The organism is Streptomyces sp. NPDC001401 (assembly GCF_042895385.1).
Lineage (GTDB): Bacteria > Actinomycetota > Actinomycetes > Streptomycetales > Streptomycetaceae > Streptomyces.
In genome coordinates, this window is the sequence record NZ_JBIAWI010000004.1 from 343,156 (window position 1) to 400,052 (window position 56,897).

General features: G+C 69.9%; 49 protein-coding genes (2 of these 49 only partly in view). 17 read left to right on the plus strand and 32 right to left on the minus strand.

Annotation, left to right across the window (positions count from 1 at the left end; genetic code table 11):
* The 10 genes from ACFY10_RS16875 to ACFY10_RS16920 all read right to left on the minus strand — a co-directional run.
* A protein-coding gene (locus tag ACFY10_RS16875; RefSeq protein WP_390665882.1) for a response regulator crosses the window boundary here: on the minus strand, positions 1–423 show its start. The gene continues 519 nt to the left of window position 1, outside the view; 423 of the gene's 942 nt are visible here — the first part of the coding sequence; it begins with the start codon at positions 421–423; the stop codon falls past the left edge of the window.
* Between the two features lie 79 nt (positions 424–502).
* The gene (locus ACFY10_RS16880; RefSeq protein ID WP_390665883.1) at positions 503–2,092 is read right to left on the minus strand and encodes a histidine kinase; all 1,590 of its coding nucleotides are present in this window, start codon (positions 2,090–2,092) and stop codon (positions 503–505) included.
* A 22-nt stretch (positions 2,093–2,114) separates the two neighbouring features.
* Entirely contained in the window at positions 2,115–3,002 is an 888-nt protein-coding gene (locus ACFY10_RS16885) for a DUF5936 domain-containing protein (protein WP_390665884.1), read from the minus strand.
* A 39-nt stretch (positions 3,003–3,041) separates the two neighbouring features.
* Positions 3,042–3,986 carry a type II secretion system F family protein gene (locus tag ACFY10_RS16890; RefSeq protein WP_390665885.1) on the minus strand — a complete coding sequence of 315 codons (945 nt, stop codon included), beginning with the start codon at positions 3,984–3,986 and terminating at the stop codon, positions 3,042–3,044.
* Positions 3,987–3,996: 10 nt separating this feature from the next.
* A complete protein-coding gene (locus ACFY10_RS16895) occupies positions 3,997–5,334 on the minus strand; it encodes a CpaF family protein (protein WP_390665886.1) in 1,338 nt (445 codons plus the stop codon).
* Between the two features lie 23 nt (positions 5,335–5,357).
* Complete coding sequence (locus tag ACFY10_RS16900) at positions 5,358–5,738, minus strand: TadE/TadG family type IV pilus assembly protein (protein ID WP_390665887.1); 381 nt, start codon at positions 5,736–5,738, stop codon at positions 5,358–5,360.
* 1 nt (position 5,739) lies between these two features.
* The gene (locus ACFY10_RS16905; RefSeq protein WP_390665888.1) at positions 5,740–6,135 is read right to left on the minus strand and encodes a TadE/TadG family type IV pilus assembly protein; all 396 of its coding nucleotides are present in this window, start codon (positions 6,133–6,135) and stop codon (positions 5,740–5,742) included.
* Between the two features lie 11 nt (positions 6,136–6,146).
* Positions 6,147–7,394 carry a CpaE family protein gene (locus ACFY10_RS16910; RefSeq protein ID WP_390665889.1) on the minus strand — a complete coding sequence of 416 codons (1,248 nt, stop codon included), beginning with the start codon at positions 7,392–7,394 and terminating at the stop codon, positions 6,147–6,149.
* 9 nt (positions 7,395–7,403) lie between these two features.
* Positions 7,404–8,111: a Flp pilus assembly protein CpaB gene (gene cpaB, locus ACFY10_RS16915; protein ID WP_390665890.1), complete on the minus strand. Its 708-nt coding sequence runs from the start codon at positions 8,109–8,111 to the stop codon at positions 7,404–7,406.
* A 93-nt stretch (positions 8,112–8,204) separates the two neighbouring features.
* Positions 8,205–9,026 carry a hypothetical protein gene (locus ACFY10_RS16920; RefSeq protein WP_390666180.1) on the minus strand — a complete coding sequence of 274 codons (822 nt, stop codon included), beginning with the start codon at positions 9,024–9,026 and terminating at the stop codon, positions 8,205–8,207.
* Positions 9,027–9,288: 262 nt separating this feature from the next.
* Between ACFY10_RS16920 and ACFY10_RS16925 the strand changes: the two genes are divergently transcribed.
* From ACFY10_RS16925 to ACFY10_RS16935, 3 genes are all read left to right on the plus strand, one after another.
* Positions 9,289–11,001 carry a chitinase gene (locus ACFY10_RS16925; RefSeq protein WP_390665891.1) on the plus strand — a complete coding sequence of 571 codons (1,713 nt, stop codon included), beginning with the start codon at positions 9,289–9,291 and terminating at the stop codon, positions 10,999–11,001.
* A gap of 107 nt (positions 11,002–11,108) precedes the next feature.
* Positions 11,109–11,624: a SigE family RNA polymerase sigma factor gene (locus tag ACFY10_RS16930; RefSeq protein WP_390665892.1), complete on the plus strand. Its 516-nt coding sequence runs from the start codon at positions 11,109–11,111 to the stop codon at positions 11,622–11,624.
* Between the two features lie 59 nt (positions 11,625–11,683).
* The gene (locus ACFY10_RS16935) at positions 11,684–12,925 is read left to right on the plus strand and encodes a hypothetical protein (RefSeq protein WP_390665893.1); all 1,242 of its coding nucleotides are present in this window, start codon (positions 11,684–11,686) and stop codon (positions 12,923–12,925) included.
* 9 nt (positions 12,926–12,934) lie between these two features.
* Here the strand turns inward: ACFY10_RS16935 and ACFY10_RS16940 are convergent, their stop codons facing one another.
* The 4 genes from ACFY10_RS16940 to ACFY10_RS16955 all read right to left on the minus strand — a co-directional run bounded on the left by ACFY10_RS16940 (position 12,935) and on the right by ACFY10_RS16955 (position 18,272).
* On the minus strand, positions 12,935–14,257 hold the full coding sequence (locus ACFY10_RS16940) for an Nramp family divalent metal transporter (RefSeq protein WP_390665894.1): 1,323 nt from the start codon (positions 14,255–14,257) through the stop codon (positions 12,935–12,937).
* Positions 14,258–14,317: 60 nt separating this feature from the next.
* The gene (locus ACFY10_RS16945; protein WP_390665895.1) at positions 14,318–14,716 is read right to left on the minus strand and encodes an ATP-binding protein; all 399 of its coding nucleotides are present in this window, start codon (positions 14,714–14,716) and stop codon (positions 14,318–14,320) included.
* Positions 14,717–14,877: 161 nt separating this feature from the next.
* A complete protein-coding gene (locus ACFY10_RS16950; protein WP_390665896.1) occupies positions 14,878–15,783 on the minus strand; it encodes an anti-sigma factor RsbA family regulatory protein in 906 nt (301 codons plus the stop codon).
* 143 nt (positions 15,784–15,926) lie between these two features.
* The gene (locus ACFY10_RS16955) at positions 15,927–18,272 is read right to left on the minus strand and encodes an ATP-binding protein (protein WP_390665897.1); all 2,346 of its coding nucleotides are present in this window, start codon (positions 18,270–18,272) and stop codon (positions 15,927–15,929) included.
* 242 nt (positions 18,273–18,514) lie between these two features.
* Here ACFY10_RS16955 and ACFY10_RS16960 point away from each other — a divergent pair, with 242 nt between their 5' ends.
* A complete protein-coding gene (locus tag ACFY10_RS16960; RefSeq protein WP_390665898.1) occupies positions 18,515–19,858 on the plus strand; it encodes a M14 family metallopeptidase in 1,344 nt (447 codons plus the stop codon).
* Here ACFY10_RS16960 and ACFY10_RS16965 read toward each other — a convergent pair.
* The 5 genes from ACFY10_RS16965 to ACFY10_RS16985 all read right to left on the minus strand — a co-directional run bounded on the left by ACFY10_RS16965 (position 19,855) and on the right by ACFY10_RS16985 (position 24,486).
* Entirely contained in the window at positions 19,855–20,442 is a 588-nt protein-coding gene (locus tag ACFY10_RS16965; protein WP_390665899.1) for a hypothetical protein, read from the minus strand. The genes ACFY10_RS16960 and ACFY10_RS16965 overlap by 4 nt on opposite strands.
* 64 nt (positions 20,443–20,506) lie before the next feature.
* Complete coding sequence (locus ACFY10_RS16970; protein ID WP_390665900.1) at positions 20,507–21,988, minus strand: GntP family permease; 1,482 nt, start codon at positions 21,986–21,988, stop codon at positions 20,507–20,509.
* Between the two features lie 107 nt (positions 21,989–22,095).
* Positions 22,096–22,506: a RidA family protein gene (locus ACFY10_RS16975; RefSeq protein WP_390665901.1), complete on the minus strand. Its 411-nt coding sequence runs from the start codon at positions 22,504–22,506 to the stop codon at positions 22,096–22,098.
* Positions 22,507–22,516: 10 nt separating this feature from the next.
* Positions 22,517–23,278, minus strand: coding sequence for an IclR family transcriptional regulator (locus ACFY10_RS16980; RefSeq protein WP_390665902.1), 762 nt, complete (start codon positions 23,276–23,278; stop codon positions 22,517–22,519).
* Entirely contained in the window at positions 23,275–24,486 is a 1,212-nt protein-coding gene (locus tag ACFY10_RS16985; RefSeq protein ID WP_390665903.1) for a sugar kinase, read from the minus strand. The genes ACFY10_RS16980 and ACFY10_RS16985 overlap by 4 nt, the downstream gene beginning before the upstream one ends.
* Positions 24,487–24,623: 137 nt before the next feature.
* Here ACFY10_RS16985 and ACFY10_RS16990 point away from each other — a divergent pair, with 137 nt between their 5' ends.
* Complete coding sequence (locus ACFY10_RS16990) at positions 24,624–25,889, plus strand: amino acid deaminase (RefSeq protein ID WP_390665904.1); 1,266 nt, start codon at positions 24,624–24,626, stop codon at positions 25,887–25,889.
* Between the two features lie 20 nt (positions 25,890–25,909).
* Positions 25,910–27,520: an amidohydrolase family protein gene (locus ACFY10_RS16995; RefSeq protein ID WP_390665905.1), complete on the plus strand. Its 1,611-nt coding sequence runs from the start codon at positions 25,910–25,912 to the stop codon at positions 27,518–27,520.
* 101 nt (positions 27,521–27,621) lie between these two features.
* Here the strand turns inward: ACFY10_RS16995 and ACFY10_RS17000 are convergent, their stop codons facing one another.
* Entirely contained in the window at positions 27,622–28,491 is an 870-nt protein-coding gene (locus ACFY10_RS17000) for a serine protease (RefSeq protein WP_390665906.1), read from the minus strand.
* Between the two features lie 224 nt (positions 28,492–28,715).
* On the minus strand, positions 28,716–29,459 hold the full coding sequence (locus tag ACFY10_RS17005) for a hypothetical protein (RefSeq protein ID WP_390665907.1): 744 nt from the start codon (positions 29,457–29,459) through the stop codon (positions 28,716–28,718).
* A 126-nt stretch (positions 29,460–29,585) separates the two neighbouring features.
* On the opposite strand from ACFY10_RS17005, the gene ACFY10_RS17010 reads away from it, so the two are divergent.
* Together ACFY10_RS17010 and ACFY10_RS17015 are read left to right on the plus strand one after the other, a co-directional pair.
* Positions 29,586–30,797 (plus strand): pyridoxal phosphate-dependent aminotransferase, encoded by a 1,212-nt coding sequence (locus ACFY10_RS17010; RefSeq protein WP_390665908.1) that lies wholly within the window; start codon positions 29,586–29,588, stop codon positions 30,795–30,797.
* Positions 30,798–30,844: 47 nt separating this feature from the next.
* The gene (locus tag ACFY10_RS17015; RefSeq protein ID WP_390665909.1) at positions 30,845–31,261 is read left to right on the plus strand and encodes a hypothetical protein; all 417 of its coding nucleotides are present in this window, start codon (positions 30,845–30,847) and stop codon (positions 31,259–31,261) included.
* Positions 31,262–31,722: 461 nt separating this feature from the next.
* Here the strand turns inward: ACFY10_RS17015 and ACFY10_RS17020 are convergent, their stop codons facing one another.
* On the minus strand, positions 31,723–33,546 hold the full coding sequence (locus ACFY10_RS17020) for a phosphoenolpyruvate carboxykinase (GTP) (protein ID WP_390665910.1): 1,824 nt from the start codon (positions 33,544–33,546) through the stop codon (positions 31,723–31,725).
* A 342-nt stretch (positions 33,547–33,888) separates the two neighbouring features.
* Here ACFY10_RS17020 and ACFY10_RS17025 point away from each other — a divergent pair, with 342 nt between their 5' ends.
* The 4 genes from ACFY10_RS17025 to ACFY10_RS17040 all read left to right on the plus strand — a co-directional run bounded on the left by ACFY10_RS17025 (position 33,889) and on the right by ACFY10_RS17040 (position 37,714).
* The gene (locus ACFY10_RS17025) at positions 33,889–34,635 is read left to right on the plus strand and encodes a hemolysin III family protein (RefSeq protein WP_390665911.1); all 747 of its coding nucleotides are present in this window, start codon (positions 33,889–33,891) and stop codon (positions 34,633–34,635) included.
* Positions 34,636–34,748: 113 nt separating this feature from the next.
* On the plus strand, positions 34,749–36,317 hold the full coding sequence (locus ACFY10_RS17030; protein ID WP_390665912.1) for a DHA2 family efflux MFS transporter permease subunit: 1,569 nt from the start codon (positions 34,749–34,751) through the stop codon (positions 36,315–36,317).
* Entirely contained in the window at positions 36,314–36,955 is a 642-nt protein-coding gene (locus tag ACFY10_RS17035; protein ID WP_390665913.1) for a TetR/AcrR family transcriptional regulator, read from the plus strand. The genes ACFY10_RS17030 and ACFY10_RS17035 overlap by 4 nt, the downstream gene beginning before the upstream one ends.
* A gap of 33 nt (positions 36,956–36,988) precedes the next feature.
* On the plus strand, positions 36,989–37,714 hold the full coding sequence (locus tag ACFY10_RS17040; protein ID WP_390665914.1) for a Mut7-C RNAse domain-containing protein: 726 nt from the start codon (positions 36,989–36,991) through the stop codon (positions 37,712–37,714).
* 12 nt (positions 37,715–37,726) lie between these two features.
* Here ACFY10_RS17040 and ACFY10_RS17045 read toward each other — a convergent pair whose 3' ends face one another.
* The 5 genes from ACFY10_RS17045 to ACFY10_RS17065 all read right to left on the minus strand — a co-directional run bounded on the left by ACFY10_RS17045 (position 37,727) and on the right by ACFY10_RS17065 (position 46,481).
* Positions 37,727–40,147 carry a galactose oxidase-like domain-containing protein gene (locus ACFY10_RS17045; RefSeq protein ID WP_390665915.1) on the minus strand — a complete coding sequence of 807 codons (2,421 nt, stop codon included), beginning with the start codon at positions 40,145–40,147 and terminating at the stop codon, positions 37,727–37,729.
* Positions 40,144–41,337, minus strand: a complete 1,194-nt coding sequence (locus tag ACFY10_RS17050; protein ID WP_390665916.1) for a glycosyltransferase — start codon at positions 41,335–41,337, stop codon at positions 40,144–40,146. Before ACFY10_RS17050 ends, ACFY10_RS17045 begins: the two co-directional genes overlap by 4 nt.
* The gene (locus ACFY10_RS17055) at positions 41,334–42,992 is read right to left on the minus strand and encodes an ArnT family glycosyltransferase (RefSeq protein WP_390665917.1); all 1,659 of its coding nucleotides are present in this window, start codon (positions 42,990–42,992) and stop codon (positions 41,334–41,336) included. Before ACFY10_RS17055 ends, ACFY10_RS17050 begins: the two co-directional genes overlap by 4 nt.
* A complete protein-coding gene (locus ACFY10_RS17060) occupies positions 42,989–44,257 on the minus strand; it encodes a glycosyltransferase (RefSeq protein ID WP_390665918.1) in 1,269 nt (422 codons plus the stop codon). The genes ACFY10_RS17055 and ACFY10_RS17060 overlap by 4 nt, the downstream gene beginning before the upstream one ends.
* 190 nt (positions 44,258–44,447) lie before the next feature.
* A complete protein-coding gene (locus ACFY10_RS17065; protein WP_390665919.1) occupies positions 44,448–46,481 on the minus strand; it encodes a thioredoxin domain-containing protein in 2,034 nt (677 codons plus the stop codon).
* A gap of 207 nt (positions 46,482–46,688) precedes the next feature.
* Here ACFY10_RS17065 and ACFY10_RS17070 point away from each other — a divergent pair, with 207 nt between their 5' ends.
* Positions 46,689–49,889 carry a tetratricopeptide repeat protein gene (locus tag ACFY10_RS17070; RefSeq protein WP_390665920.1) on the plus strand — a complete coding sequence of 1,067 codons (3,201 nt, stop codon included), beginning with the start codon at positions 46,689–46,691 and terminating at the stop codon, positions 49,887–49,889.
* 25 nt (positions 49,890–49,914) lie between these two features.
* Here the strand turns inward: ACFY10_RS17070 and ACFY10_RS17075 are convergent, their stop codons facing one another.
* Together ACFY10_RS17075 and mca are read right to left on the minus strand one after the other, a co-directional pair.
* On the minus strand, positions 49,915–50,163 hold the full coding sequence (locus ACFY10_RS17075; protein WP_390665921.1) for a hypothetical protein: 249 nt from the start codon (positions 50,161–50,163) through the stop codon (positions 49,915–49,917).
* A complete protein-coding gene (gene mca, locus ACFY10_RS17080; protein ID WP_390665922.1) occupies positions 50,156–51,037 on the minus strand; it encodes a mycothiol conjugate amidase Mca in 882 nt (293 codons plus the stop codon). The genes ACFY10_RS17075 and mca overlap by 8 nt, the downstream gene beginning before the upstream one ends.
* A gap of 113 nt (positions 51,038–51,150) precedes the next feature.
* Here mca and ACFY10_RS17085 point away from each other — a divergent pair, with 113 nt between their 5' ends.
* Positions 51,151–51,549 (plus strand): DUF4307 domain-containing protein, encoded by a 399-nt coding sequence (locus ACFY10_RS17085; protein ID WP_390665923.1) that lies wholly within the window; start codon positions 51,151–51,153, stop codon positions 51,547–51,549.
* 208 nt (positions 51,550–51,757) lie between these two features.
* The gene (greA, locus tag ACFY10_RS17090) at positions 51,758–52,258 is read left to right on the plus strand and encodes a transcription elongation factor GreA (protein ID WP_390665924.1); all 501 of its coding nucleotides are present in this window, start codon (positions 51,758–51,760) and stop codon (positions 52,256–52,258) included.
* Between the two features lie 58 nt (positions 52,259–52,316).
* On the opposite strand, the gene ACFY10_RS17095 is transcribed toward greA, so the two are convergent.
* The 3 genes from ACFY10_RS17095 to ilvA all read right to left on the minus strand — a co-directional run bounded on the left by ACFY10_RS17095 (position 52,317) and on the right by ilvA (position 55,591).
* Complete coding sequence (locus ACFY10_RS17095) at positions 52,317–53,162, minus strand: ABC transporter permease (RefSeq protein WP_390665925.1); 846 nt, start codon at positions 53,160–53,162, stop codon at positions 52,317–52,319.
* Positions 53,159–54,169 carry an ATP-binding cassette domain-containing protein gene (locus tag ACFY10_RS17100; RefSeq protein ID WP_390665926.1) on the minus strand — a complete coding sequence of 337 codons (1,011 nt, stop codon included), beginning with the start codon at positions 54,167–54,169 and terminating at the stop codon, positions 53,159–53,161. Before ACFY10_RS17100 ends, ACFY10_RS17095 begins: the two co-directional genes overlap by 4 nt.
* A gap of 192 nt (positions 54,170–54,361) precedes the next feature.
* Entirely contained in the window at positions 54,362–55,591 is a 1,230-nt protein-coding gene (gene ilvA, locus ACFY10_RS17105) for a threonine ammonia-lyase (protein WP_390665927.1), read from the minus strand.
* Between the two features lie 165 nt (positions 55,592–55,756).
* On the opposite strand from ilvA, the gene ACFY10_RS17110 reads away from it, so the two are divergent.
* Together ACFY10_RS17110 and ACFY10_RS17115 are read left to right on the plus strand one after the other, a co-directional pair.
* Positions 55,757–56,263 (plus strand): MarR family winged helix-turn-helix transcriptional regulator, encoded by a 507-nt coding sequence (locus ACFY10_RS17110; protein ID WP_390666181.1) that lies wholly within the window; start codon positions 55,757–55,759, stop codon positions 56,261–56,263.
* Positions 56,264–56,435: 172 nt separating this feature from the next.
* Positions 56,436–56,897, plus strand: partial view of a sigma factor-like helix-turn-helix DNA-binding protein gene (locus ACFY10_RS17115; RefSeq protein WP_390665928.1) — the 5' portion only. It continues 42 nt past the right edge of the window; only the first 462 of its 504 coding nucleotides appear in the window; it begins with the start codon at positions 56,436–56,438; its stop codon lies off the right edge, out of view.

Consider the following 56,897-nt stretch of genomic DNA (forward strand, 5'->3'; position numbering starts at 1 on the left):
CCATACGGCCGCGACCAGTTGGTCCGCCGTGAACTCACCGTGGACCAGGTAGCCGCCGGCGCCTCGGCGCAGCGCCTCCTGGACGATCTCCGACTCCCTGCTGTACGTGAGCATCACCACGGGGGCGATCTGCACCAGGTAGGGGAGCGCCGAGATGCCGTCGACGCCTGGCATGCGGACGTCCAGGAGGATGACGTCGGGGTGGTGTTGGAGGGCCGCCTCGTAGGCCTGGCGGCCGTCTGCCGCTTCCGCCACCACTGTGATGTCGCCGCGGCCGGAGAGGAGTGCCGTCAGGCCCGCGCGGACGACCGGGTTGTCGTCCGCCACCACGATCTTGAGCGGCTCGGGTGCCGGGAGTGCCTCGAACGGGTGGTGGGGCGGCGGCTGTTGGGGGCCGGGGTGGGGAGTCGTGTGGTCCGGCATCTCGCGGCCTCCTCTCTTGTCGTGGGGGACGTGTGCGGCGGCGTACTGGTGCGGTCGAGGGCGAGGGCGAGGGCGATGTCTACGTCGTCAGGGCCGCCAGCGGGAGTTCCAGGCAGACCTCCGTGCCCCTGGGGTGGGCGCCGCGGCCGATGCGGATGCGGGCGCCCACCGACGCGGCCCGCTCCACCATTCCGACCAGGCCGAAGTGGCCTGACCGGCGGAGTTGTTCGAGGGTGGTGCCGGAAGGCAGGCCGCGGCCGTCGTCGTAGACGCTGATGCGGAGGAGGTCGCCGTGGACGCCTGCGTGTACGTCCACACGGGTCGGGGCCGCGTGACGGTGGGCGTTCTCCATCGCCTCCGAGGCGATGGTGAGGAGCTGGCGGGCGACGGCGGGCGGGACGGGCGGGACGGTGTCGTCGCCGGTGGAGCGGTAGGCGGCCGGGACGCCCGTGCGGGTGCTGAAGTCCCTTGTGCGGGCGGCCAGTTCGACCAGTACGTCGGTGGCGTGGTCCGGGTCGGATTCGCGGCGCAGGTCGGCCAGGAGCTCGCGGGACTCGGCGGCTGCCCGGCGGGCCGAGCGGGCGACCAGTTCGGCCTGTTGTCTGACCAGCTTCGCGTCCGTGTCGGGTGCGCCCGCGGAGCCTGCCAGGCCGTCTGCGGCCAGCGCCACTCCGTGGAGGGTCTTGGCCACGGAGTCGTGCATCTCCCTTGCCAGGCGGGCCCGTTCCGCACTCACCGCCTCCGTCACCGCCAGGCGGGCCTGCACCGCGGTCAGGGCCTGCGTTGCGGCGCCGAAGCGGAACATGAGGTTGCGCAGGGCCGAGCCGACCGCCCCCGCGATCACGCAGAGGCCGGGGAGGAGCAGGGTCTCCGCGGGGCCGGCGCCGTGCAGGTCCCTCGCCGCGTGGACGAAGAAGAGGATCAGGGCCTGGAGGGACGCGAAGACCGCGGCGCCCCGCCAGCCGTAGACGATGCCGGCCAGCAGCGGGGTGCAGACGCCGACGTAGGCGAGGGTGCTGTCCGGGCCCGCGGAGATGAGGAGCAGGGAGCCGAAGAGGGTGTCCACCGCCAGGAGGGTGGGGTGGCGCAGGAGGAGGGGGCCGAAGCGCTCCCAGTCCCTGAAGAGGACGTAGGAGCCCATGAAGGTGATGACGACCGCTGCGCCTACGAGTCGGGTGGCCACGCCCGGAGCGGCGTTGAGGAGGGCTGCGGGGGCCGCCAGGGCGATCATGGCCAGGCGGAAGCCGAAGACCTGGCGGCACATGGCCTGGAGGGCGTTGATCTGGATGGGGATGGTGGGGGTGGTGGGGGTGGTGGGGGTGGTGGGGGTGGCTTCGCCGGGTGCGGGTGCGACTGCCGGTGCGGGTGTGTGGGTGGACACCCGGCCTTCGGCCGGGTGCGGGTTCCCACCGGCACCACCCGTACTACTTTCGTTGTCGGGTGGTGCGAGTGGCCCCTGTGGGGGTTGACCGCCATCGGCGACTGCCGGTCCACGGGGCTGCGGCTGTGGGGGCACCGCCGGCAGCGGCGCGTACGCCGGCTCCCACCCCGGTGGCAGCGCCGGTGGAGTCGTGATCTCCGGGAGCTTCGGGCGTCGCCGAAGCAGCCGCGTGCGTTCCTCGCGTCCCTCGCGTCCCTCGCGTCCCTCGCGTCCCTCTGTCGTCGCCATGGCCTTCGTCCGTCCCCCGTCCCTACTTGCCCGTGAGCGAGCCGAAGTCGGTGCCGGAGCCGAGGATCAGGCCGGCGCCGAGGAGGAGCATGGTGGCCGGGACCATGAAGGTGGTGATCATCATGGTGGCCTTGGGGACCGCGCGGGCAGCCTTGCGGCGGGCGTTCTGTGCGTCCGTGCGGCGCATGTCCTTCGCCAAGGACACGAGCGTGTCGACGATCGGTGCGCCCAGTTCCTCGCCCTGCTGCAGCGCCGTCACGAACATCGCGACCTGTTCGGAGTCGTTCCTCCTGCGCAGCTCCGCGAAGGCCTGCCTGCGGCTCATGCCGAGGTCCATCTGGCGCAGAGTGATGCGGAGTTCGTCCGCCCAGGGGCCCTCGTACTTCGAGGCCACTCGGTCCAGCGCCTGGCGGAAGCCGAGGCCCGCGCTCACCACGACCGCGAGCACGTCGAGGAAGTCCGGCAGCGTGCGCTCGATGACGTCCTTGCGGATGCGGATGGCCGACCAGATGCCGACCTCGGTCCAGAACGCGCCGAAGGCGAGCAGGAGCACGGCGATGAAGAACTGGCCCCTCAGCAGGAACACCAGGAAGCCGACGCCGCCCAGGAAGCCGTAGACCGCACGCCGGGCCGCATAGCGGTCGATGGTCAGACCGCCCGGGTTGCCCGCGAGGTCGATCTTTCGGCGGTACTTGGCGACCAGCTTCGGGCCCATCAGGCGCAGGACTGCGGGTGCGTACCGCATGCCGAGGCGGTCGATGAGCGAGTCGACGGCCCCGGTGCGGGTCGAGCCCACCTCCAGGGCGAGCACCAGGTCGCCGGGCAGCTTGGCGTCCGCGCGGTACATGCGGATGCCGGCGAAGATGCCCCAGACGCTGAGGCCCATCACCAGTGCCAGCAGAACTCCCATGGTCATCCTCCCTCCAGGTTTTCGGGCTTCTCGGACGCCTCAGACGTCGATACGGGACAGACGGCGGATGAGGACGAAGCCGACCGCGTAGAGCGAGAAGGCGATGATCACCGCGGCCTGGCCGAGCGAGGAGCCCGTCATACGGTCCAGGGCGCCGTGCTTGACGCCGTTCATGAGGAACAGGGAGCCCACGCCGAGCACGGGGACGGCGTACGACGTCATGTTGACCTGGGAGAGCTGGGTGCGGACCTCGCGCCGCGTCTCCTTGCGTTCCTCGAGCGTGTCCGTGAGGTTGCGCAGGGCGGTGACCACCTGGCCTCCCGCCCGGTTCGACAGCACCAGCGTCGTCACGAGTACGACCAGCTCGCGCGACGGCAGCCGGTCGGCCAGCTCGCCCAGCGCGTCGTCCATGGACGCACCGAGCGCCAACTGGTTGGCGACCTTGGCGAGTTCCTCCCCCGCCGGCGCCTCCAGCTCCTCGGCCGCCATTCCGATCGCGGTACGCAGCGCCAGCCCGGCCTGGGTGGCGTTGGCCATGATCCGTGCCAGCTCCGGCAGTTGGTTGATGAACTTCTCGATCCGCTTCTGCCGCTGCCAGTTCAGGAACTGCACTGCCACCCAGATGCCCAGCAGCCCGGCCAGCGGTCCGAAGAAGGGCGCCAGGGACGCCTGGCCGACCAGCCACAGGCCCGCCACCGTCGCGAGCATGTAGACGAAGAACTCGCCCGGCGTGATGTCCAGGCCCGTTGCCGCAAGCCGCAGTTCCAGCTTCTTGCCGAGTTTCGTACGGCGCAGACGGCGGTCCAGGTTGCGGAAGCGCCGTCGGCGGCCGCCCACCGATATCTGGCCGGTGGCCGTGAGGCGGTCGACGAGTGCCTGGCGCTGGGCCTTGCCCGTGGCGTAGGCGTGCAGGCCCATGACTGCCAGGACGCAGGTCAGGAGGGTGATGCCGGTGGTGAGCGTGACTAGGGTTTGCAGATCCATCGGGCGGTTCCTACCTGGCTTCTCGGGTGGCGAGCTGGTCTGCGGACTGGGCGACGCCGAACGCCTGGGGGACGGGCTGGCTCGCCATGTAGAGGCGGTCCGCGGTACGGCGTGGGACCGGGAAGTATTCGAAGGCGCCGTAGATACGGCCGTCGGCGGCCATCGGCCGGGCGTTGAAGCGGGCCACCGTCGCCAGGCGGTACGGCTCGCTGCCGTGGCTGTCCAGGATCGCGATCTCGGTGATACGGCGGATGCCGTCGGCGAAGCGGGTGAGCTGGATGATCACGTCGATGGCGCTGTTGATCTGGTCGTGCAGCGCCTCGAAGGGGACTTCCACCTCGGACATGGACGCCAGGGTCTTCAGCCGCATCAGCGCGTCCTCCGCGCTGTTCGCGTGGACGGTGGCGAGGGAGCCGTCGTGGCCCGTCGACATCGCCTGGAGCATGTCGAGCGACTCGCCGCCTCGGACCTCACCGACGACGATGCGGTCGGGGCGCATACGCAGGGAGTTGCGGACCAGGTCGCGGATGGTGACCTGGCCCTTGCCCTCGACGTTCGGGGGGCGGGACTCCAGCCGGATCACATGCCCCTGCTGCAGCTGGAGTTCCGCCGAGTCCTCGATGGTGATGATGCGCTCGCTCTCGGGGATCAGGCCCGACAGCGCGTTCAGCAGCGTCGTCTTGCCCGTGCCCGTCGCGCCCGACACGATCACGTTGGACTTCGCCAGCACCAACCCCGCCAGCAGGTACAGGATGGGCTCGTCCAGCGAGCCGAAGCCGATCATCTCCTGGAGCGTGAAGGAGCGCGGGAAGCGGCGGATGGTGAGGGTGGCGCCCGTGAGGGACAGAGGCGGGATGATCACGTTCACGCGCTCGCCGGACGGGAGGCGCGCGTCGACCATCGGATTCGACTCGTCCACCCTGCGGTTCACCGTCGAGACGATGCGCTCGATCGTCTGCATCAGCTGGTCGTGGGAGGGGAAGCGGAGGGGCAACTGCTCCACCCTGCCGGCTCGTTCGACGAAGATCGCGTCCGGGCCGTTCACCATGATCTCGGTGATCGACGCGTCTTCGAGGAGCGGCTCGAGGATGCCGAGGCCCAGGGCCTCGTCCACCACCCGGCGGATCAGCTGCGAGCGCTCGACGGTCGACAGCACCGGGCCCTCGCGGCTGATGATGTGCCCGAGCACCCGCTCCAGGCGGGCGCGGCGCTCGGCCGCGGCCAGCGCGCTCATCTCCGCGAGGTCGATCTCCTCGAGCAGCTTCGCACGATAGGAGGCGACCAGGTGGCCGTCCTCGCCCCGGTGGCCGTTCTCCTCGGGGGAGTTGATGCGTGCGCGCAGGCTCATCGTCGGTGCTCCTTGTTCCTGCGTCAGCCAGTGGTCGTGGTCGAGTCGAGTGGCATGGTCGCGGTCTTCTGTGCGGGGTCGAAGTCCCAGCCGGGGACGATCGACGGGATCTGGACCGTCGCGGTGACGGTGACCGTGTCGCCGCCCGGCGCGGCGGTGCAGGCGACCGACAGCCCGTCGCTGATCGCGTTCGCGCAGCCCTGCTGGGCGGTCCCCGGCTCCAGCGAGGCCGCACGCGCCCCGGCCCGGGCCGCCGTACCCGCCTGCTGTGCGGCGTAGGCGATCAGCCCCAGCTGCACGACCGCCATGCCGACGATGATCAGGACGGGCAGGAACCCCAGGTATTCGATGGCGACTTGGCCCTGGTCACGGCGTTTGCGTCGATACGGCAGTCGATACGACATCTCAGTGCGTCGCCTCCTCGACCGCGCCGGCGTGACCCCTCACCTTGAACGGGAAGCTGAACGTGCCCGGGAACAGAATGGGTACGTCGAGCGAGACGTCGGCGGTGACATAGCCGCCCCCGGTGTTGCACTGCACATCGGCGCCGCCCTTCCATGCGTCCGACAGGTCCTTGCGTCCCGCCTGGTCGCACTTGGCCTGGCGATCGCCCGCGGCCGCCGTCCCCGCCCGCACCGCCTCGTCCGCAGCATTCCCCGCAAGCGTGTACGTGTACCCCACCAGCACGAGCTGCCACAGCACCACCAGCGTGATGATGATCGTCGGCATCATGCCCAGGAACTCGATGGTGACCTGGCCCCGGTCACGCTCCCCCGACGACAACGACGGCAACGCCCGCATCCCCATCCGCCTCAGTCCCTACGCCGCCGGAAACTCACCGACCCGCGATCCCCCCGAAACCGCCCGCCACCCCGCTGCGCCCCCTCGACGGCCTTCACCAGCCCCAGCTCCCCCGCCAGCCCCCAGAGCGCCTGCTTCACCACGCTCCTGCTGTCCAGCTCATGGATCCGCCCCGCATCCACGGCGCCCTGCAGTTCCTTGAAGTTCGCCGGAATCACCGTCCCCGCGACCGCCGTACCCGTGATCTTCTGGATCAGCGGCGGCTGGATCTCGGTCCCTCGCGAATACCGGTTGACGACCACCGTCGTCTCCTCGGCCTTGCGGATCTGCAGCCGGTCCCACATCCGTACCGTCCGCTTGGCGCCGCGCACCGCGACCACGTCCGGTGTCGTGATCAGCAGCGCCGTGTCGGCCATCTCCACGGCGGCCGCGCCCGCCCCGCCCAGCTGGGCGCCGCAGTCGATGACGACGACCTCGTAGCGGGAGCGCAGGGCGCTGACGATCTGCCGGGCGGCCCGGTCCGTCACCTCCTCGCCGCGTTCGCCCTCCCCCGGGGCGAGCAGCAGCGCGAGACCCGTGTCGTGCCGGAAGACGGCGTCGGCCAGCACCCTCGGCGAGATGTCCGTGATCGCCGCCAGGTCCACCACCGACCGGCGGAACTGGACGTCCAGATACGACGCCACGTCCCCCGCCTGGAGGTCCATGTCCAAGAGTGCCGTGCTGCGCCCCGACGCCTGTGCCGCCAGCGCCAGTTGGATGGCGGTGAGGGTCGACCCGACACCGCCCTTCGACCCGCTCACCGTGACGACGGTCCCCCCGACGCCGGTGAACACATCGCCGCCGGAGCCCAGATGGCGCCGTACCCCCACCGACCACTGCGCCACCGCCTGCACGCGGCTGGCCAGCTCCTCGTAGCTCAGCGGGAGCGCCACCAGGCCCCGCGCGCCGTAGTCCATCGCGGCCTGGAAGAGGCCGGGGCTCGCGTCCGAGGTGACGAGGATGACCCCCACCGCGGGGAAGCGCAGCGCGACCTCGCGAATGAGCTCCAACGCCGGGACCGGGCCGATGCGTTCGTGCACCACCACGACCTCGGGCAGTTCGTCGACGGACTCGGCGGCGAGCCGCGCGAGGGTGTCGACGAGCTGGGTCGAGTCGACGACCGGGGCCACCGGCTCTGCGTCCGGGAGCTGGCTGAGCAGTGTCGTGATGGACCGGACCGCGTCCACGTCGCCGACTGCCGGGAGGATCCTCGTGGGCATGGGGGCCTCTCACTTGTCCTTGGCGAGTTGGTACGTGCGGTCCTGCTCGGGGATGGTCCCGGTCTCGCCCGGCGCGACCAGCGCGAGCCGGACCCGCTTGGCGAAGGACTCGGCGTAGGTCAGACGCTGGGCGTCGAGCGCGGAGAGCGCGAAGGTGATGGGGACGGCCTTGGTGGCCTGACCGGTGCGGTCGGTGGCGTCGGGCTGGAGCGAGGTGAGGTCGCCCACGTCGAGGACCCTGGCATTCGTCACGATGATCTTGGACAGGTCGGGATCGCCCTGCTTCTGACCCTCGAAGGTGGCGTAGACGTTGACCTTGGAATCCGGCGTTATCTTGCCGGCGACTCCGGTCGCCGCATCGATCATGATGGCGACCTCCTGCTGCCCGGGCTGCAGGGCCGGCTGATCGGCGATCATGTCGCTCTGCAGCAGGGAGCCCTTCCTGAGGGTCGTCATGGCGACCTTCCCGCGGATGCCGGCGAGATCGGTGACCGCGTTCGCCGACAGCCACCGCTTGGGCATCTCGGTCTTCTCGAACTGGGCCGCGCTGAGGCTGGTGTACGGCTCGATGTCGCTCTTGACCTCGTACGCCGTGACCTTGGGCCCGACCTCGGACTTCACGTCGCTGATGACGGACAGGACGCCGACGAACGCGCCGAGGGCGCAGACGACCGACAGGAGCAGGAGTAGCACGCCACGGCGCTGACGGGAGTTCATGAACCGTACAACCTCATTGGGGGATATCGGTCGAGCGGATGGGATCGTGCGAGCGGTACGTCTGCGGCGGGGACGACCGCCGGTCATGCCGGTTCAGGAGCCTCTCCCCGCGGGGAGCTGGTTCTCCAGGATGGGCGGTGGGCCGGCGGAGCAGAAGACACAACGGTCACCGATGACGTCGATGCCGCACCAGTGGCAGGAGCCCTGCCGTACCGACGTGACCAGCTGATACAGCACGGACAGTTCGGGCAGGAAGGCGGCGAACTCGATCAGCTTGCCCGTCCCCCACCAGGCCGCGGACTCGGCCGGCAGCACCGCTTCCCTGAGCCCCTGGGCGTTCCACTGCGGGACGAGGCTCGCGGTGACCCAGTCCGACTGCAGCTGTCCCTTCGCGACCAGCATCGAGGTGCCGAACTCCGGCCCCGCGAGGGCGGCCCCGGGGGCGATCTTCACCAACTGCGGCTCGGGATGGGCGAGGACGGCGAAGTGATGGCCCGGCACCCAGGACTTGGCGTGCTGCTTGAGACCGACGTGGACGCGGTCGAGGCGGGCGACCGAGCCGAGCAGTGCTCCGGCGTGGATGTAGTGGGTCAGCAGGCGGCCGGCGGAGGCGAGGACGCCGGGGCTGAGGTCGCAGGAGGCCAGCTGCCTCAACTGGCGGGCCAGGACGGCCAGTCCGAGCGGGGGCAGATCGGGCCGGAACAGGGCGATACGGTCGGTTTCCAGCAGGGAGCGGATCGTGTGCAGCCGCCGCCCGGTCTCCGGAGAGACAGCCTGCGAGCAGACGACGATCAGATGCCCGTACTGGTCGATCAGACTCTGCACGCCCGCCAGCGCCTGCTCCAGCGGCTGCTTGTCCAGGTCCTGCAGGACGATGGCGGGCAAGGTCCGCTCGTCCTGCGGTGGCAGCGCCATGTCGGCACTGGTCACGGCGATGGCAGTTGGCACGCGCAGCTCCCCGGTGACTTCACTCCGTGACTACCTCAGCACTGTATCCACGCCCCTGTGACCGGAGAACAGCGTTTGTGCAGCTGATGGACAACTGACGTTTCACAAGTTGCGTCAAACCGGGGCAGGTTCGAGCATCTCGACACTCCCGAACGCTCCCGAACCGAGCACACGGAGCACTTGGCCTAGACCTCTTGACAGAGCAATTGGTCTGGACCAACTTATTGTCATGTCCCCACAGAGACGATCGACACCACAGCGACGATCGACAGCACGGCTCTGGTCAGGAGCCGTCATCGCCGCCCTCGCCCTCTCCTTCGCGGGCACGGGCCAGGCGTCCGCAGCGGACGTCAACAACGCCAAGAACGCCGGCTTTGAATCCGGCCTGAGCAACTGGACCTGTTCCGCGAGCAGCGGTACGACGGTCTCCTCCCCCGTGCACACCGGCGCCGCCGCGCTCAAGGCCACCCCGGCCGGGCAGGACGACGCCCAGTGCAGCGAGACGGTGGCGGTCCGACCGAACTCGACGTACTCGCTGAGCGCCTGGGTGCAGGGCGGCTACGCCTTCCTCGGCGTGACCGGCACGGGCACCACGGACGTGTCGACCTGGACCCCGGACTCGTCCTCGTGGAAGCAGCTGACGACGAGCTTCACGACGGGTTCGTCCACGACCTCGGTGACGGTCTACACACACGGCTGGTACGGCCAGGCGGCGTACTACGCCGACGACGTCTCGGTCTACGGCCCCGACGGCGGCGGAGGCGGCGACCCCGCACCGACGGTCCCGTCCGCACCGAGCGGCCTGTCGGTGTCCGGTACGACAGCCTCCTCAGTGTCCCTGTCCTGGAACGCGGTCTCGGGCGCGACCGGCTACAACGTCTACCGGGACGGTACGAAGGTGACGGCGGTGACGGGGGCGTCGGCGACGGTGACGGGCCTCGCTGCCTCCACCTCGTACTCCTTCCAGGTCACGGCGACGAACTCGGCGGGCGAGTCGGCGAAGTCGGCGTCGGTGACGGGGACGACGACCTCTGGCGGCAGCAACGGAGGGACCGCGCTTCCCAAGCACGCGGTCACCGGCTACTGGCAGAACTTCAACAACGGCGCCACGGTCCAGAAGATCTCCGACGTCTCGTCCCAGTACGACATCATCGCCGTGGCCTTCGCGGACGCCACGACGACGCCGGGTGCCGTCACCTTCAACCTGGACTCGGCGGGCCTCGGCGGCTACACGGTCGACCAGTTCAAGGCGGACATCAAGGCGAAGCAGGCGGCGGGCAAGAAGGTCATCGTGTCCATCGGCGGCCAGAACGGCACGGTGTCGGTGAGCGACTCGACGTCGGCAACGAACTTCGCGAACTCGGTGTATTCGCTCATGCAGACGTACGGCTTCGACGGCGTCGACATCGACCTGGAGAACGGCCTCAACGCGACGTACATGTCCCAGGCCCTGCGGTCGCTGTCGTCGAAGGCGGGCTCGTCACTCGTCATCACCATGGCGCCCCAGACGATCGACATGCAGTCGACGTCGAACGCCTACTTCCAGACCGCACTGAACGTGAAGGACATCCTGACGGTCGTCAACATGCAGTACTACAACAGCGGTTCGATGCTGGGCTGCGACGGCAAGGTGTACTCACAGGGCTCGGTGGACTTCCTGACGGCGCTGGCCTGCATCCAGCTGGAGGGCGGACTGTCCCCGTCCCAGGTGGGCCTGGGGCTGCCGGCCTCGACGAGCGCCGCGGGCAGCGGCTACGTCTCCCCGACGGTGGTGAACAACGCCCTCGACTGCCTGACGGCCGGCACGAACTGCGGCTCCTTCAAGCCGTCGAAGACGTATCCCGATCTGCGGGGTGCGATGACGTGGTCGACCAACTGGGATGCGGCCGCGGGGAGTTCGTGGTCGAGCTCGGTGGGGGCGCATGTGCATGCACTCCCGTGAGCGCACGGCTTCCCGATGAGCACTTGCTTCGCGTGAAACATTTCCCCACCCCCACCGCATCAATGAAGTGAGACCGTGTGGACGGTGGGGTGGGCAGGGGGACGTGGATGAGACAGGGGCGGGCCGACGAGTATGCGGAGTTCGCTGCGGTGCGTGCCGGGCATCTGTATCGGTCCGCCTGTCTGCTGACCGCCGGAGACACGCATCTTGCCGAGGATCTGGTGCAGGAGACTCTCGGGCGGTTGTACGTGAGCTGGCGGCGCGTGTCCCGTGTGGAGAATCCCGCGGGATACGCGCAGACCGTTCTCCTGCGTACGTTCCTCGCGCATCAGCGCAGACGCAGCAGCACCGAGCGCGCCACCGATGCGCTGCCCGATCTGCCGGACGACGGTCCGGACGGCCGTGACATGCCGTTGCGGCTGACCTTGCTGGAGGCCCTGGCCCGGCTTCCCGCCAAGGACCGGGCCGTGGTCGTCCTGCGGTACTGGGAGGACCGCTCCGTCGAGGAGACCGCCCAGGCCATGAACGCCAGTTCGGCGGCCGTGCGCACGCGGTGCGTCCGTGCCCTCGGGCGGCTGCGGGAGCTGCTCGGTGAGGATCTCGGCGAGTACGCGCGTCCCTGAACGCCCGGCCGAGCGCCCGTCCCCGTCTTCTTCATTCCCTCGCGAAACGGTGGTCCGTCATGCCTTTGGAACAGCACAGCGATCCCTTCGAGGAACGGCTCTCCGCCGGTCTGCGGCACACCGGCGGCGGGTTCGAGACCGACCGGGCCGCGCTCGTCACCGCCGGTGCGGTGCGCGGGCGGCGACGGCTGCTGCTGCGGCGGCGGGCCGCCGTCGTGGGCGGGACCGCGAGCCTCGCGCTCGTTGGTGTGGGCGGGGCGCTGCTGCTGCCCGGTCACGGGTCCTCCGGGCAGGAACGGTCCTCCGTGGCCGCCTCCGCCTCGACGCCTGCCGCCCCCGGTCCCGTATCCGGCGACACCCTCATCCGTACGCTCGAAAAGCTGCTCCCCGACGGCAAGTTCAGCAAGGCCGAGGCGCGGGGCACGGACGAGGAGCCGGGGCCGTACGTGCATCTCGTCTTCGACGACGGCAAGGGCGCGGCGGCCGTGGGTGTCGGTCTCGGGCGGGTGGAGCCGGGGACCGACGAGGCCCGGCAGGTCACCAAGTGCCCCGGGAAGGCGTTCGCCCACTACGACGCCTGCAACACCAGCCGGCTGTCGGACGGTTCGGTGGTCATGGTGCTCCAGGGGTACGAATACCCGGACCGCCGCGCGGACACCAAGTGGTGGAGCGCCGAACTCGTCACGCCGGAGGGGCACCACGTCAGCGTCAGCGAGTGGAACGCCGCTGCCCAGAAGGGCGCGCCCGTCAGCCGGGATCAACCGCCGCTGTCACCCGCGCAGTTGAAGCATGTCGCCGCCGCGGCCGCCTGGCGGGACGCCATCGACGCCGTGCCCGAGGATCCGGACAAGCCGACCGCGCAGCCGAGCACGACCGGGACGGCCGCCGATGTGCCGGTCGCGCCGACGCTCAAGTCCCTGCTGCCGAAGGGCCTGACGGTGTCCGAGGACAGCGGCGACGACCCCGGGTTCGGCTACGTCGTCGCCGACGACGGCAAGGGCAGGAGCCTGGTGCAGATCAACGTCCAGAGCGACATGTCGGACGTCGAGGGCGAACTCTTCGGCTCCGGCGCCGAGACCCTGCCCGACGGGACCAAGGTCGCCACCCGTCAGGGGCCCGGCGAGAAGGGCGGTGCGGGTGTTGTGATGTGGACCGTCGACACCCTCACGACCGATGGGCGGCGCGTGGTGATCAGCGCCTTCAACTCCGGTGCCCAGGACACCGCCGCGACCCGCAAAGCCCCCGTACTGACCATGAAGCAGCTCCGCGCGATCGCGCTCAGCCCCAAGTGGTGGCAGTAGAAGCGGGGTTCAGAAGAACTCCGCCCACGGCTGGTCCCAGATCTGTTTCGCGCACAGGATCAGGAACAGCAGCCCCGCGAGTGCGAGCATCGCGTTGCTCAGCAGGCCGTTGCGCCATTCGCGGGGCGTGCGGGAGGAGTTGAGGAGCCAGATCAGGGTCAGGGCGAGGAAGGGGAGGAACGCCGCGCCGAGGACGCCGTAGAGGATGATCAGGCGGAAGGGCTGGCCCTGGAAGAGCAGGACGATCGGCGGGAAGGTCAGCCACAGCAGGTACGCGCGGAAGGGCCACGAGCGTTCCCGCTCGCCCGAGGCGACCTCCTCGCCCCTCGCCTCCCCGCGGCCCCGGTACCGCGCCACGAAGTCCGCGAACATCAGGCTCACCCCGTGCCACACGCCGATCAGCGAGGTGAAGGACGTCGCGAAGAAGCCGATCAGGAAGAACTTGGCCGTAGCCGAGCCGTACTCCTGCTCCAGGATGTCGCTGAGCTGGATCAGGCCCTTGTCTCCGCTCGCGATGGCCACGTTCGCGGAGTGGAGCAGTTCCGCGCCGACGAAGAGCATGGCGACGACGAAGATGCCCGTCGTGGCGTAGGCGACGCGGTTGTCCAGCCGCATCACCTTCATCCAGCCGGTGTTCGTCCAGCCCTTGGCGTTGACCCAGTAGCCGTACGCGGCAAGGGTGATGGTGCCGCCGACGCCGCCGATCAGGCCCAGGGTGTTGAGGATGGAGTCCTTCTCGTCCGGGAGGACGGGGAGCAGGCCCGCCAGCGCGTCCGGCAGGTTCGGCGTGACCCTGATCGCCAGGTACACCGTCACCACGAACATGACGCCCACGAGGACCGTCATGACCTTCTCGAAGACCTCGTACTTGTTGAACCAGACGAAGACCAGGCCGACCAGCCCGCAGGCGATGCCCCAGCCCTTCAGGTCCATCACGTCCGGGAACAGTGCCTGGAGCGGGAGCGCGCTCGACGACATCGCCGCCGCTCCGTAGACGAAGCCCCAGATCACCGCGTAGACGACGAAGAAGCAGGTCGTCCAGCGGCCCAGGCTCGCCCAGCCGTCGAACAACGTACGCCCCGTCGACAGGTGCCAGCGGCCGGCCGCCTCTGCAAGGGAGATCTTCACCAGGCAGCCGGCGATCGCCGCCCACAGGAGGGTGTAGCCGAAGTTGCTGCCCGCGATGAGCGTGGCAACGAGGTCACCGGCGCCGACCCCGGTCGCGGCTACGACGATTCCGGGGCCGATGTGACGCCAACTCGATGTGCGGGGGGTGTGGTTCGGGTCGGATGGGGCCTCGGTGTCAGTGGGGTTTCCCGTGGTGTCCGCCATGAGGGTCAAGAAACCGCAAAGAGACGGTAAGGGCAAGAGGGCCGAGCGCGCCGGCCGGCGCTACGGCTCCCCTCTGCCGCAGCCGTCCGCCCCGCACGTACCCAGCTCGAACCACACCGTCTTGCCCTGCCCGTCCTGGTGGCAGCCCCAGCGCCTGGCAAGCGCGTTCACCAGGAACATCCCGCGGCCGCTCTCCGAGGCGCCCGCCTCGAGCACCTGCGGAGTACGGCGGCCGCCGTCCCGCACCTCGCAGCGCAGGACGCCGTGTGCGGCGGACAGGGTGAGCCGGAAGCGGCTCGCGGAGTGCAGCAGGGCGTTGGTGGCCAGTTCGCTGACGAGGAGTTCGGCGACGTCCACCAGGTCGTCCCGGTCCGTCAGCCCCCATATCTCCAGCTGTCTGCGGACCTCCGCACGGGCCTCACGGACGGCGGTCGGGCGGGGGTCGTACTCGACGCTCAAGTGGCCTGCCCGCAAGGGTGGTTGAGGGTACGGAGCGAATTGAGGGTCGGAGTCCGGGTGGGGGGTCCCGGAGAGATCCAGCATGATTTGAGAGTGTCCTCCCCGGCGCCGCGGCAAACGGGGAGGACTACCTGTCTCCATACCTGCGTACGGGCAAGCGGTTACCCGTACTGCAGCCGTACGGTCGTCCCCGCCCCGTCGTCGCGGACGTCGACGTAGGCGCACACCTGGCGGGTGAACCACAGCCCCTGGTCGGGGGCCAGTTCAGGGGTGGAGGGCGGCACGAAGCCCGCGAGCGGGTCGTCGACCCGGCGTGACGTGCGCAGTTCGCAGACGCAGGCGGGTGCCTCGCCCCACAGCAGGGCGCCGGTGACCGGGCCGAGGGCCGCGACCGCCGCGGTCACCGCCTCGGTGAACAACTCCGCGTCCGCGGGCCCGAGTCCACGGGCAACCGCTCCCCTGCGTACGGCATCCGCCGACAGGTGCGTGTGGGGTTCCGCGTCGGCCGGGGGCAGCGGCAGTGGTGCGGAGTCCAGTTCGGCCGTGAGGCGGACCGGGTCCTCGTACGCGGGGGTGTCGGGGTGGGCGCGGCGGGCCGCCTCGATGATGGCCGTGCCGGCGGTGCGGGTGTCGTAGGCGCACAGGGCCGTCGTCGCCAGCGGTGCGAAGAGGAGGTTGGCGAGCGCCTCGTAGCGGATCCACTCGGTGGTCTCGCGTGCGGAGCGTCCTGCGCGGCCGTTCCAGACGGGTTCCATGAGGAGGTGGATACGGCCGCCGGGGCCGGCGTGCGCACCGAGGTAACCGGCGCCCTGGGCGACGGCGTTGGCGGCCGAGCCCGTGTACCAGTCGGTGTGCGGGATGAGGACGATGTCCCTCGCGTCGCCGCCGAGGGCGTCGCGCAGCAGGTCCAGCTTGTCGGGGGCGGCGATGGCCACGGGCGGGGGTTCGCCCGGGGCGCCGAGGCCTTCGGCGAGAAACGGCAGCGCGGCGGCCACGAACTCGTCGTCCGCGCCGTACACGGCCATGCGGTGGTCGAACGGGGTGGGGGCGGGTCGTGTGCTGGTCATGGTTCTCCTCTCTGTGGGTGTGTGGGTCCGGGGGGCCGCCTGGGCGGGGTCAGCGCCCTGAAGGGGCGCGAGGAACTGCGCGACCAGCCACGACGGTGCAGCAGACGATCGACGGCACATCGCGGTCCCACCCAGCGGAGCGCTCAGCGCTGGGCGGTCACCCAGGCGGCGATCTGGCTGCGGTTGCTGAAGCCGAGTTTGCTGAGGATGCGTTCCACATGGCCTTCGGCGGTACGGCGGGCGATGACGAGCCGGTCGGCGATCTGCTGGTTGGCGAGGCCCTGGGCGACGAGTTCGGCGACCTCGTTCTCGCGACGGGTGAGGGATGTGTCCTGCGAGGTGGGGGAGCTGCGGCGGCCGTTGGTCTTCCGTGCGGTGGCGGGCTGTTCGTGCTGCTCGTCCTGTGTCGCGTACGCGACGATCTCGGCGAGTCCGAGGGCGCTTCCTTTCTCGTACGACCGCCCGAAGGTGGCCTGTCCCAGGGCGTCCAGCGCCCGCTCGCCGCTGCCGCGGCGGATGGAGCCGAGGTCTGTCGAGCCCCAGCGGTCCCGGTCGATGTCGGCCCAGGTGCGGTCGGCGCCGCCGAGCAGGGCGGCCGCGTGTTCGTGGGCGCCCGCCCGGGTCGCGATGTGGGCCAGCAGGTCGAGGGTGAGGGCGATGCCGGTGACGTCGTGGACGGCGAGTTTGAGACGCAGGGCCTCGCGGGCCTGCCGTCCGGCCTCCTGCCAGTCCTCCTTCACGGTGTGGGCGAGGGCCAGCATCCGCAGCACGTACGAGCGCACCCATTCCTCGCCGTGCTCCTCGCAGAGCCGGCGGGCGCGCCGGCAGACCTCGACGGCGCGGTCCGCCTGGCCCAGAAAGCCCAGGGCGCAGGCGAGTTCGACCTGGTCGAGGCCGTGCAGGCTGAGGTGCTGACCGGGGACGCGGCCACGGGCGACGGTGGCTTCGAAGTGCTCCAGGGCGGCGGGCAGTTCGTTGCTGAACAGGCGGATGACGCCGATGACGTATTCGGCGTGGGCGGCCTCGGCCTTGTCGCCGAGGTGCTCGGCCAGCGCATGGGCGTCCCGTGCGCGGCGCAGGCCTCCGGTCATGTCCTGGGTGGCGCCCGCGAGGAGGCCGGCCACCCACAGTCCGCGGGCCCGCTCGCCGGTCGGTTCGGGGTTGGCGTCGAGGGCCCGCTCCAGCCAGTAGCGGCCCTCGCGGGGTGCTCCGCAGGCGTGCCAGTAGAACCACAGGGTGCCTGCGAGACGCAGGGCGGCGAGGCGTTCGCCGGGGGCGGTGAGGCTGAAGTCGAGGGCGGCGCGCAGGCTGTCCTGGTCGGCCCGCATCCGGGCGACGATCTCCCGCTGCCCGGGCCCGAACCAGGCGCGTTCGCAGTCGGCGGCCCGGTGCTGCATCCAGTCGCGCTGGCGCCGCCGGGCCGCGTCCTCCTCGCCGGCCGACTGCCGCAGCCGGTCGAGGCCGTAGTGCCGCAGAGTGTCGAGCAGCCGGTAGCGCACCCCGTCCGGCCCCGTCTCCCTGCCCAGCACCGACTTGTCGACGAGCCCCGCGACCGCCTCCAGCACCTCGTACGGCCGCACCCGCTCGCCGTCCGCGCACACCGCCTCCGCCGTCTCCAGGTCGAAGCCGCCGGCCAGGACCGAGGCCCTCGCCCACACCAACTGCTCGTGTTCCGTGCAGAGTTCATGACTCCAGTCGACGGCGGCGCGCAGCGTCTGGTGGCGGGGCAGGGCCGCGCTGCTGCCGGCCGTGAGGAGGCGGTAGCGGTCGTCGAGGCGCTCCAGGAGCTGTTCCACGCCGAGGACGCGCATCCGTACGGCGGCCAGCTCGATGGCGAGCGGAAGGCCGTCCAGGCGGCGGCACAGGCGGGCCACGGCGGCACGGTTGTCGGCGGTGAGCCGGAAGCCGGGGACGACGGCGGCGGCCCGGTCGGCGAAGAGCGCGAGAGCCGGGTAGCCGTCGGCCGCGCTGAGATCACCGTCCGGGTCGGGGACGGGCAACGGCCGTACCTCCATGAGGTGTTCCTCGGTGAGGCCGAGGCGGTGCCGGCTGGTGGCGAGGACCCGGACGCCGGTGGTGCCGCGCAGCAGGGCGGCGGCGAGGTCGGCGCAGGCCTGCAGCAGGTGTTCGCAGTTGTCCAGGACGAGGAGGAGGCGCCGGTCGCGTACCTGCTCGACCAGGGCGTCCAGCGGCGGCTGCGCGGAGTGGTCGTGCAGGCCGAGCGCGTCGGCGGCGGCGAGGGGGACGAGCGCCGGGTCGTGCAGGCCGGCCAGGTGCACGAAGCGCACACCGTCCGGGAAGGCCCGTTCGACGCGGGCCGCGACCCGGGCGGCGAGACGGGTCTTGCCGACGCCGCCCGGTCCGGTCAGCGTGACCAGGCGCGCCTTGGCGAGCAGTTCGCGGCCCTCGGTCTGTTCGCCGCGCCGGTCGACGAAGCTGGTGGTCTCGACCGGCAGGTGACGGTCCCGTCGCGGCGCTGATCCGCCCATGATCAGCCTCCCTTGAAACGGAACATCACTCTTCTCCGCAATCGGCATATATGCACGTTCCGCTCACACCCGCGAGTGCACTTCGCCGGAGGACGTGTCCGCGATCGGCGCTACGCGTACACTCCGCGGCCGGTTTTCGCTCTCTTGACCTGTCCATGCCATTCCCTGACGATGGGCGGCACCCGCACAGGTACGTCACAGGCACGTCGCACTGAACCACCCCCACCTCCCTAGGAGACTTCATGCGACTTCGGATACGAGGCTCGGGCGCCCGGAGCGGCAGACGCACCGCCGCGTTCGCCGCGCTCGTCGCCCTCGCCCTCGCGGCGCCCGTCTCGGCGACCGCCAACAGCGCACGGCCGACGGCACCTTCCACCGACGACATCCGCCAGTACGAAATCCACGTCGACCACAACACCCCGGTCACCCGCACCGCCATCGCGGCGGCCGGCGTGACCGTGGACGAGGCCGACGAGGAGACGGTGGTCGTCTCCGGACGGGCGGCACAGATCAGCAGGCTCCGCCAACAGGGCTACGACGTCTCGCTGCTGGGCTCGGCACCGGACCGCTCCTCGGGCTCGGGCGACGTACGGCTCTACGACTTCCCCTCGGCCGACTCGAAGTACCACAACTACGCCGAGATGAACACGGAGATCGACCAGCGGCTGGCGGCCTACCCGAACATCATGAGCAAGCGGGTGATCGGCAAGTCGTACCAGGGCCGGGACATCGTCGCCATCAAGGTCAGCGACAACGTGGCGACGGACGAGAACGAGCCGGAGGTTCTCTTCACCTTCCACCAGCACGCGCGCGAGCACCTGACCGTGGAGATGGCGCTGTACCTGCTGCGGGAGCTGGGGGCCGGGTACGGCAGCGACTCCCGCATCACCAACCTGGTGAACAACCGCGAGATCTGGATCGTGCCCGATCTGAACCCGGACGGCGGCGAGTACGACATCGCCACCGGCTCGTACCGGTCGTGGCGGAAGAACCGGCAGCCGAATTCCGGGTCTTCGTACGTCGGCACGGACCTGAACCGGAACTGGAACTACAAGTGGGGCTGCTGCGGCGGCTCTTCGGGGTCCACGTCGTCCGAGACGTACCGGGGCGCTTCGGCCGAATCCGCGCCCGAGGTGAAGGTGGTCGCCGACTTCGTCCGCAGCCGCGTCGTCGGCGGCAAGCAGCAGATCACCGCCGGGATCGACTTCCACACGTACAGCGAGCTGGTGCTGTGGCCGTTCGGGTACACGTACTCAGACACCGCGACCGGGATGACGGCGGACGACGCCGCCGCCTTCAAGGCCGTGGGCCAGAAGATGGCGGCGAGCAACGGCTACACCGCCGAGCAGTCCAGTGACCTGTACATCACGGACGGGTCGATCGACGACTATCTCTGGGGCAGTCAGAAGATCTTCGACTACACCTTCGAGATGTATCCGACGTCCAGTTCCGGGGGTGGGTTCTACCCGCCCGACGAGGTGATCGAGCGGGAGACGTCCCGGAACCGGGATGCGGTTCTGCAGCTGCTGGAGAACGCGGACTGTATGTACCGGTCCATCGGCAAAGAGGCCCAGTACTGCAGCTAGTCGGCGTCCTTGTCCTCGGCGGCTTCTTCGCCGTCCTCGAAGTAGGCGTCGAGGACGGCGTCCAGCTGCTCGTCCCACTCCGTGAACCGGCTCCTGGCCGTCGCCTCGATCTCGATCGGGTACCAGCGGCGGTCAGGGGTGTGGACGGTGATGGTGAACCGCTTCCCGAAGCGCGGCGATTCGGTCTCGACGGCACCGATCTCGTCCCAGCGGAACTCGCACTCCTGGTCGTCCAGGGTGAGCCGGACGCCCTTGTGGTCGGCGACGATCTTCGCGCGACGGTCGGAGGCCTCGAAGACGGGGCCTTCGGGGGCCTCGTCGTCCTCAGAGGCCTCGTCGTCGTCCGCAGAAGTCTCGTCCTCCGCGGCCGGCTCCTGCTCCTCGGCCCCGGTCTCCGACTCCTCTGACTCGACGTCCTCGTCCACGAGCCCGGGCTCGGCGGACTCGGCGTCTTCCGCCTCGACCTCCTCCGGCTCCTCGGAGACGGGTGAGGTGAGCCCGGGAATGAATGCCGGGTCGAACCCGGCACCGGTCACGGGCTCGCCCTTCAGGGGCTGGCTGCTCGATCCTATGCGCTGCTCCACAGCGGGCAGTATGGTCGAAGATCCTGTGGCGGACACAGCCAGCCCCAACTTCGTTATCAGACGCCTACACGAACACGCTCAGCACCGCCGCCACCACGAACCCCACCACCGACAGAACCGTCTCCAACACGGTCCATGTCCTGAGGGTGTCCCGCTCGCTGATGCCGAAGTACTTCGCCACCATCCAGAAGCCGCCGTCGTTCACGTGTGACGCGAAGATCGAGCCCGCCGAGATGGCCATGATGACCAGGGCTACGAAGGCCTGGGAGTGGTGGCCCTCGGAGAGCAGGGGCGCGACGATGCCCGCCGTCGTGACGATCGCGACCGTCGCCGAGCCCTGGGCGACCCGCAGTACCACCGAGATCAGGTACGACAGCACGAGCACCGGCAGGCCCACGTCGTTGAAGGTGTCCGAGAGGGCCTGTGCGACGCCGCTCGCCTTCAGGATCGCGCCGAAGACACCGCCCGCGCCGACGACCAGGAGGATGTTGCCGACCGGCTTCAGCGAGGCCGTGGACACCGTCTCCAGGGACTTGCGGGACCAGCCCCGGCGGATGCCCAGCAGGTAGTACGCCAGGAGCAGGGCGATCGTCAGGGCCACGAACGGGTGGCCGAAGAACTCGATCACCGAGCGGCCCGTGGAGGGGTCGAGGGCGATGGAGGAGAAGGTCGCCGCCAGGATCAGGATCAGCGGGGTGCCGATGATGCCCAGCACCATGCCGAGCGGGACCGGGTGCTCGCGCGGCTCGACGCCTTGCTCCCGCTGCTCGTTGACAACCGCCAGCTTGGCCTCCGCGGCTGCCTCCACCATGTCCTGCGGTACGGCGACGAAGATGCGGCGGCCGATCCACGCGGAGTACGCCCAGGCCGCCAGCACCGCCGGGATGCCACAGATGACGCCCATGAGAATGACCCGGCCGAGGTCCACGTGGAGCAGGCCGGCCGCGGCCACCGGGCCCGGGTGCGGGGGCAGGAAGGCGTGGGTCATCGACAGGCCTGCGAGGAGGGGCAGGCAGTACAGCAGGATCGACTTGCCCGAGCGCTTCGCGGCGGCGTAGACGATGGGCGCGAGCACGAAGATGCCCACGTCGAAGAAGACCGGGATACCGAAGATCAGGCCCGTGAGGCCCATGGCGAGCGGCGCTCGCTTCTCGCCGAACAGATTCAGCAGACGCGAGGCCAACACCTCGGCGCCGCCGCTCACTTCGAGGATCGCGCCGAGCATCGTGCCCAGGCCGATGATGATCGCGACGTGGCCGAGGATGCCGCCCATGCCGGTCTCGATGGTGGACACGGCGTCCGAACGCTGGACCGTGCCGAAGAGTTCGGTGACCGAGAGGCCGGCGAGCAGACCGACGGCTATGGAGACGGCCAGCAACGCCACGAAGGGCTGGAGTCTGACCTTGATGATCAGGAAGAGGAGCAGGGCGATGCCGATGGCGGCCACGGTCAGCAGGCCCGCGGTGCCGTCGATCAGGAGGAGCAGGCCTCCGGTGTGGGGTGGGGTCTCGGTGGCGGGGGCGGTTGCAGCGAGCGGATAGGACATTTGGGGGTCCTCTACGTAAATGCATCGTGCTTTCGGGCAGGGGGGATCGCGGCACGGCACCCCGTGAGGTGCCATGCCGTGCAGGACGTGCGGGAGTTGAGGGGGCGTCAGCCGAGTACGGCCAGTGCGTCGATCTCGATGAGGAGGCCCGCGGGGAGACCGACGTAGACCGTGGTGCGTGCGGCAGGCGGCTGGGTGAGGCCCTGCTCCTCGAAGTAGGTGTTGTAGATGCCGTTCATCTCGGCGAAGTGGTCGACGTCGGTGAGGTAGACGCGGATCATCATCACGTCGTCCCAGCTCGCGCCGCCCTCCTCCAGGATCGCCTTGACGTTGGCGAGCGTCTGGAGGGTCTGTTCGCGCAGAGTCGGGCCGGCGGGCGTGGGGGGCCTGCCCTCCTCGGCGGGCAGGAAGCCGACCTGGCCGGCCACCTGAAGGATGTTGCCCTTCTTGACGCCGTGGGAGAACTTCGCGGGCGGGGTGGTGTGGGTCTTGGGGGTGAGTGCGATCTTCTCGGTCACAGGCCGTCCTTCACAGGCTGTCCTTCACTGGCGTTCTTCCGGAGTACTCCCCGCTGATCGCGTCGGCCGTGCGGCGCACCAGTGGGAGCAGGGTGAGGAGTTCCTCGGCGGTGACGACGACGTTCGGCGCGGAGACCGACATCGCGGCGACGACGCGGCCGTCGGCACCGCGGATCGGCGCGGCGACGCAGTTGATGGACTCCTCGTGGCCGCCGAGGTCGGTGGCCCAGCCCTGTTCGCGCACCTTGTCCAACTCCCGCAGGAAAGCAGGGGCGTTGGGGGTGGAACGGGATGTGTACATGGGGTAGTCGAGCTTGTCGGCGAGCGCCCGGCGCTCTACTTCGGGCAGGTCGGCGAGGAGCAGCTTCGCCACCGCGGCGACGGTGATCGCGACCGGTTTGCCGATCCGTGAGTACATACGGACCGGGTACCGGCTCTCCACCTTGTCGATGTAGAGGACCTCGGACTCCTCGTACACGGCGAGGTGGACGGTGTGCCCGCACTGCTCGTTGAGGCGTACGAGGTGGGGGTGGGCGATCTCGCGGATGTCGAGGTTTTCCATGGCCTCCTGGGCGAGGGCGATGAGGCGGGCGCCGAGGCGGTAGCGCTGGTCGGACTGGCGGTAGACGAGGCCGTGCTCGTGCAGCGTCCGCAGCAGGCGCAGGGCCGTGGACTTGTGCACGTCCAGGCGGTCGGCGACCTGGCCGAGGTCGGCGGGGCCCTCGGCGAGCAGCGGCAGGATGCTGAGCGCGCGGTCGACGGTCTGGCTCATGGCGTACGTACCTCCTCCTCGGCCCGATCGACGGCTCGCTCCACGGCGTGATCATCGGCTTGCGTCCAGCCGGGGCCGAGTCGAAGTCTCCCCCACGCGTCGTCGTCGAGGGCGGCGAGGCGGTCGGCGTGGTCGCGGGCGGGGGGTGCGGCGAGGTCGCCGGGGGCGGTGAGGGCGGCTGCCGCCGTGAGGTGGCCGTGGCGCAGGCGGTCGCGGACGGGCAGTGCCCGCAGGGTGGCGGAGAGGAACCCGGCGGCGAAGGCGTCTCCGGCGCCGATCGCTGATACGACGTCCACGGTCAGGGCGGGAACGAATGTGCTCTGCGTGGGGGCTGGGCGGGGGTGGGACGCGCGACCCGGCGCTGGCGGGGTGCCGCCTCTCTTTGGGTCGGGAGCCGCCCCAGCGGCACGACTGCCCGCAGGCTGCGCGGGGTGACTGCCCGCAGCGTCGTGCTCGAACACGGTCGCTCCCCGTGCCCCCTGCTTCACCACCAACACTGCCGGCTCGGGCAGCGCGGCCCGGACGGCGGCCGGTCCCCCCGCGATCCCCCAAGCCTCCTGCGCCTCGTCCTCTCCGACGAAAACGACGTCGGCCCGGCTTGCCAGGCCCAGCAGCACAGCCGCTCCGTCGGTATCTGGCCACAGCCCGGCCCTGTAGTTGACGTCGAAGGAGACCAGCGGACGCCCGGCGCGCGGTGCGGTCAGTTCGCGCATCAGGCCCAGGCACTCCTCCGACAGCGCCGCCGTGATCCCCGACAGATGCAGCACCCGACCCGCACGTACCGCGTCCAGATCGGTGTTCCCCACGGCCATCGCGGAAGCCGCGGACCCGGCCCGGTAGTACGCCACCTCGTGGGCGTCGGTCGCCCGGTCCCCCGCTGTGCGGAAGTAGATGCCGGTCTGGCGCGCCGGGTCGCGTCGTACGGCGGTGACGTCGACGCCGTACGCCCCGACCGCCTCGACCAGGTGGTCACCGAAGCCGTCGGCGCCGACCCTGCTCACCCAGCGCACGGAGTGCCCGGCGGCCGCCAGCGTGCACGCCACGTTGGACTCCGCGCCGCCGATGGCGCGGTCGAAGGAGGGGACGTCGGCGAGGCGGCCGGAAGTGGAGGGCAGGAACGTGACCATGGACTCGCCGAGCGTGACGACGTCGACGACATCGGGGCCGCCGAAGCCGTCGAGGGCATTGCAAGGTCCGGTCGCGGTCACGATCGTCGTAACTCCTCGGTGTGGCGGCGGGTGGGCTGCTGTCGTTGACCCTGCGTTGGCCGAGATGTTAGACAGCGGTGAGCGATATACGCAACGAGTGTTGCAAGTACTGCAACACACCTGATCAGGGAGGCCTCATGGTCACGGAAGCCCTCGCCCGACTCGCCGAGGAACGCGTCGACCACCGCTTCAAGGGCCTCCCGCCGGACGCCGACGGCCTGACCGTCGGCGAACTGGCCGCCCAGCGCCGCAATCTCTTCACCGGCGGCTTCGCGACCCCCGTCCTCGCCCTGTCGGCCGAACGCCTGGAGCACAACCTCGCGCTCATGGAGACGTATGCGACCCGGCACGGACTCGCCTTCGCCCCGCACGGCAAGACCACCATGGCCCCCCAGCTGTTCCGGCAGCAGATCGAGCGCGGCGCCTGGGGCATCACCCTCGCGGTGCCCCACCAGGTGCGCGTGGCACGGGCGTTCGGGACCCGGCGGGTCTTCCTCGCCAACGAGCTGGTCGACCCGGCGGCGCTGAAATGGATTTCCGCCGAGCTCGACGCCGACCCCGGCTTCCGTCTCATCTGCTACGTCGACTCCGTGCGCGGGGTGGAGCTGATGGACGCGGCTCTGCAGGGGGCCTCGCGGCCGCTGGACGTCGTCGTCGAGCTCGCCGCCGGTGAGGGCGCACGCACGGGGGTCCGTACGGAGGCGGAGTGCGCGGCGGTGGCGGACGCGGTGGCGGCGACGTCCACCCTGCGGCTCGTCGGCGTCGCGGGCTACGAGGGCGAGGTCCCGCAGGCCGACCCGGAGCGGGTGCACGCCTGGCTGCGCCGGCTGGTCGCGCTGGCCGTGGACTTCGACAAGGCGGGGCGGTTCGCGGGGCTGGACGAGATCGTCGTGAGCGCGGGCGGCAGCGCCTGGTTCGACGCGGTGGCCGACGTGTTCGCCGAGATCCCCGGACTCTCCGCCCCCGTACTGAAGTTGCTGCGCTCCGGCGCCTACGTCTCGCACGACGACGGCCACTACCGCAAGCTCACCCCCTTCAACCGCGTTCCGGAGGAGGGCGCCCTGGAGCCCGCCTTCCGCCTCTGGACGCAGGTCGTCTCCCGCCCCTCCGCCGAGCAGGCCTTCGTCAACGCGGGCAAGCGGGACGCGGCGTACGACCTCGACCTCCCCTTCGCCCAGGTCGTCCGCCGGGACGGCGCCGAGCGCCCGGCCACCGGTATCTCGGTGACCGCGCTGTCGGACCAGCACGCCTGGCTGCGGACGACCGCCGAGGCGGACCTGGAGGTCGGGGACTGGCTGGGCATGGGCCTGTCCCACCCGTGCACGTCCTTCGACAAGTGGCAGCTGATCCCGCTGGTCGAGGCGGACGGCACGGTCGTCGACTACATCCGTACGTTCTTCTAGAAGCGACAGGAGGTACGGCCGTGGAGGAGCTCGTCATCCGGGACGCGGACGTCGTGGACGGCAGCGGTGAGCCGTCGTACCGCGCGGACGTGGTGATCGACGGCGGCAGGATCGTCTCGATCGTCAAGGAGGCGGCCGCCGCGGGCTGCCAACGCCCCAAGGCCCGCCGGGAGTTGGACGCGGAGGGGCTGGTCCTCTCCCCCGGCTTCATCGACATGCACGCCCACAGCGATCTGGCTGTGCTCCGCGACCCGGACCACAGCGCCAAGGCCGCGCAGGGGGTCACCCTCGAGGTCCTGGGCCAGGACGGACTGTCGTACGCCCCCGTCGACGACCGCACACTCGCCGAGGTGCGCCGCGCCATCACCGGCTGGAACGGCCACGGCGACGACATCGACTTCGACTGGCGTTCGGTGGGCGAGTACCTGGACCGGCTGGATCGGGGGATCGCGGTGAACGCCGCCTATCTGATCCCGCAGGGGACGGTCCGTATGCTCGTCGTCGGCTGGGAGGACCGCGAGGCGACCCCGCAGGAGCTCGACCGGATGCGGCAGCTGGTCGCGGAGGGCATGGAGCAGGGCGCGGTCGGCATGTCGTCCGGGCTGACCTACACGCCGGGCATGTACGCCAAGGACGCGGAGCTGACCGAGCTGTGCCGGGTGGTGGCGCGGTACGGCGGCTACTACTGCCCGCACCACCGTTCGTACGGCGCCGGGGCCCTTCAGGCGTACGAGGAGATGGTGGCCCTGACCCGGGAGGCGGGCTGCTCCCTGCACCTGGCGCACGCCACCATGAACTTCGGCGTGAACAAGGGCCGCGGGCCCGAGCTGCTGCGGTTGCTGGACGAGGCCCTCGCCTCCGGGGCCGACATCAGCCTGGACACGTACCCCTACACCCCCGGCAGCACAACTCTCGCGGCCATGCTGCCCAGTTGGGCGAGCGAGGGCGGGCCCGAGGCGATCCTGAAGCGGCTCGCGGACGAGGACACCGCCGAACGCATCCGCCACCACATGGAGGTCGTGGGCGCGGACGGCTGCCACGGCGTGCCCATCGAATGGGACACGATCGAGATCTCGGGTGTCGCGGACCCGGGACTGGCGGACTTCGTCGGCCGTACGGTCCAGGAGTCGGCGAAGCTGCGCGGCGAGGCCCCGTGGGCCACCGCCCGCCACCTGCTCCTCGCCGACAGCCTGGGCTCGACGATCCTGCAGCACGTCGGCCACGAGGAGAACGTACGGACGATCATGCGCCACCCGGTCCACACCGGCGGCTCGGACGGCATCCTCCAGGGGACCAAGCCCCACCCGCGCGCCTACGGCACCTTCCCGCAGTATCTCGGGCGGTACGTACGGGAGTTGGGCGTGCTGTCACTGGAGGAATGCGTCGCGCATCTCACGTCAAGGCCTGCCGCCCGCCTGCGCCTGCCGGACCGGGGGCTGGTCCGCGAGGGGTACCGGGCGGATCTGGTCCTGTTCGATCCGGCAACGGTGGCGGCAGGGGCGACGTACGAAAACCCGCGCACGCTCCCGACGGGCATCCCACACGTCTTGATCGACGGCCGTTTCGTGATCGAGGAAGGCCATCGCACGACCGTACTGGCGGGCAGAGCGATCCGTCACAGTCCCATGTGACGGAACGCCCACACCACCCTCCCTAGGGGCGCGGGGAACTGCGCGACCAGCCACAACGGCGCCGCAGACGCCAAACGACCGATCGCACCCCAACAGAGGCGCTACGGCTTCGGCAGAGTGCAGCCGCTCGCGCTCAGGTTGAGCTTGTTGCCGGCTCCGAAGCACGCCGGGATCTGGTACGTCTCCTCGGCGTAGTTGATGCCCTGCCGGACGGTCACGTTGCCGCTCTCGTCGACCTCACAGGGGTTGTTCTCGGTGCAGCGCTCGCCGTCCTCGTTGCCGGTGTTGTTGACGGCGACGACCTTTCCGGTGGCGTTGTCCACGACGGGCGAGCCCGAGGTGCCGCCGATCGTCTGGCAGGCGGAGGTGTACCGGAGCGAGTCCTTCCAGGTCCAGTCGCCCTCCTTGAGGCGGTAGACGAAGCCGTCGACGTTGCAGGCGTACGTCTTCTTCCAGTAGCCGGAGACGACCGTGATCGCGGTACCGGCGGTGGGGTGCGTGTCCTGAAGCGTCAGCGGGCTGATGCCGTACGAGCTCTTGATCTTCGCGTAGGTGGTGGTGAGCTGGTAGATCGTGACGTCCGTGTCCGTCATCGTCGAGTACGCGACCTTGCTCGCGCGCAGCGTCCCGACCTTGGTGGCGGAGGAGTTGAGCAGGCTGAACGTACGGCTGGAGGCCTGGTCGACGATGACCTCGCCCGGCTCCGGGAACCCGGTCTCCAGGCAGTGGCCGTTGGTCATGACGAGCGCCGGGTCGGTGTCCGCGGAGTTCGGGAAGCGGATGACGGAGCCGGAGCAGTTGCTGAGGGCTACGGTGCCGGCGAAGTTGACGGCCTTGACCGAGGGCTTGGCCGTCTTCGTCACCGTCTTCGTGGCCGCGCCGTCCGCGAGCACGGGCGACGCGACCGCGGGTGCCATGCCCGCCCCGGATATCACCAGGGCTGAGAGCACGGCGAGGAGAGGCTTCTTCATGTGGGGGTCCCCTCTTGCGACTTGGGCGACCGGAGATTTTCCGGCCGCCCATAGATTTGACATGTGCATTGTGGTGGGAGAGGGGTGGTTGGGCAAGGAGTTGTTTCAGGACCGCAGTTGGCGCCGCGCGGCGGAGCCGGCTGTATCGACATGCGGCTCCGCCGCCGGGCGGCACAGCGTGTACACACCCCTGCTCGGCGGGACCAACTTATCCAGCCCTACGGCTACTTGGGACCCTTCGTACCGCCCTGGCCGTGTCCGGGATTGTTGCCGGAGTTGCCCGGCCCCGAGACGCTCCTGCTCGGAGCGGGTGCGGAGGTCGCCGTGGCGCCGGAGGTCCCGGTCGAGGGCTCCCGGGTCGCATCCCCAGACGGGGTGCCGCTCGTGGACGCGCTCGGACTCGGGGAAGCCGTCCCGGACGAGTCCGCCCCGCCTCCGGACGACCGGCCGGTGGCCGCCCCGCCGGACTCCGGAGCCGTCGGCCCGGCGGAGTCGCCGGCCGCCGGGGTCGTGCTCTCCTCCTTGCCCTGCGCACCGCCCGCGGGCCCGGAGGAAGACCCGGCGAAGGAGAACCCGGCGATCAGGGCCGCCGACACCGCCCCCACCGCACCGGCGGCGACCGCGGTGCGCCGAGAGCGCCAGGGGCTGGGCTTGCGCCGGGCACGCCTGCCCGCGCCGGCGCGACGGACCTCGCGCGGCTCGTCCGCCACCGGCTGCAGCTCGTGCGTGTCCCCCACCACCCGGGGCATCTCACTCGTCTCGTCGTACGCGTTCAGCCAGCCGTGCGCGACGGCCGGATCGGCGTACTCCTCGTACGAGGGGGCCGACTCCGGCTGCGGGTGGTACACGTTCGGCGGGTCTTGAGGACCGCCGTCCGGGTGCGCACCGTGGGCTCCGTACGAGCCGGTCGCACCATGCGCGCCATTCACGCCGTTCGCCCCGTTTTCGTACTCAGGTGGCTTGGACATGACCGCGCATTGTAGAGACGGACGGGACCCCTGGGACAGCTACCGGCGATAACAGCCCAAACCCACCCGTCTCACGTGGTGGAAAACACGGCCCGCGGGGCGTTACCGGGCCGTAAGCTCCCAGACATGCAGGTGATCCAGTCGACCAAGCTCGCCAACGTCTGTTACGAGATCCGGGGCCCGGTGCTCGAGGAGGCGATGCGGCTCGAGGCGGCCGGGCACCGCATTCTCAAGCTGAACACCGGGAACCCGGCGGCGTTCGGCTTCGAGTGCCCGCCCGAGATCCTGGAGGACATCCTCCGCAACGTGTCGTCGGCCCACGGCTACGGCGACGCGAAGGGCCTGCTGGCCGCGCGCCGGGCGGTCGTCATGCACAACCAGACCCTCGGCATCGAGACGGACGTAGAGCACGTCTTCGTGGGCAACGGCGTCTCCGAGCTGATCGTGATGGCCATGCAGGGCCTGCTCGACGACGGCGACGAGGTCCTCGTACCGTCGCCCGACTATCCCCTGTGGACCGCCGCCGTCTCACTCTCCGGCGGCACGGCCGTGCACTACCGCTGCGACGAGCAGTCCGACTGGATGCCCGACCTCGCGGACGTCGAGCGCAAGGTCACCGACCGCACCAAGGCCATCGTCATCATCAACCCCAACAATCCGACGGGGGCCGTGTACGACGAGGCGATGATCAAGGGCTTGACGGACATCGCCCGCCGCCACAATCTGCTCGTCTGCTCCGACGAGATCTACGACAAGATCCTCTACGACGGCGCCACGCACATCCCGACCGCCGCCGTGGCCCCGGATCTGCTGACCCTCACCTTCAACGGCATGTCGAAGGCGTACCGGGTGGCGGGCTACCGGGTCGGCTGGATGGCCATCTCCGGGCCGCGCGCGCACGCGGACTCGTACATCGAGGGTCTGACGATCCTGGCCAACATGCGCCTGTGCGCGAACATGCCCGGGCAGCATGGAGTGGTTGCCGCGCTCAGCGGCCGGCAGACCATCAACGATCTGGTGCTGCCGGGCGGGCGGCTGAAGGAGCAGCGGGACGTCGCGTACGAGCTGCTCACCCAGATCCCGGGCGTGACCTGCGTGAAGCCGAAGGGCGCGCTGTATCTCTTCCCGCGCCTCGACCCCAAGGTGTTCAAGATCAAGGACGACCGGCGGATGGTCCTGGACCTGCTGCGCCGCGAGAAGATCATGGTCGTGCAGGGGACCGGGTTCAACTGGTCCGAGCCCGATCACTTCCGCGTGGTGACCCTGCCGTCGGTAGGAGATCTGCGGGACGCGGTCACCCGAATCGGGAACTTCCTCGACGGCTACAGCCAACTTTAGACGAAATCTAAGCTAGGATGGTTTCCTGACAGCACAGGAGGCCATCCATGTACGAACCGATCCGCACCAAGTCGGTCCACAGCACGATGGCCGGCACCACCTCCGACTTCCCCCACCGGTCCCGTGAGGAGGAGCTGGACATCCAGCTCGCAGGGCATCTCGGGGCGCTTCTCGCCGTCACGGACGAGCTGCGGGGCGCTGCCGCTTCCGAGGACCTGGACGCCGCGGCCGAGCGGCTTGCCGCGCAGGTGGCCCGGTTGCGGGGCGGTGTTGCGCCGGTCCGTATGTCCGCGGCACCGTCCGGCGACGACCCCATGGCCCTGCACCAGCGGGCCCACGCCCTTGCGGGGCGCGCGCTGGTCGTGGCGGCTTCGCGGGCGGACACGGCGGCTGCGATTCTTGCCGCCGAGCAGATGGACGTGCATGCGGCGGCGCTGGAGCCGCGCGAGCTCGCGTCCCGCTGAGCCTCCGGGCTCCCTTGACGGCCCCGGTCCGCGTGCTACCCGCAGCGTCGCGCGGACCGGGTGCCATGGCACTGCGTTGGCTTGGGCGGCGGTGCCTAATCGCCAGGGGGGTTCGTGTCGTATTGCGGCTGCGGGTCCATCGTGGCCGGTCGCGCAGTTCCCCGCGCCCCTTGGGGGGTGCAGTGCACGATCGCTCACAACAGCGCCCTTCAGGGGCGCGGGGAACTACGCGACAAGCCACAACGAACCCGCACCCGGCACACCGCACAAATCCGCAACGGCGGACCCCCGAAACAGGCGAGGGCCTGTTGTTGGCGTTCCGTCGGGGCGGACGGAACGCGAACAACAGGCCCACAGCCACGTACGCCGTTGTACGCGGCCTCGCCGACCGGCACCGCGGCCGGCCGTGACGATCACTGGTCAGGGCATCCGTGCCGGCCGCGGAGTCTTGGTGACGGGACTCAGCCCAGGCGCTGCACCAGCGCGCGGTACTCGTCCCAGAGTTCCTTCGGAGTGTGGTCGCCGAAGGTGTTGAGGTGGTCGGGGACCAGGGCGGCCTCCTCGCGCCAGACCTCCTTGTCGACCGTGAGCAGGAAGTCCAGGTCGGAGTCGGAGAGTTCGAGGCCGTTGGTGTCGAGAGCCTCCTTCGTCGGCAGGATGCCGATCGGGGTCTCGACGCCCTCCGCCTTGCCGTCGAGGCGGTCGACGATCCACTTCAGGACGCGGCTGTTCTCGCCGAAGCCGGGCCAGACGAACTTGCCCTGGTCGTTCTTGCGGAACCAGTTGACGTAGTAGATCTTCGGGAGCTTCGACTGGTCCTTGTCCTTGGCGACGTCGACCCAGTGGCCCATGTAGTCGCCCATGTTGTAGCCGCAGAAGGGGAGCATCGCGAAGGGGTCGCGGCGCAGCTCGCCGACCTTGCCCTCCGCGGCGGCGGTCTTCTCCGACGCGACGTTGGCGCCGAGGAAGACGCCGTGGTTCCAGTCGAAGGACTCCGTCACCAGCGGGACCGCGGTGGCGCGGCGGCCGCCGAAGAGGATCGCCGAGATCGGCACGCCCCTCGGGTCCTCCCACTCGGGCGCGATGATCGGGCACTGGGAGGCGGGGGTGGTGAAGCGGGCGTTGGGGTGGGCGGCCGGGGTCTCGGACGCCGGCGTCCAGTCGTTGCCCTTCCAGTCCGTCAGGTGGGCCGGAGTCTCCTCCGTCATGCCCTCCCACCAGATGTCGTTGTCGTCGGTGAGCGCCACGTTGGTGAAGACCGAGTTGCCCCACAGCGTCTTCATCGCGTTGGCGTTGGTGTGCTCACCGGTGCCGGGCGCGACGCCGAAGAAGCCGGCCTCGGGGTTGATCGCGTACAGGCGGCCGTCCTCGCCGAAGCGCATCCAGGCGATGTCGTCGCCGATCGTCTCGACCGTCCAGCCGGAGACCGTGGGCTCCAGCATGGCGAGGTTGGTCTTGCCGCAGGCCGAAGGGAAGGCCGCGGCCACGTACTTGGACTCGCCGGTCGGCGGGGTGAGCTTCAGGATCAGCATGTGCTCCGCGAGCCAGCCCTCGTCGCGTGCCATCACCGACGCGATGCGCAGGGCGTAGCACTTCTTGCCGAGCAGGGCGTTGCCGCCGTAGCCGGAGCCGTAGGACCAGATCTCGCGCGACTCGGGGAAGTGCGAGATGTACTTGGTGGAGTTGCAGGGCCAGGGGACGTCGGCCTCGCCCTCCGCCAGCGGGGCGCCGAGGGTATGGACGGCCTTGACGAAGAAGCCGTCGGAGCCGAGCTCGTCGAGGACCGGCTGCCCCATGCGGGTCATCGTGCGCATGGAGACCGCGACGTAGGCGGAGTCGGTGATCTCGACGCCGATCGCGGAGAGGTCCGAGCCGAGGGGGCCCATGCAGAACGGGACGACGTACATCGTCCGGCCCTTCATGGAGCCGCGGAAGACGCCCTTCTCGCCGGAGAAGATCTCCCGCATCTCCGCGGGGGCCTTCCAGTGGTTGGTCGGGCCCGCGTCCTCCTCCTTCTCGGAGCAGATGAACGTCCGGTCCTCGACCCGCGCGACATCGGTCGGGTCGGAAGCGGCGTAGTAGGAGTTGGGGCGCTTGATCGGGTCGAGTTTCCTGAAGGTGCCCTTCGAGACGAGCTCCTCGCACAGGCGCTCGTACTCGGCCTCGGATCCGTCACACCAGACCACGCTGTCCGGCTGGGTCAGTGCTGCGATCTCGTTCACCCACGAGACCAGTTCCTGATGGTTGGTGGGGATGACGGGGGGAGCCGCGATGTCGCGCGCCACGATTGCTCCTAAATGAGGGATTTTTGTTTTGGAGGCCCCGTGGGGGCTGCGACCCGGATGCTTCCGTGGCTGGATCTTCAGCGCTCATCCGGTGCCGACCGCACTCATTTGATCATCCGACGGGCGCGCCCATATGTCCAGAGGGCCTCACAGGTGAGCGGAGTGGGGATCGTCACGCGACAGAGTGTTTCCAAGCGTGTTTTTGCGTGCACGTTGAGTTCATCTGAAGGTTCTTTTGCCTGACGGCCAGGGCGTCAACTCCCGTGAGATGATGGCCACTCTTCGCCGTTTCTCGGCCCGTGCTAATCCGCAACTTACGGTTCCGTAGGTACGATGCCGGGCATGACTGCGCCCGTCCCCGACGCGCCAACGGACACGCCGGCCGCCGGCCGCGGTTCCGATGCGCCCTCCCTGCCGCACCAGATCAAGCAGCACGCCCAGCAGCTCGCCGAGCCGATAAAGCCGAAGCTGCGTGGCTGGCTGCACCTCGGCATGTTCCCGGCCGCGCTGGTCTCGGGCCTGGTGCTCACCGCCCTCGCGGACTCGACCAGAGGGCGCATCGCCTGCGGGATCTTCGCCCTGACGGCCTGCCTGCTGTTCGGCGTGAGCGCGCTGTACCACCGGGGCAACTGGAGCCCGCGCATGGACGGCGTCCTGCGCAGGCTCGATCACGCCAACATCTTCCTGATCATCGCGGGTACGTACACGCCGCTGACGATGCTGTTGCTGCCCGGCGCGAAGGGGCAGTGGCTGCTGTGGGGCATCTGGGGTGCCGCGGCGGCGGGCATCGTCTTCCGCGTCTTCTGGGTCGGCGCCCCGCGCTGGCTCTACACCCCCTGCTACATCGCGATGGGCTGGGCGGCCGTCTTCTTCCTGCCGGACTTCATGCGCGCGGGCGGCATCGCCGTGCTGGTCCTGGTGATCGTGGGCGGCCTTCTCTACAGCGCGGGCGGCGTGATCTACGGCATCAAGCGACCGAACCCGTCACCCCGCTGGTTCGGCTTCCATGAGGTCTTCCACTCCTTCACGCTCGCGGCGTTCGTCGTCCACTACGTGGGGATCTCGCTGGTCGCGTACCAGCACGCGTAGCACCACCGACTGCTGAAGGGCCACGGCTTCCGTGGCCCTTTTTGCATGCCCGAAACCTTCCGAGAGTCGATACCTATTGACATCAACTAGATTTTGAGAGCTACTCTCATTTCATGGACACTTCCACTTCAAGTGCTGTCACTCCAGACCCCCGCCGCTGGTGGGCCCTCGGCGCCCTCGTCGCGAGCATGCTGACCCTCGGCTTCGACACGACGATCCTCAACGTGGCGCTGCCGACCATGGCCGGCGACCTCGGCGCCACCACCGGCCAGCAGCAGTGGATGGCGGACGCCTACGTCGTCGTCTTCGCGGCGCTGATGCTCCCCGCCGGTCTGCTCGGCGACCGCTTCGGACGGCGGCTGATGCTGATCGTGGGGCTCGCGGTCTTCCTCGCCGGTTCGCTCGCGGGCGCCCTGGCCGGGGACGTGAACTGGGTCATCGCCGCCCGCGCCCTGATGGGCGTCGGCGCCGCGCTGGTCACCCCGCTCGCGCTCTCCGTCGTGCCCACGCTGTTCGACCGCGACGAGCAGCCCAAGGCCACCGCCATCGTCTCCGCCGCCTCCGCGCTCGGCCTGCCGCTCGGCCCGATCATCGGCGGCTGGCTGCTGAACCACTTCTGGTGGGGCTCGGTCTTCCTCGTCAACGTCCCGATGGCCGCGATCGGCATCGCCGCCTGCGTCTTCCTGCTCCCCGAGACCCGCGACCCCGCCTCCCCCAAGGTGGACACCGTCTCCACCGCGCTCACCGCGACCGGCCTCGGCGCCCTGGTCTACGCGATCATCGAGGCGCCCACCCGCGGTTGGGGCGACCCGCTGGTCCTGGCCATGTTCACGGCGGCCGTCGTCCTCATCACCGCCCTGGTCCTGCGCGAACGCCGGGTCGAGCGCCCCATGCTCGACATGACCCTCCTCGCCCACCGCGGCTTCCTCTTCAACACGATCGCCGCGACCCTGGTGATGTTCGTCCTGTCCGGCCTGCTGTTCGTGCTGCCGCCCTACCTCCAGGCCGTCCTCGGCAACGACGCCTTCGGCACCGGCGTACGACTGCTGCCGATGATGGGCGGAATCCTGGTCGCCTCCCGGACGGCCCCGCAGGCCGCCACCCGCTTCGGCGCCCGCGCCACGGTGAGCGCGGGCCTGGTGGTGCTGGCCTTCGCCGCGTTCCTCGGCAGCCGTACGACGACCGACTCCGGGTACGGCTTCACCGCGCTGTGGCTCTCCATCACCGGCCTCGGCTTCGGTTTCTCGCTCATGCCGGCCATGGCCGGCGCCCTCGGCGCCCTGCCCCGCGACCGCGCCGGCAGCGGCTCCGGACTGCTGATGACGCTGCGCCAGGTCGGCGGCGCGATCGGCATCGCCCTGCTCGGCAGCCTGCTCGCGGGCACCTTCCGCGACCGGCTCGACGTCACCGGGCTGCCCGCCAGGGCGGCCGACACCGCCGGGGACTCCGTGGTCGCGGCGCACATCGTCGCCGAGAAGGCCCACTCCACCGATCTCGTCGCGTCCGCGAACAGCGCCTACGTCCACGGCATGGGCCTGGTGCTGCTGGTGTGCGGGATCGCGGCGCTCGTGTCGGCGCTGCTGGCGGCGGCGTTCCTGCCGAACACCCGGGCCGACCGTGCCGCCGTACCGGCCGAGGGCACCCCAGACGTGGTCGCCCCGACCGCGGATGCCCGACAATGAGCCGTATGACGGCCGCACGTTCCCCCCTCTCCCCCGCCGACCGCCCTCAGCTCGGCCTCCGCGAGCGCAAGAAGATCAAGACCCGGGAGGCGATCCGCGCGGCGACGTACGCACTGATCAAGGAGCAGGGCTACGACGCCACCACGATCGAGCAGATCGCCGACCGGGCCGAGGTCTCGCCGTCGACCGTCTTCCGGTACTTCCCGACCAAGGAGGACATCGTCCTCACGGACGAGTACGACCCCCTGATGCTGGAGGAGTTGCGCGCGCGGCCCGCCGACGAGCCGTGGATCGAGTCGGTGCGGCACATCATGCAGAAGGCGCTCGACTTCATGGTGCAGGAGAGCCCCGAGGTGATCCGGCTGCGGGCGCACCTCGGGGTCCAGGTCCCCGCCGTCCGTTCCCGGATGTACGAGAGCATGTCGGAGACCGGGCGCCTGATGCGGGGGGCCATCGCCGACCGCTTCGGCCTGGACCCGGACAGCCTCGAGGTCCGCGTCTACGCGATGTCCCTCATCGGCGGCCTCATGGAGGTCAACATGTACTGGGCGGAGAACGACTTCGGGGGCGACCTCGGGGCACTCATGCACCGCGCCCTGGACGTCCTGGAACACGGCCTCCCCACCGAAAAGCCCTGAGCCCGGCTCCCCCTCCCGTGACATCCTGACCACGTGAACGGTCCCGAGATCCACGTCGAGTTCGCGCCAGACCTGGCCCTGTTCGTGCCGAGCGAGCGCCGCCGGGGAGCCACCACGGTCGCCACCGACGGCGTCTCCTCCCTCGGCCATGTCGTCGAGTCGGCCGGCGTCCCGCTCACCGAGGTCGGGACCCTGTGGGTCAACGGCCGCGAGGTGCCGACGTCGTACGTCCCCTCCGCCGGCGACTCCGTCGAGGTCCGGCCCGTCGACCGCCCCCAGCAGGTCCCCGGCGCTCCCCTGCGCTTCCTCCTCGACGTCCATCTCGGCACCCTCGCCCGCCGGCTGCGCCTGCTCGGCGTGGACACGGCGTACGAGTCGACGGACATCGGCGACCCGGCCCTCGCCGCCCTCTCGGCCGCCGAGCAGCGCGTCCTGCTCAGCCGCGACCGGGGCCTGCTGCGCCGCCGTGAGCTGTGGGCCGGGGCGTATGTCTACAGCACCCGGCCCGAGGACCAACTCCGGGACGTCCTCGACCGGTTCCGGCCCGAGCTCAGGCCCTGGACACGGTGCACCGCCTGCAACGGACTGCTGAAGGAGGCCACCAAGGAAGAGGTCGCCGACCAACTGCAGGGCGGCACCCACCGGTCGTACGACGTCTTCGCGCAGTGCCGGGACTGCGGGCGCGCGTACTGGAAGGGCGCGCACCACGAGCAGCTGGTGGCGATCGTGGAGCGCGCGCTTGCGGAGTTCGCCGGCTAGTCCTCTATCGGATCAGCCCTTCCTCACGTCCGCCTTTCCGCAGGCGGTGCCGTCCTTGTTGGGGTCGAGGCCCAGCGGGTCGTCCTTGCCGTTGACCTTCAGCCGGCCGTAGTGGTTCGTCTTCAGCCAGCTGCAGCGCGCGGCCGTCGTCTTCTTCACGCCTGCCGGGAAGACGGTCGGCACACACACGTTGATCGAGCCGTAGTGCCGGTCGCAGCCGGAGATCGTGACGGAGACCTTCTGCGACGTGCGCTTCTTGCCGGGCCCCACGACCTTGCCCGACAGGGAGTCGGCGAAGGAGTGGACGTGCGCGTCGGCGGTGTCGGCGCTCAGGGCCTGCGGGCCCTGGAGGTGCACCCACTTGGCGACCGACGGGACGCCGTTGGCGTCGACCGCGAAGAGCATGTACCAGCCGGGCGGGGCCACATTGGGGTTGCTCGTCACGTTCAGGTCGACGTTGTTGCCGTCGACCGACAGCGGCAGGTCGACGAACCGCTGGTTCGGGTCGGAGGAGTGGGTGACGGCGGCCGGGCGGATCAACTCGGCCTTGACGACGGGGTGATCGACCGTGATCCGCTGGGTGTCGCCGTAGTGCCACTCCGTGTTGATCATCGAAGTGATCGTCGGACGCTCGCCCTTGAGCAGATAGGGCGGCGTGTAGATCGACACGTTGTGGTTCCAGGTGCCGTTGCCCGGGTTGTCACCGGTGGCCATGACGCGGCCGTCGGGCAGCAGGAACGCGGAGGAGTGGTAGCCGCGGGCCTCGGGGTCGGCGGCCACCGGGTCGAAGGTGCCCGCGCCCGGGTCGTAGATCGAGGCCTCGTAGACCGGGTTGGCCCGGTTGTGCAGACCGCCGCCGGTCTCCAGGACCTTGCCGTCGGGCAGCAGGACCGCGGAGACGTACATCTTGCCCTGGTTGCCGGTCTCGGGGACCTTGCCGTTGCCGAGGTCGACCGTGCCCTGCGGGATCGGGGGCCCGGCGACGTACGACGGGTTGGCCTGCTTGAGGTCGATGACATCCGTCAGGCGGTTGCCCTCCGGGTTGGAGTCGATGTTGCCGCCGCCGATGGTGAGGACCTTCTGGTCCTGCGCCGGCGGCAGCAGCACGCTCGCGGACTGGTCGCGCTGGTCCTTGTTCTGCAGGCCCGGGATCTGCGTGATGGTGTTGGCGTTGTAGTCGTAGATCGCCGAGCCGGTGCCCGGGATGTTGTTGCCGAAGACATGGCTGCCCGAGTAGAAGAGGCGGCCGTCCTGCATCAGGATCATCGACGGGTACAGGCCCCAGTACGACCAGGTCTGGTTGACCTGCCACAGCGCCAGCCACTTCTGCTGGGCGTTAGACCAGTACTCGGCGGTCACCGAGCCGGTCGAGTCCTCGCGCAGACCGCCGAAGGAGACGACGTCGCCGTTGCCGAGCTCGGTCGCCGACGGGTACCAGTGGCCGTCGTTGAGGTCGTTGGTCTTGCTGTAGGTCTCGGTCGTCGGATCGAAGATGTACGAGTCCTTGTAGCCCTCGTAACCGTGCGAACCGTCCGCCGTCGGGAAGGCCTTGTTACCGCTCAGCACCAGGACGCGTCCGTCCTGCAGCTGGATGTGGCCCGAGCAGAACATGTCCTTCGGGGTCGGGATGACCTTGTACGTCCCGTCGGCCGGGTTGTACACGGCGCTGGTGAACGTGCCCGCGTCGAAGTTCTCCTGGCTGTTGCCGGACCCGGCGATCAGCAGCACCTTGCCGTTGTTGAGGACGACGGAGTGCATGGAGCGGACCGGGTTCTGCGTGGGCAGCACGTCCCAGCGGCCGTTGGCGCACTCGTCCGCCGTGCCGGTGCAGGTGGCGGGCGGGGTGACGTCGGGGACCTGGTCCATCGTGTAGTCGTCGGTGGTCGCCGAGCCGGTGCCGTAGACGGAGACACCCCAGGTGATGCGGTCGGTGCCGGCCGGGATCTCGGGCGTGCGGACCGTGGCCTGGGTCCAACTGCCCTGCATCTCAAGGGTCTTGAGATCGGTCCAGTACTGCCAGCCGGCCGTCGTGTCGTGCCGGAACAGGGTGACGTTCGCGTCCGGCGTGGTCGTCTTGTACCAGAGCGACAGGTCGTACTGCTTGCCCGCCGTCACCACCGGCGCGCAGTCCGTCGACTCGGTGATCAGCGCCTTGCGGTCGCCGTCGACGCGGCGGGTCAGCGTCACCTTCATCGCCTTGGAGCCGGAGTGGGCGTCGGACGTCGTCGCGAAGCTGAAGTCGTTGTCGCCCCAGCCGGACTTCTCCCAGCAGTACGGCATCCCGTCCGTACCGTCCGTCTCGAAGCCCGGGTTCTTGACGAGGTTGGCCGCCTCGGCGGACTGGGGTGTGGTGAGCAGCAGACCGGCGGTCAGGGCCCCCACCCCGACCAGTGCCGTTCTTCTGCGGTATCTGGTGACGTGCTGTCTGTTCACACGGCTCTCCTTGCTGCGGTACTCCCCCCGCGCCCCCTGCGCGGCAGATAGACCAGCGCTTCGGTCCCCACGAAGCGCAGGACGAACGTCGTCACCAGCGCGAGCGCGGTGGCGGACAGGGCCCCCATCCCGAACCGGTTCACGAAGAGCGCGATCAGCGGGATGCGCAGCACCAGGTCGGCGTTGGCGAGCAGCGCGAACCTGCCGACGCGGTCCCACCAGCGCCGGTGTGCACGGCGGTCGCGGAACAGCAGATGCTCGATGAGCACGAAGTTCCAGGCGACGCCGAACTGGTTGGCGAGGATCTCGGCGGGGACGTAGTGCATGCCGACGGCCATCAGGGCCCACAGGCCAACCAGGTTCGGGAAGAAGCCGGTCGCGCCGATCAGGCCGAAGGCCACCATGCGGGCGATGGGCGAGGCGGTGCGCAGTCCGACGAGGTGGCGCAGGAAGCGGAAGCCCTCCTGCGCGGACGACTTGGACTCCCCCGCGAAACGGTCCTGGAAGACGAACGGCACCTCGGTGACCTGGCGGGGGCGGCTGCGGACCGCCAGCTCCAGGAGGATCTTGTAGCCGAGGGGCTTGAGCGTCTCGGCGGTGATGTCGGCGCGCCGGATCGCGAAGAAACCGCTCATCGGGTCGCTGATGCCCCGCAGTTTCCGCGGGAACAGGGATTTCGTGAGCCAGGTGGCCCCACGGCTGACGGCCACCCGGTAGCTGCCGGCCAGACCGGCGCGACTGCCGCCCTTGATGTACCGGGAGGCGACGACCAGCCCGGCGTTCGCCCGCTCGCCGGTGGCCACCAACTCCGGTACCAGGGACGGCGGATGCTGGCAGTCGCCGTCCATGACGACGATCCAGTCCGAGCCGGCCGCCTTCATGCCCTCGACGACCGCGCCCCCGAGCCCGCCGACCGGCTCCTCACGGTGCAGGACCGTCACCGGGAACGGGCAGTCCTTGGCGGCCTCGTGGATCACCTCGGGGGTGTCGTCCGTGGAGTCGTCGACGAAGACGACCTCGCAGGGCAGGCGGGACGGCACCGACTCGGTGATCTGGTGCAGGAGCCGGCGGATGTTCGCGGACTCGTTGTACGTCGGTACGACGATGGTGACGGCGCCGGGCTCGGCGACTTCGACGCCGTGTACGGCGGGGTCGTTGAGTTCTCCGGGGGCGGTGTACTCGTGGGTCATCGGACGCCTCCATCAGCGGTACCGGCCGCCTGGATGCGCCGGATCTCGATACGGTCGGGGCCCTTGCCGAACGTCGCGACCGGCTTGGAGTGCTCAATGGCCGCCTTGACGTTGGGCAGGTCCACCGCGTCGCGCCGCACCGTCGGGGAGGCGACCACGTAGTCGATGTCCTTCCAGCCGTGCGGCATGGTCTTGGTGACGGCCGGGTCGAGGTCGGCCTTGTAGAACCAGATGACGCCGAGCCCGGGCTTGTACCCGTGGTGCACCAGGTCCAGCCAGAGCGCGTCGTCGACGAGGACACGGGTGTCCTTCGGGTCCGCGACCTCGGTGGTGAGCCACTTGGAGGCGGACCGGTAGGGGGCGTTGGCGTCGGCGGTGACGGCGGTGTGGTCGCCGTCGTACCAGCGCGGGACGACGTACGCGCCGGCCGCGATCGCGAGGACGGCCGCCAGGGCGTAGCGGCCGCCGGTCTTCCAGCGCTGCTCGTCGGGGCGCCGCCACCTGCGCAGCACCGCGTGGGCGACGGAGGCGGTGCCTCCGGCCAGGACGAGGGCGAGGAAGGGCAGCGCCTGGATGATGTACATCGCGGGCAGATAGCCGTTGGGGCGCATGGCCAGCGCGGTGAGGATCGCGATGGTGAGGGCCGGTCCGGCCAGCGCGCGGGCGGTGACCGACCAGCGCCACGTGGCCACCAGCAGCAGCGCGCCGGCGAGGCCGCCGAGCGGGAGGACACGGTCGTAGTAGAGCCACGAGTGCAGGACCCCGTAGGAGCCCGAGCCCTGGTCGAGGACGAAGCCCGAACCCGGCCTGGTCATCTGGTACTTGATGCCGTCCCAGAGCGAGACGTGCCCGCCCCCGGGCAGCAACTCGCCCTTCAGCAGGGCGAAGAGCGGGTAGCTGAAGCCGATCAGCGTGCAGGCGGTGACGGCGCCGGTCACCGCGAACTTCCGCGTGTCCCGGTGGCTGTGCCGCCACATGGTGACGAACAGCGCGGGCAGGACGACGAGCATCGTCTCCTTGGTCAGCACGGCCGTCGCGGCCGCAAGACCCGCGCCGAAGTGGTGCCAGAGGTGACGGCTCGGGGAGGCGGCGAGGGTGAAGGCGAGGAGCGTCCACATCACCGCGAGGTTGTCGAGGAAGATCTCCCGCTGGAGGACGACGGAGAGCGGCGACAGCCCGAACAGGGCCATCGCGAACCCGGCGGCCCAGCGCGGCAGCGACAGGCGGCGTGCGAGGACGTAGACGAGGACCGCGCTGACCGCGGAGACGATCAGCATCACCACGCGCATGCTGCCCACGGTCATCGAGCCGGGGCTGAGCCAGGACGGGATCCAGGTGAGCAGGGCTATCTGGATCCAGCCGAGAGGCGGATGGTCGTACCAGTAGGTGTAGTGGGCCAGGCCGCTGCCCTGCTGGACCGCCCAGGCCTGGGCGAGGTAGGTGCCCTCGTCGTCGCTGAGCGTCGGGTAGTCGGCGATGTTCCAGCCCTGCACGACGAGGATCGCCACGAGAAGCGCGCCGCACAGCAGGAGGTCGGGGCGGGAGGAACGGAGGCGTCGGGGCGGGGCCGTTCGACCGGTCGAACCGGCCTCAGGCGCAGGCTGCCGCTGCGCGGGGACCTTCGGAGTGGTCACCGCGGGAAGGGTGGAGGTCACGCAGGGACGTCCTCTCGGATTACCGCTGTGTCGTTCAGATGTGCGCCGACATGGCTGGTCAACTCCCAGTCGTTGCGGCCACGTTGCTCACGCCATACGGCGCGGATCGCGGCCCCGGCGAGGAGGACCTGGTAGAAGGGGCCGCCCACGACGAGCTTGAGATAGTGGACGAGGCGGACTCGGAGGCCGTACTGCTTGCCGAAGTCGTGCAGTCCGACGACCTCGAAGACGAAGGTGACCGCGGCGGTGACCAGCGGCAGGAAGGTGAGGAAGGCGATCCCGACCGGCACGTCCAGGAAGAGCGCGACCGCCGCGTTGAGCGGGATGATCACCCCGGAGAAGGCCTGCAGGAACGGTGTCATCAGGGTGTACCGGGCGAGCAACCGCTGCCCGAAGCCCGGGAGTTGCTTCCAGTCCTTCTTCCGGTAGACCTGAAGGAAGCCCTGGTTCCAGCGGGTGCGCTGCTTGAGCAGCGACATCAGCGAGCCGGGGGTCTCCTCGCGGGTGACCATGTCGGAGTCGTAGGCGACGACGACCTTCTTGCCGACGGACGACAGCCGCACGCCCAGGTCGCAGTCCTCGGCGAGGCAGTCGGGGTCCCAGCCGTCGGCTTCCCTGAGCACGTCCGTGCGTACGAAGACGGTGTTGCCGCCGAGCGGGATGAACCCCTTCTGCGCGTGCAGGTGCAGTCGGGAGCGGAACCAGAAGAAGTACTCCAGGCAGTTGCGCAGGGAGTACCAGCTGGAGTGGAAGTTGATGAGCTGGACGCCGCCCTGCACGACGTCCGCCTTCGTCGTACGGAAGGCGTGGTCGACGTGCGCGAGGAGCTCGGGATGGACCTGGTCCTCGGCGTCGAAGACCCCGACCACATCACCGCGGCAGTGCGGCAGCGCCGTGTTCATGGCCTTCGGCTTGTTCTTCTTCTCGTGGGTGTCGACGACGACACGGACGCGCGGATCGCGTTCGGCGGCCGCCTCGGCCACCGACGTGGTCTCGGGGTCGTCGTGCCCCACGATCACGATGATCTCGAAGTCGGTGTGTGTGGACTTCAGCAGCCGCTGGATGGTGTGGTCCAGCACGGCCTGCTCGTGCCGCGCCGGAAGCAGCAGCGAGAAGGAGACGTGCTCGTCCCCGTCCGGTCTGCTGAATCGGGTGGAGGCGAGCACTTCGGGCGTACGCCACGCGTGCATCTGCCACCACAAGGTGAAGGCCGCCATCCAGAACAAGGCCAGCGATACGGCAGCGATGAAGACAGACGTCAGCAACAGATCCCCCCAGATCCCCAATGCCCCCTGTCGCGACAACAAGTCACATCTGTCGCGGAACTGTGTAGACATTAGGAGGGGTCTGTGAAGTCCGCAGGCCGTTTTCATGAAGAGCGCGTTTCTTCACAACGGGCCCCGAGAGTGAACAATTCGAACACGGGCTGCGTAAGTACCTGAATCCGCTGGCGTTTCAGCTGGTCAGCGCAGTTCGCAAACGGTCCGGATCGGTGGTCGGGGCATCGCAGGTGAAGTTACGGCAGACGTAAGCCGCAGGTTGACCCTGCTGGAGGGGCCGATCGGCGAGGAGCGGAAACTCGTCACTCTCCGGAGTGCCTACGGCCACGACCGCGCCCGGGGCGGTGCCGAGAAGTGCCGTGCGGTGCAGGACCTTTGTGGCGGCGTCGTCCATCGCCGGCCCCACGACCGCGACCTCCCGCGGCCCGTCGAGGAGCGCCTCGGCGACCGCGAGCCCCCAGCCGATGAAGCGCGGCACACGTGGCCCGAGCGCCTTCACGACGCCCAACGCCCTTTCGGCGGCGGTGCGATGGGGCTCCGCACCGGTGTGGGCGGCATAGCTCAGCAGCGCGCCCGCGGCGGCGGTCCAGCCGGACGGTGTGGCGTTGTCTGTGGGGTCCTGCGGCCGGCGGATCAGCTTCTCGGCGTCGGCTGCGGTGTCGTAGAGGCTGCCGGTCTCCGCGTCGACGAAGCGGACCAGCACGTGGTCGAGCAGGAACCCGGCGAACTCGAGCCAGACGCCCTCCCCGGTGACGGACGCGAGCGCGAGGAACCCCTCGGCGACATCGGCATAGTCCTCCAACACGCCTGCATTGGCACCGACTTGGCCGTCCTTGCTGGTACGGGCGAGGCGCGCCTGATCGTCCAGATGCAGCCGTACGAGGAGATCGGCGGCGCCGACCGCGGCCTCGACCAGGTCGGGGCGGTCGAAATAGGCACCGGTCTCGGCGAGGGCGGCGATCGCGAGGCCGTTCCAGGCGGCGACGATCTTGTCGTCACGGCCGGGGGCGGGGCGGCCGGACCGCGCTTCGAGCAGACGTCCCTTGACGGACTCGACCTTCTCGGCGTCGAACACGCCCTCCTGCTGGGGGAGTTGGAGGACGGACTGGCCGTGCTCGAAGGTGCCCTCTTCGGTGACGCCGAAGTACTGGACGGCGAGTTCGGCGTCGTCGCTGCCGAGGACTTCCGTCAGCTGCTGGGGAGTCCACACGTAGTAGGCGCCCTCGACGTGCTTCCCGCTCCCGTCGTCGCTGTCGGCGTCGAGGGCGGAGGCGAACCCGCCCTCGTTGGTGCGCAGTTCACGGACCATGAAGTCGGCGGTCTCGAGCGCGACGCGGCGGGCGAGCTCGGAGCCGGTGGAACGCCACAGGTGCGCATACACACGGCACAGCAGGGCGTTGTCGTAGAGCATCTTCTCGAAGTGCGGGACGACCCAGTCTCGGTCGACGGAGTACCGCGCGAACCCACCACCGAGCTGGTCGTAGATCCCGCCGCGGGCCATCCGCTCACAGGTGTCCTGAGCCATCTGCAGCGCGCCCTCGGACCCGGTGCGGGCGTGGTGCCGCAGCAGGAACTCGATCACCATGGACGGCGGGAACTTGGGGGCGCCGCCGAACCCGCCGCGCTGCGGGTCGTACTCGCGGGTCAGCCCGAGCAGCGCCTGTGCGAGCTCCTCCTCGCCAGGCGTGTGGGCGTCCCCGTAGGAGATCTCCCGCCCGGAGAGGTCCTTGACGATCTTCCCGGCGACCTCGGCGACCTCGTCGCGCCGGTCGGCCCAGGCGGACCTGACGCCCTCCAGGACCTGGCGGAAGGAGGGGCTGCCGTGGCGGGGGGCGGGAGGGAAGTAGGTGCCGAAGTAGAAGGGCTCGCCGTCCGGGGTGAGGAACACGGTCATGGGCCAGCCGCCCTGGCCGGTGGCGGCCTGGACGGCTTCCATGTAGACGGCGTCTACGTCGGGGCGCTCCTCGCGGTCGACTTTGATGTTGACGAAGTGCTCATTGAGGAAGTCGGCGGTGGCCTGGTCCTCGAAGGACTCGTGCGCCATGACGTGACACCAGTGGCAGCTGCTGTACCCGACGCTCAGCAGGACGGGTTTGTTCGCCTTCCGGGCCTCCTCGAAGGCCTCGGCCGACCACGGCCACCAGTCGACGGGGTTGTCCGCGTGCTGGAGCAGGTAGGGGGACGTCTCGTGAGCCAGTCGGTTCGGCATGAGGTCCATCCTGCCGCAGTACCCCGGGCAGCGGGCGTCAGGCATGTCGCGGGACGGTGACGTCGGGTTTTCCGGTGCCCGCGCCCGGAACAGGTCCGGCTCACCGGGGTACGCCGAAGTTCGCCGATGATCGCCGCCCTCTCGCGCTGACGGCTTCCCCGAAGGACACTCGTAGCCAAAGGAGTTGCCGCCGGAGGGGGACGTGACATGCGGGACAGCCATCGGGCGGATGCCGAACGGCTGTTGGCCCGGGCCGTGGAGGAAGAGGTTCGACGTTCGGGCGGGCGCACCGACGGAACGGTACTGCTGTCGCGCTCGCGCGGCGCGCTGGACGCGATGGCTCAGACGGCCGCCGAGGAGTACGAGGCCTATACGCGTGCGCTGGACGAGGCGGAGGCCGGCCGGCTGACCTTCGGGCAGCGGTACGCGCAGGAGGGATCCGGAACTCCCTTGCTGGTGGCGGCCGTTGCCGCGGTCGCGGCGGCGGTGGCCGACCTGGCGTTCGGCACGGACGCCGGCACGGCAGTAGGGGTGGGCGTGACGGTCGGGGTCGTCGGCGCCGCGGCGACCGTGGCCAAGGTGGCCGGCTCGCATCTGCCCGCCGCGCACCACCGCGCCGGCGCCGCGAACCAGCCCGGCGGGCCGGAGCAGCTGCGGCTGCAGTGGCTGACGGCGCTGGAGGTGCGCGGCATCCGCCCGTTCCTCGACCAGCAGCGGGTGCGCGCCGCGTCCACCGGCCCGAAGAAGACGGGGCCGCAGCTGCGCGGCACGGACAAGAGTGCGGCGGCACGCGGACGGAATGTCCTGGCGCAGTCGTTCGCACAGCTCCCGGAGCCGGCGGGCGCGTTCGCGGGGCGGCGGCAGGAGATGGCGCGGATCCGGCAGTGGGTGCAGGCGGCCCGCGCGAGCACGGAGACCCGTCCGACGGTGGTGGTGCTGCACGGCACGCCCGGCAGCGGCCGTACGACCCTCGCGGTGCGCGCCACGCACGACCTGAAGGACTACTTCCGCGGCGCCTGCGTCGTGGACCTGCGCGGCGGCAGTCCGGAGGAGCCGCCGCTGTCCACCCGCGACGCCCTGCTGCACCTGCTGAACCGGCTGGGCGCGCCGCGCGAACAGCTGCTGTTCCGTGAGCGTTCCTCCCCAGACCAGCAGGTCAAGCGGCTGAGCGAGCTGTATCACCAGCATCTGACGGGCCTGCCGGTCACGGTCGTCCTGGACGACGCCTCGGACCCCGAACAGATCCGTACGCTCGTGCCCGAGCGCTCCGACAGCCTGGTCCTGGTGACCAGCCGCGAGCCCCTCGAACTCCCCTCCGACCTGCAGGCCCATGTCCATGAACTGCCGGTCGAGGCGCTGGACCCGGCGGGCGCGGAGGAGTTGCTGGACGCGGCTTCGCAGGACAGCTCGGGGCCTTACGACGCCGATTCGGCGGACCGGATCCGGGAGTTGTGCGGCGGGCTGCCGCTGGCGCTGAGCATCGCCGGTTCGTCACTGGGCCCGCGCTCCCCGCGTCAACTGGCCACGGATCTGGCGGCGTACGGCCCTGTCGAGCCGATCGAGCGCGTGCTGTGGCTGCGCTACACGGACCAGTCGGAGGCGGCCCGTCGGCTGCTGCGCCGGCTGGCGCTGGCCGGCCGTGCCTCCCTCGGCGGTGCCGCGGCCGCCTCGCTGCTGGCGACGGACGAGACGGAGGCGACCCGCCACCTGGTCGCCCTCGCCCGGGCCGGCCTGATCGACCATGTGCGCGGCAACCGCTACCGCCTCCACGACCTGGTGCGGGCCTTCGCCCAGGCCCGGCTCCTGGACGAGGAGGAGGCGACCGAGCGCACGGCCGCGCAGGAACGCCTGATCGTGAACTACGCCGACCTGGCCGACTCGGTGCTGCGCCTGGTCGACGGCAACATGTCCACCCGCTCGGACCGCTTCAGCCCGCACGGCTTCACCTCTCTGGACGAGGCGCTGCGCTGGCTGGACGACGAGTCGAGCTTCATCACCTCGACCCTGCGGCACGCGGAGGGCGTGAACCAGGCGGCGGTGCTGAACCTGCTGGGTGCGCTGTGCGACTACTGCCTGCTGCGCGGCGACCTCTACCGCCTGGGCGAGATCAGCGAACTGGCGCAGGCCGTCGACCAGGGTCTGCTGGTCCGCTCGGTGCAGTGGCGCACGGGCATCGCGGCCCGCCAGCTGGGCGAGCTGGACAAGGCGCGTACGACGCTGACGTCGGTGGTCGATCTGTACATGGAGGCCCACCACGACGCCGGTGCGGCCCGCGCCCTCTGTTCCCTGGGCATCACCCTGCACCACCAGGGCAACCTGACCGAGGCTGCGGCGAAGCTCCGCGAGGCGCTGGACCTCCAGGCGGCACCCGAACTGGCCACGGACCGCGGCTGGACGATGCACGCCCTGGCCGCGGTGGAACGGGACCGCGGGCATGTCTCGGAGGCGCTGCACCTGCTCTCCGAGTCCCTGGTCCTGCACCGTGCGGGCGAGTCCGTGCACGGCGAGGCCTGGGCCCACTTCCAGCTCGGCCAGCTGTCCCTGCGCATGGGCGACGTCCCGCGCGCGGAGTCGGAGCTGAACGCGGCCCTGGACCGCTACGGCCGCACCCGCGACGCCCGCGGCGAAGCCTGGGCGCTCACCCAGCTGGCCCGTGCCCGCCTCGTCGCCGGGGACCCGTCCCAGGCGGTGGACGGCCTGCGCCAGGCGGCGTCCAGGCATCGCGACAACGAGGACGCGCGCGGCGAGGCCTGGACGGTCTACTACCTGGGCCAGGCCCTGGAGGAGACGGGCAACCTCGACCACGCGGTGCGCGAGCTGGAGCGCTCCCGCACGATGTTCTCCCGTATGCGCGACGTCTACGGCCTGGCCTGCGCCCGCCATCACTCGGCCAGGGTCACCCGGGACCAGCGCGCCGCCCAGACGGGCTCGCTCAGGAACTCCGGCTTCGCCCGCCAGCTCCTGGTCGACGCCCGGGCCGACTTCCAGCGCATCGGCGTCGCCCACGGCGAGGCGTGGACCTGCCTGGAACTGGCGGTGGTGGACGCGGGCAATGCCCGTACCCAGCAGGCGCTGGCACTGTGCGACGACGCGGTGGGCCTGTTCACCTCGTACGGCGACCACCGCGGCGAGGACTGGGCCCGCTTCCTGCGCTGCACCCTGCTGCCGTATGCGGCCCCCGGCGGCGTGGAGATCGGCACGGCCGTCGCCCAGGAGGAACTGGCCCAGCTCTCCCGCGCCGGCCATCCCCTGCGGGACCAGAAGCTCGACGACTACGTGGAGGCGTATCAGCTGCTGCTGGAGCGGGGCGTGAACCTGGAAGAGGGCTGGCAGGCCTGGCGGCTGGGGATGGTGCCGAGCCGGCATGCGCGGGAGGTGATGGGGGTGGCGGTACCGGCCAGTCACTGACCGCCGGCCACCCCCGCTCCCGACGTCAGCTCCGGCGTGCCTCGGAGTCCGCGGAGGGCTCCGCGGACCCGGCGTCCGCGTCGGCCGTCTCCTTGAACTTCACCTTGCCCATGTGCCGGTTCATGGACTTCATCAGTGCCCACACCGCCAGGGCCATCGCCGCGAAGACGATGAAGCCGAGGACGCCGGGGGTGACCTTGTTCTCGTCCACCTCCTTGGCGAGGGGGACGAGGTGCGTCATTGCCAGGCTCACGCTTGCGCTCATGTCAGGCATTGTCGCGGACGCCCGCGAAGAGGTCGTCCTCGGGGAGGGAGGTATCGACGAGGGACTTCGCCAGCTCGTACTCCTCCGTCGGCCAGACGTCCTTCTGGATCTCCATCGGGACCTTGAACCAGCCGCCGTCGGGGTCGATCTGCGTGGCGTGGGCGATCAGTGCCTTGTCGCGGATCTCGAAGAACTCAGCGCACGGGATGTGCGTGGTCAGCGTGCGCTCCACGCGCTCGAACTCCTTCCAGCGCTCGAGCCACTCCCCGTAAGGCGACTCCATGCCGCGCTCGAGCAGCGCGTTGTGCAGCGCCTCGGTGCGGGGGCGGTTGAAGCCCTGGTTGTAGTAGAGCTTGAGCGGCTGGTAGATCGGGCCGAACTCGGACTCCGGGTACTTCTCGGTGTCCGCCGCGCCCTCGAACGCCACCATCGAGATCTTGTGGGTCATGATGTGGTCGGGGTGCGGGTAGCCGCCGTTCTCGTCGTAGGTGGTGATCACCTGAGGACGGAAGGAACGGATCTGCTTCACCAGCTCGCCGGCCGCCTTGTCGACGTCCTCCAGGGCGAAGCAGCCCTCGGGCAGCGGCGGCAGCGGATCACCCTCGGGCAGACCGGAGTCCACGAAGCCGAGCCACTCCTGCTTGACCCCGAGGATCTCGCGGGCCTCGTCCATCTCCTTCTTGCGTACCTCGTGGATGTGCTCCTCGATGTACTTGTCGCCCTGCAGCTTGGGATTGAGGATGGAGCCGCGCTCCCCGCCCGTGCAGGTCACGACCAGCACGTCCACCCCCTCGGACACGTACTTCGCCATGGTGGCCGCGCCCTTGCTCGACTCGTCGTCGGGGTGCGCGTGCACGGCCATCAGTCGCAGCTGGTCAGTCAAGACTCAATCCTCGGTAAGTCGGCGCCCGGTGTGAACCGGCGCGATCGGCGGCTTCTATAGTGACCGAATCGGGGGGCGAAAAATTCCGGGGTCCGGTTTCCGAGAGGACGATCATGAGCACGGCGAGCACGCGGCTGCCCGAGGGCCGCTACGGCCGCTCCTCGGACGAGCGCGCCGACCGCAAGCTCAAGATCACCGGGGCCGTCCTGGCGGCAGCGCTGCTCGCCCTGGTCGGCTACTTCGCCTACCACTACGTCGCCCAGACCAAGATCAGCGCCGAGGTGATCACCTTCGATGCGCAGAAGGACTCGGTGAAGGTGCATCTGGAGGTCCGCAAGGACGCCGACGCCACCGGCTACTGCACCATCCGCTCCCAGGCGAAGGACGGGGCCGAGGTGGGCCGGGCCGACTTCCACTTCGGCGGGCACGCCACCCGTATCGACCGGGTCGTCACGCTCCGTACGACATCCGAGGGGACCACGGCGGAGCTGCTCGGCTGCCATGCCGACTGACACGGACTGAGGCGGACTGAGACGGACTGACGCCATCCAGCCTCGGCCGGAATACAGACGCTGTGACCTGCATTGACGTAATCCTGATGGCTTATGTCCTCCCCCTTCAGCCGCTGAATTGTTAGGCTCGTGGTTTCGCCCATCCGTGAAGGAACATTCTTCTGGGTAGGGCGATGCTTTGTATTCCCAGTACCTACGAGGAGCACCTGTGACCCAGACCAGCGAGAACGTCACCTGGCTGACCCAGGAGGCGTACAACCAGCTCAGGGCCGAGCTGGAGTACCTGTCTGGTCCTGCGCGCACGGAGATCGCCGCCAAGATCGCGGCCGCGCGCGAGGAGGGCGACCTGCGTGAGAACGGCGGGTACCACGCGGCCAAGGAAGAGCAGGGCAAGCAGGAGCTCCGTGTGCGCCAGCTGACCCAGCTCCTGGAGAACGCCCAGGTCGGCGAGGCCCCGGCGTCGGCGGACGGCGCCGTGGCGCCCGGCATGGTCGTGACGATCGCCTTCGACGGCGACGAGGACGACACGATGACCTTCCTGCTCGCCTCGCGCGAGTACGCCAGCTCCGACATCGAGACGTACTCGCCGCAGTCCCCGCTGGGTTCCGGCGTGATCGGCCACAAGGTCGGCGAGGACGCGGAGTACGAGCTGCCGAACGGCAAGAAGGCCTCGGTGACGATCCTCAAGGCCGAGCCCTACACCGGCTGATCCGCCCTTCGATGCCCCCGGCGCCCTGGTGACGCCGGGGGCATCGTCGTTGCGTCGGTCACGCCGTCGCCGAGCGGTACTTCCGCACCGCCAGCGTCCGGAATATGACGATGATCAGGACCGAGTAGATCAGCGAGGCCCACACGGGGTGCGCCATGGGCCAGGCGTCCGAGGGCGAGACGCCGGGGTTGCCGAAGAGCTTGCGGCAGGCCTGGACCGTCGCGCTGAACGGGTTCCACTCGGCGATGTGGCGCAGCCACGGGGTCATGCGACTCGAGTCCACGAACGCGTTCGAGATGAACGTGACCGGGAACAGCCAGATCAGACCGCCCGAGGTGGCTGCCTCGGGGGTGCGGACGGACAGGCCGATGACCGCGCCGATCCAGGTGAACGCGTACCCGGTCAGGAGCAGCAGACCGAAGGCGCCGAGCACCTCACCGATGTTGGTGTGGGTCCGCCAGCCGACCAGAAGGGCGACCAGGGCCAGCACGAACAGCGTGAGCGCCGTCTGCACCAGGTCGGCCAGCGTCCGCCCGGTCAGCACCGCGCCGCGCGCCATGGGCAGTGAGCGGAAACGGTCGATGAGCCCCTTGTGCATGTCGTCGGCGATGCCCGCCCCGGCACCCGCGGTGGCGAAGGTGACCGTCTGGGCGAAGATGCCGGCCATCAGGAAATTGCGGTAGACCACGGGGTCCGTGGTGCCGCCGATGTTCATGGAACCGCCGAACACATAGCTGAACAGCACCACGAACATGATCGGCTGGATGAGGCCGAAGATGACCATTTCGGGGATCCGGGACATGCGGATCAGGTTGCGTTTGGCAACAACCAGCGAGTCGCGGATCGACTGGCTGACCGGGTTCGCGGGCGGCGCGACCCGCACGGCGTCGGTGACGGCGCTCACTTGGCTGCCTCCTTCTTGGGCTTGCGGTCCTTGGCGTCCGCCGTGGTGCCGTTCTCCTCGTCCTTGGCCTCTGCCACATGTCCCGTCAGGGACAGGAAGACGTCGTCGAGGGTGGGGCGGCGCAGGCCGATGTCGTCTATCTCGATGCCGCGGGTGTCCAGCTCCCGGATGACCTCGGCGAGCAGCTTGGCGCCGCCGGTGACGGGCACGGTGAGCTTGCGGGTGTGCTCCTCGACGGTGACTTCGCCCTTGCCGAAGCCGGTGAGGACCTCGCCGGCGGTCGCGATGTGCTCGCGCTCGTGCACCACGACCTCCACGCGCTCGCCGCCGGTGCGGGCCTTGAGCTGGTCGGAGGTGCCGCGGGCGATGACATGGCCGTGGTCGACGACCACGATGTCGTGCGCGAGGTGGTCGGCCTCTTCCAGGTACTGGGTGGTCAGCAGCAGGGTCGTGCCACCGGAGACGAGCTGTTTGATGACCTCCCACAGCAGTTGGCGGTTGCGGGGGTCGAGGCCGGTCGTCGGCTCGTCCATGAACATCACGGGCGGCGAGACGACCAGGGCCGCCGCCAGGTCGAGCCTGCGGCGCATGCCTCCGGAGTAGGTCTTCGCGGGACGGTCGGCGGCGTCCGCGAGGTCGAACTGGTCCAGCAGCTCTGCGGCCCGGGCCTTCGCGGCCTTGGCCCTCATCTGGTAGAGCTGGCCGACCATCTGGAGGTTCTCGCGGCCGGTCAGGTATTCGTCGACAGCGGCGAACTGGCCGGACAGGCCGATGGAGCGCCGCACCTCGTTGGGCTGCTTGAGGACGTCGAGGCCGGCCACGACCGCCCTGCCGCTGTCGGGTTGCAGCAGCGTGGTCAAGCAGCGGACCGCCGTCGTCTTGCCCGCGCCGTTCGGCCCGAGCAGGCCCAGCACGGTGCCCTCGGGGACATCGAGGTCGACGCCGTCCAGAGCCCTTACGTCACCGAAGGTTTTGACCAGGCCTTCGGCATAGATGGCGCCTGGCATATGAGTCTCCACGTCGTCGGGGAATCTTCGGAAAGCCTTGGTTTGCGCGCTTTGCTCCGCCTGATGGGTGGCACGGCAGGCGGCCACGACACACCATAACGCGATGTATCGCGTCTCTCAATGCATTTTCCCGGTCGCGTGACGAAGAGCCCCTGAGCTGGGTGTTCTGCTGAGTCCGGATCGCCCGGCGGCTCAGTCGATGACCGTGTAGCCCGCCTCGCGCAGCGCCCGGCCGACCTCGGCGCAGTGCTCCGGCCCCTTCGTCTCCAGGTGCAGTTCGACCTCCGCCTCCGTGAGCCCGAGCCGTGGATCGGTCCGTACGTGACTCACATCGAGGACGTTAGCGTCCACCACTGACAACACCCCGAGAAGTGTGGCGAGCGCTCCCGGCCGGTCCGTCAGCCGCAGCCGTACCGCCAGGTAGCGGCCCTGCGCGGCCATGCCGTGGCGCAGGACGCGCTGCATCAGCAGCGGGTCGACGTTGCCGCCGGACAGCACCGCCACCACCGGGCCCTCGAAGGCTCCCGGGTCGCTCAGCAGGGCCGCCACCGGGCTCGCGCCGGCCGGTTCGACGACCAGCTTGGCCCGCTCCAGGCACAGCAGCAGCGCGGTGGACAGTGCGTCCTCGGAGACCGTGCGGACCTCGTCCAGCAGCTCGCGGATGATGCCGAACGGCACGTCGCCGGGCCGCCCGACCTTGATGCCGTCGGCCATGGTCGCCGGGTTCTCGATCGACACCGGGCGCCCGGCCGCGATCGAGGGCGGATACGCCGCCGCGCCCTCCGCCTGCACCCCCACGATCCGCACGTCCGGCCGCAGCGCCTTCACCGCGACCGCGATACCGGCCGCGAGGCCTCCGCCGCCGATGCCGACGACGATGGTGCGCACCTCCGGGCACTGCTCCAGGATCTCCAGCCCGACCGTGCCCTGGCCCGCGATGATGTCGGGGTGGTCGAAGGGGTGGATGAACACCGCGCCGGTCTCGGCCGCGTACGCCTGCGCGGCGGCCAGCGTCTCGTCGACCACCTGTCCGTGCAGCCGCACCTCGGCGCCGTACTCGCGCGTGGCGCTGATCTTCGGCAGCGGGGCGCCCTGCGGCATGAACACCGTCGCCCGCACGCCGAGCAGCGAGGAGGCCAGGGCGACGCCCTGTGCGTGGTTGCCCGCGCTCGCGGCCACGACGCCGGCGGCCCGCTCCTCGGGCAGCAGTGCGGCGATCCGGACGTAGGCGCCGCGCAGCTTGAACGAACCCGTCCGCTGGAGGTTCTCGCACTTGAAGTGCACTGGCGCGCCCACCAGCTGGGTCAGGTGCCTGCTTCCCTCCATCGCCGTCACCCGTGCCACGCCCGAAAGCATCTTCTGGGCGCCCCGCACGTCGTCGAGGGTCACGGGCCGCAAGGAGTCAGCCGTGCTGTAGCTCATGACTCAAGCATCGCAGTTCACAGGCGCACACGGCCCCTGTGACCAACCTCCGAGACTGGTTTGCGCAGCGCCGGTACGGCTTGCCCCCCGGCCGCGTACTCTGTCCCCCATTCCAGCAGCCCCCCTTCATGAAGTGAGCCTCCGGCCATGCCCACAACACCTGAAATGTCGATGGACATGACGATCGTCGGTGACACCGGTCTCCTCGACACACTGCAGCACGAGGTGGCGGTGTTCGCCCGCCGTGCCGAACAGACCCGGCTCGGCGGGGTCGGACAGGTGCGCAACTCCATGGACCGCGCCGCATACCTGCTGCTCAATCGCCTCGACAAAGAGGGCCCCATGGGCGTCAAGGCGCTCGCGGCGAGCATGGGCATCGACTCGTCGACGGTCACCCGACAGGTGGCTCCGCTCGTGGACACCGGGCTCGTCAAGCGCACCTCGCACCCCGAGGACGGGCGCGCGGTGGTGCTTCAGCTGTCCCCGCGCGGGCAGTCGCGGCTGAACGAAGTGCGCTCGTCCCGGCGTCAGTTGATGGCCGAGTTGACCGAGGACTGGGCGCCGGAGGAGCGCGAGGCGTTCTGCACGCTCCTCACGCGCTTCAACACCGCGCTCTCCTCCCGGATGGCGGCCCAGGGGCTGCCGGGGCCGGAGGCGTCGTCGGCCTCGTAGGCGCCGTCCGCACGCGTACCCCGCGGGCTCTTACGCGCGCGTGCCTCCCAGCTCTTGACCGAAAGGCCACCCCTGGCCTCAGATGAGACCGGGTCCCTGTCGTACGCGGTTCCGGATTCCGTACGCGGCCGGGTCCCGGTTCCGTCAGGGTCGCGTCAGGGCGGGAGGCGCGGTGCGACAGTGGCAGGCGTCCCAAGGCGCTCGCCGGGCCCGGGAGTTCGAGGCGTTCGTCGCGGGCGCGGCAGGGCGGCTGCTGCATGCCGCCACGCTGCTCACGGCGGAGGCGCCGGACGACAACCCGCGCGCGCGACGTCTGCTGACGCTGTCCCTGGCGCACACGTACGCGTGCTGGGACCGGCTGCGCGGGGAGGACCCGTACGACCGCACCCGCCAGTACCTGGCCACCCGCTTCGCGCGCGGGGCATGGCACCAGTACGGCGGTTTCGGCCGGGCCCGCCCGCATCCCGGCAGTCCGCTGGCCCGGCTGGCACCGCAGGAGCGCCTGATCCTGGTCCTGAGGCTGTACGAGGGGGTCGCCGAGGAGCAGACGGCGGCGCTGCTCGGGCTGCCCACGGAACGCGTCCGCGCGATCTGCGACCGGGCCACGGCGACGCTGCTGCATCCGCCGCGCAAC

Excerpts from the sequence above, each read along its gene's own strand:
- ACFY10_RS17010 (WP_390665908.1), top strand. The coding sequence starts at position 29,586 with ATGCAGGTGATCCAGTCGACCAAGCTCGCCAACGTCTGTTACGAGATC.
- ACFY10_RS16990 (WP_390665904.1), top strand. The coding sequence starts at position 24,624 with ATGGTCACGGAAGCCCTCGCCCGACTCGCCGAGGAACGCGTCGACCAC.
- ACFY10_RS16925 (WP_390665891.1), top strand. The coding sequence starts at position 9,289 with ATGTCCCCACAGAGACGATCGACACCACAGCGACGATCGACAGCACGG.
- ACFY10_RS16905 (WP_390665888.1), bottom strand. The coding sequence starts at position 6,135 with ATGCGGGCGTTGCCGTCGTTGTCGTCGGGGGAGCGTGACCGGGGCCAG.
- ACFY10_RS17030 (WP_390665912.1), top strand. The coding sequence starts at position 34,749 with ATGGACACTTCCACTTCAAGTGCTGTCACTCCAGACCCCCGCCGCTGG.
- ACFY10_RS17070 (WP_390665920.1), top strand. The coding sequence starts at position 46,689 with ATGCGGGACAGCCATCGGGCGGATGCCGAACGGCTGTTGGCCCGGGCC.
- ilvA (WP_390665927.1), bottom strand. The coding sequence starts at position 55,591 with ATGAGCTACAGCACGGCTGACTCCTTGCGGCCCGTGACCCTCGACGAC.
- ACFY10_RS16885 (WP_390665884.1), bottom strand. The coding sequence starts at position 3,002 with ATGGGAGTTCTGCTGGCACTGGTGATGGGCCTCAGCGTCTGGGGCATC.
- ACFY10_RS16955 (WP_390665897.1), bottom strand. The coding sequence starts at position 18,272 with ATGGGCGGATCAGCGCCGCGACGGGACCGTCACCTGCCGGTCGAGACC.
- ACFY10_RS17100 (WP_390665926.1), bottom strand. The coding sequence starts at position 54,169 with ATGCCAGGCGCCATCTATGCCGAAGGCCTGGTCAAAACCTTCGGTGAC.
- ACFY10_RS17085 (WP_390665923.1), top strand. The coding sequence starts at position 51,151 with ATGAGCACGGCGAGCACGCGGCTGCCCGAGGGCCGCTACGGCCGCTCC.
- cpaB (WP_390665890.1), bottom strand. The coding sequence starts at position 8,111 with ATGAACTCCCGTCAGCGCCGTGGCGTGCTACTCCTGCTCCTGTCGGTC.
- ACFY10_RS16970 (WP_390665900.1), bottom strand. The coding sequence starts at position 21,988 with ATGTCCTATCCGCTCGCTGCAACCGCCCCCGCCACCGAGACCCCACCC.
- ACFY10_RS16890 (WP_390665885.1), bottom strand. The coding sequence starts at position 3,986 with ATGGATCTGCAAACCCTAGTCACGCTCACCACCGGCATCACCCTCCTG.
- ACFY10_RS17000 (WP_390665906.1), bottom strand. The coding sequence starts at position 28,491 with ATGAAGAAGCCTCTCCTCGCCGTGCTCTCAGCCCTGGTGATATCCGGG.
- ACFY10_RS16960 (WP_390665898.1), top strand. The coding sequence starts at position 18,515 with ATGCGACTTCGGATACGAGGCTCGGGCGCCCGGAGCGGCAGACGCACC.
- ACFY10_RS16910 (WP_390665889.1), bottom strand. The coding sequence starts at position 7,394 with ATGCCCACGAGGATCCTCCCGGCAGTCGGCGACGTGGACGCGGTCCGG.
- ACFY10_RS17035 (WP_390665913.1), top strand. The coding sequence starts at position 36,314 with ATGAGCCGTATGACGGCCGCACGTTCCCCCCTCTCCCCCGCCGACCGC.
- ACFY10_RS17065 (WP_390665919.1), bottom strand. The coding sequence starts at position 46,481 with ATGCCGAACCGACTGGCTCACGAGACGTCCCCCTACCTGCTCCAGCAC.
- ACFY10_RS17075 (WP_390665921.1), bottom strand. The coding sequence starts at position 50,163 with ATGCCTGACATGAGCGCAAGCGTGAGCCTGGCAATGACGCACCTCGTC.
- ACFY10_RS16940 (WP_390665894.1), bottom strand. The coding sequence starts at position 14,257 with ATGGCGGACACCACGGGAAACCCCACTGACACCGAGGCCCCATCCGAC.
- ACFY10_RS16920 (WP_390666180.1), bottom strand. The coding sequence starts at position 9,026 with ATGGCGCTGCCACCGCAGGACGAGCGGACCTTGCCCGCCATCGTCCTG.
- ACFY10_RS16895 (WP_390665886.1), bottom strand. The coding sequence starts at position 5,334 with ATGAGCCTGCGCGCACGCATCAACTCCCCCGAGGAGAACGGCCACCGG.
- ACFY10_RS16935 (WP_390665893.1), top strand. The coding sequence starts at position 11,684 with ATGCCTTTGGAACAGCACAGCGATCCCTTCGAGGAACGGCTCTCCGCC.
- ACFY10_RS16900 (WP_390665887.1), bottom strand. The coding sequence starts at position 5,738 with ATGTCGTATCGACTGCCGTATCGACGCAAACGCCGTGACCAGGGCCAA.
- ACFY10_RS17110 (WP_390666181.1), top strand. The coding sequence starts at position 55,757 with ATGTCGATGGACATGACGATCGTCGGTGACACCGGTCTCCTCGACACA.
- ACFY10_RS16930 (WP_390665892.1), top strand. The coding sequence starts at position 11,109 with ATGAGACAGGGGCGGGCCGACGAGTATGCGGAGTTCGCTGCGGTGCGT.
- ACFY10_RS17015 (WP_390665909.1), top strand. The coding sequence starts at position 30,845 with ATGTACGAACCGATCCGCACCAAGTCGGTCCACAGCACGATGGCCGGC.
- ACFY10_RS17050 (WP_390665916.1), bottom strand. The coding sequence starts at position 41,337 with ATGACCCACGAGTACACCGCCCCCGGAGAACTCAACGACCCCGCCGTA.
- ACFY10_RS16980 (WP_390665902.1), bottom strand. The coding sequence starts at position 23,278 with ATGAGCCAGACCGTCGACCGCGCGCTCAGCATCCTGCCGCTGCTCGCC.
- ACFY10_RS16950 (WP_390665896.1), bottom strand. The coding sequence starts at position 15,783 with ATGACCAGCACACGACCCGCCCCCACCCCGTTCGACCACCGCATGGCC.
- ACFY10_RS16880 (WP_390665883.1), bottom strand. The coding sequence starts at position 2,092 with ATGGCGACGACAGAGGGACGCGAGGGACGCGAGGGACGCGAGGGACGC.
- ACFY10_RS17025 (WP_390665911.1), top strand. The coding sequence starts at position 33,889 with ATGACTGCGCCCGTCCCCGACGCGCCAACGGACACGCCGGCCGCCGGC.
- ACFY10_RS17005 (WP_390665907.1), bottom strand. The coding sequence starts at position 29,459 with ATGTCCAAGCCACCTGAGTACGAAAACGGGGCGAACGGCGTGAATGGC.